Origin of the sequence: Paenibacillus sp. NPDC057967 (assembly GCF_042887015.1) — a bacterium.
GTDB lineage: Bacteria > Bacillota > Bacilli > Paenibacillales > Paenibacillaceae > Pristimantibacillus.
Window position 1 is genome coordinate 515,182 of record NZ_JBHVQB010000005.1, and the last position, 57,671, is coordinate 572,852.

Genomic DNA, 57,671 nt, shown 5'->3' on the forward strand with positions numbered 1-57,671 from the left:
GAAGGTATTACGATTCCATCATCATTAGCGAGGTAGATCATGAATTTTCTAACAGAAGCATTTATCGATCATCTGGCCCCTAATGCAGGGGCGATGAAGAATGGCCGGGATCTGGTCAAGAAGAACAGTTTCCAAGTGTTGCGTATAACGGAAGACCGCTCGCTTCTATTCGGCGAGTGCAAGGGCAGCGGCAAACAACCGTACCGCTGTTCGGTCGACTTCATCCAGCAGGAGAGTCCCGTATCCCGCTGCTCCTGTCCAAGCAGACAATTTCCATGCAAGCATGCGCTGGGCTTAATGTACGCCTTTGCCCTCGGGAAGCCTTTCGAGCAAGCCGAAATTCCCGAGGATATCGCGGAGAAGCGGGAGAAGGCGGAGAAACGCGAGGAGAAGAAGAAGGAAGCCGAATCGGCAGAGGCGAGGGGAGATGCTCCCCCAGCCAAACGGAAGGTGAACAAATCCGCGCTGACCAAAAAAATAAATGCTCAAATGGAAGGATTAAGCCTATTGGAGAAGCTGGTGCTGCAGACCGTACAGAACGGGCTGGGCGGCATTGACAAGCAAACGCTGCGTCTGCTTGAAGATCAAGCGAAGCAATTAGGCAATTATTATATCCCAGGCGCGCAAGCGGAACTGAAGGAGCTGGCGCTGCTGCTGACGGAGGAAGATAACCGGGAAGCGGCATATACCCGGGCTATGGAGCAGCTTATCCGTCTCTATGCGCTTGCCCGGAAGGGCAGAAGCTACTTGGAGCAGCGTCTCGCTGATCCCGATTCGCCGCAGGATACGGAGACGGCGCTGGAGGAATTGCTGGGTCATGCCTGGCAGCTGGCCGAACTTAGGGAGCTGGGCCGGGTGAAGCGGGATGCGGAGCTGCTGCAATTGTCCTTCCTGTCTTACACGGATACGGCGCGCGGCGAATATGTAGATGCCGGATGGTGGGTGGATCTGCAAGACGGCAACGTACATATTACCAGGCATCTTCGCCCTTTCCGCGCAGCTAAAGCGATTAAGGAAGAAGACACCTTCCATGCAGTCATACAAACCGAAGAGCTGTTCATCTATCCGGGGGACGGCAATGCCAGAGTGCGCTGGGAGAAAACGAAGCAACGCGATGCCTCGAATGCGGACTATAGCACGGTGAAGTCTCTTGCGGCAGCTTCGTACCCCGATGTGGTGAAGGCCGTCAAGAACGGGATCAAAAATCCGCTGTCGGACCGCAATCCCGTCAAGCTGGTCGCCTTCGAGGCGATCGAGAAGACGGAGGAGGGTTATGTCCTTCGCGATGCGCAGGGCAAGTATCTTCCTGTGGCATCGACCATGATTACCGCTCCCCAGCGCCTGGAAGAGATTCTGCCGCTGCTGCCGGCGGACGATCTGAAGAAACAGGCTGCGCTAGTCATGTTCCGGCATGATGTCGATACCGGACGCCTGGAAGTCCAGCCCATGAGCATCATCACGGAGCGCCGAATCATTCGGCTGCTGTACTAGAGGAGAGAGAAGATATGAGTGTAGATCTGTTGCTTAACTTGCAGCAAGAGGTACGCCGTCTGTTTGTTGCCGGCAGCGCACTGGCGGAAGGCGACTTGCGAATATCCAAATTAGTGCCTTCTTTAAGAAGGATTGGTGAATCCGCACCTGTGTTCAATCGGCTTGCGGATGCGGCGGAAGGTTTGCTGTCCGCGCCTCGCGCTGATAGTCCGGCGAAGCTTCTGGAGCTGTCGACGCTGCTCAGCGCAATTCTTCATACGCAAGGCAAGACGGATGTGCAAGGAACCCCGCAGCCTGTGGAAAGCGAAGGGCTCCTATTACCTACCGACTTGACGTATCGAAGGCTGCATCCTTTGCTTACGGCACTTACCACGAAGGGTCAAGGACGTCTGGAGCAGCTTCGCCAATCCTACGAGGACCGCAGCTTCCTCGATTTGCGCGTAATACCGGCGATCTGCGGTGCGCTTGACGATGTGTATGCCGAGATTCCCGAATTCGTACAAGAGAAGATGATCCCGGAGATCGGCCTGCCAGCCGTTCCCGCTTTGCGCACGGGGCTTAATCTTCAAGGGGGCAAAGGGGATGCAAGAAGGCTGAAACTGCTGTATCGATTGCAAGGCGAGTTGGTGCTTGAGCTTGTGAAGGAAGCGGGGAACTCCGGGGCGTTTGAGCTTAAAGTTGCCGCGATTGAATTGCTCGGCGGCTATCCTGATCAGGAGGAGTTTCTGCTGGAGCAGAGCGCCGAGAAGCGCAAAGAAGTCCGCCAGGCGGCTTTCTTCGCCCTTGCCCGCTTGGGCTCCCCAAGGGCAATCGATCGCTTGCTCGAAGCGGCCAAGTCGAAGGGCGGAGAGCTTGTCATCGATCCAATCAAGGCATGTGACGAGCTCTTGCTTCATAAGCGTATCCTCATAGAGGCAGATGAGGAACTAAGCCGTTGCCTGGAGCTGGAGGGGAAAGAGCGCGTCACGGCAATCGGGCAGCTGTATACCTATATCCGATGTCTGGAAGGGCACGGAGAGCAGCTTGCGGCAGAAGCTCTACCGCTAGTGAAGCGACTGCTTCATACGGAAGCATTCATCCAGGCCGATACCGAAGCTGTTCAAGAAACGGCCGCGGATTTGCTGCTTGAGCTGAACAGCGAAGAGGCCGATGCATTCGGCATCGAGCTGCATACCCGATACAAGCGCAAATTTATCGCTTACAGCTTCCGTGCTGCATACAGACGCTTGTCGCCTTCCGAGCTATATGATCGTTATGCCCCGGATTTGAAGGGGCGCTCTGCTTCGGCCAAGAGTTTGCAGAACGCCCTGCAATCCATCGTTCATGAGCAGTTATACGAGGATGGAGAAAGAATCTATGCGGTATCAAGCAGCGCTTGGGATGCGCGGTGGGTCCATCTCTTTGCCGAGCAGGATATGACGGAGCTGGTTTGCTACTTCGCCCAGGGTGAGGATCGCGCCATTACCTCGTATTTGACCTCCAAGCTGGAGGAACGCGCCAGAATTAACGATTATCAGACGCTTAACGTGTTGACGACCTTGTTCCGCGTCGGCTATAAGAAAGCGCCTGAGCTGCTGATGGAGCTGCTTCGCAGCCAGGGTCAGCGTATGTTCTATTATATGGACATCCGGTTGCAGCGAATGATTGCGTCATTGCCGAAGTCTTATGCGCCAGAGCTGCGCATCATTGCCGAGGGCTTGGCCTATGATTCCGTAAAACAATTAATGATAGAGCTCATCGAGGCGCTGGAAGCTGCGCCCGATGATGCGACAAGCGAGAGAGGGAGCGGAGTATGGGAATGGATCAAAAACAAAATGTCTTAAGATTGCCGGCGGAGAAGCTGTATGCACATGAGCTGGAAGCGCTTCGGGAAGCGGACGAAGCGGCAGAGAAGCCGGCGGGCTGGCAGCTGTCTCCCCGCGCTGTGCTGACCTTTATTACAGGCGGCCAGGCGGGAGACACCGTCATTACACCGAAGTATATCGGCAACAAGCGATTGGTCGAGATGGCGATCGCCACCTTGCTGACGGACAGAGCGCTGCTCTTGATCGGGGAGCCGGGCACGGCGAAGTCTTGGCTGTCGGAGAACCTGACTGCTGCCATCCATGGCGATTCATCCAAGGTCGTGCAGGGGACGGCGGGAACAAGCGAGGAGCATGTCCGCTATTCATGGAACTATGCGTTGCTGCTGGCGCAAGGACCTTCCGATCAGGCAATCATTCGCAGTCCTATTCTTCGCGCTATGGAAGGGGGAGGCATCGCCCGCTTTGAGGAGATTTCCCGCTGCGCATCCGAGGTGCAGGACGCGCTTATCTCGATCCTATCGGAGAAGACTATCTCGATTCCGGAGTTGGGGCGCGAGGTTTCTGCGGAGCGAGGCTTCTCCATCATTGCGACGGCGAATACCCGTGACCGTGGCGTCAACGAAATGTCGGCGGCTTTGAAGCGTCGCTTCAATATTATCGTACTGCCGGCTCCGTCCAGCATTGAGACGGAAATCGATATTGTGCGCAGACGTGTGAGCGAGATATCCGCAAGCTATGAGCTGCGCGCTTCGCAGCCGGACGAGGATGCGATCCGCAAAGTGGTGACCATCTTCCGCGAGCTTCGCAGCGGCGTGACGCTGGACGGCAAGGAGAAGCTGAAGTCGCCAAGCGGCGTCATCTCGACAGCTGAGGCCATCTCTCTCTTGACCGGAAGCATGGCGCTTGCCGGCAGCTTCGGCAATGGCCAGTTGACCGACGAAGATGTAGCAGCAGGCTTGCAGGGAGCGATCGTGAAGGTTGATGCGAAGGATCAGCAGGTGTGGAAGGAATATCTCGACAATATTATGAAAAAACGGGGGTCCTCATGGCGAAGCCTGTACAGCGCTTGTACGGAGATGAACGGGTGAGTGAAGCTTCGGGGCCTCATTACTTCGGCATCCGGCATCTCTCGCCGGCAGGGTCGTATCATCTGCTCGCCTTGCTGCAGACCGTGAAGCCGACTGCGATCTTGATCGAAGGGCCAAGCGACGCGGGGGAACTGGCTGCTCAACTGACGTCTCGGGGCGTTGTGCCTCCGGTGGCTTTGCTTGCCTATACGGATCAGCTTCCTGTCCGTACGCTGCTCTATCCCTTTGCCGACTATTCGCCGGAATATCAGGCGCTCAAGTGGGCCAGGAGGAATAACTGCCATGCGGAATTCATCGATCTGCCTACGGAGGTCTCGCTGGCGCTCGCCGATCGGAGACGCGCTCCGCAGGCGGAAGCCTCTGGAAGTGATGAGCCGCAATTATCAACTGGTAGCTTATACAGCCGGATAGCGGAGCTCTCGGGAGAGCCGGATTATGAATCGTATTGGGAGAGGCACTTCGAGCATAATCTGCAGCCGGATGCTTACCGGCGCGCCATCTTGCATTACTCGACCGAGATGAGAGTCCTTACGGAGGGCGAAGAGCTTAGGCTGGCACCGCAGGAATCAGCTTACAATGAGATACGCGAATCGTATATGAGGCGCAAAATTCATGAAGCGGTTGCGAGCGGACATCTGCCTGAGAAGATTGTAGTGCTGAGCGGAGCGCATCACACACCGGCGCTTGCGCTGTCGCTGCCGGCAATGACCGACGAGGAGCTAGCCAAGCTTCCGCGTGTGCCAGCGAAGATGACGCTGATGCCTTATTCCTATTACAAATTGTCCTCACATTCCGGCTATGGCGCCGGCAATCAGGCGCCAGCCTATTTCGAATTGCTTTGGCGCTGCATACAACAAGGCGAGCTTGCCGCGCTGCCTGCGCTGTATCTGTCCTCCGTCGCTTCCAGGATGCGCGAGGAGGGAACCTGGCGATCCACGGCTTCCGTCATTGAAGCTGTGCGACTAGCAGATGCTTTGGCAGCGATGCATGACGGCATTCGTCCCACCTGGCGGGACCTGCGGGATGCGGCAACGGTGCTGTTCGGCTACGGCGAATATTCGGTCGTGGCAGAAGCGCTGGCGCGGACGGATATCGGAACCGCGATCGGCAGCTTGCCGGAAGGCGTCAGCCAAACCCCGGTGCAGGATGACCTGAACCGCGAGCTGAAGCGGCTGAAGCTGGAAAAGTACAAATCGCTGGTGGCAGCCGACTTGGAGCTGGACCTGCGCGAGAATCGAAGAGTGAAGTCGGAGGAGTCTGCTTATCTCGACTTGAATCGATCCGTCTTCCTGCACAGACTGGCTGCGCTTGGCATTCGCTTCGCCCGCAAGCAAAACGTGAGGCAAAGCGACGCGACTTGGGCGGAGCACTGGGTGCTGCAATGGTCGCCGGAAGCCGAGATTGAGACGGTGGAGTCGACGCTTAAGGGCGAGACGATCGAGCTGGCTACCGCATACGTCATTCACGAGGAGCTGCTGGCATGCGCGGATATTGCGGCAGCCGCGAAGCTGATTCGCCGCTCATGCGAATGCGGGCTGCCGCAGGTGATGGGACAGGCGACAAGCGCGCTGCAGCGGCTTGCGGTGGATGCAGGCAGCTTCGAGCAGATTGCTCAGACGGTTCACGAACTGTCTGTCATGCTTCAATACGGTTCCATCCGCAGAGTCGATACGGCTGCGCTGATTCCGATCATGCAGCAGCTCTTCTTGCGCGGAGCGCTGATGCTTCAAGAAGCGGCAGGCTGCAATGATGACGCGGCGGCTGGCATAATCGAAGCCATTCATCTGCTGAATACAGCTGCGCTGGAGCATTATGAAGATTTGGATGATCAGCTGTGGATAGAACAGCTGCGCAGGCTCGCAGAGCGTGACGACCGCAATGCGAAGCTGTCCGGCTATGCATTCTCGATCCTGCTGGAACGCAATGCGGCCGGCGAGGAGGAATGCGCGAAGGAAGTTTCCAGAAGGCTGTCTCCCGGCATCCCTGCCGATCTGGGGGCGGGTTGGTTCGAGGGGATATCCATGCGCAATCGCTATGCGCTGCTGTCAAGAACTTACTTGTGGCGTCAGCTGGATGCCTATGTCGGGTCGCTGGAGGCGGAGCCGTTCAAGCGGTCGCTCGTATTCCTGCGCAGAGCGTTCGGTTCGTTCGAGCCGAGAGAGAAGGCTGCAATTGCCGAGATGATGGGTGATTTGTGGGGAGTCAGCACAGAATCGGCCGGAGTCGCGCTGCAGCAGCCGCTTAATGAACAAGAGAAGGAGAGTCTCGATGAACTTAACGACTTTGACTTTGGAGACTTGTAGACGATGACACAGCCTGATCCGGAACAAGTCAAACGATGGCGCTTGATCTTGGGGGCGGCGGCTGAAGAGAAGCTGCAGGCGTCACGGGGTGCCGGAGCGGACACGCCTTGGCTGAGCAGCGAGGATCTGCTCATGGATGAAGCGCTGGCGGCGATCTATGACGGCACATCAGGCGCAACGGATGCAAGCGGCGCCGGTCAATCGGGAAGCAGCGCCTCCCGCGCGAGATCGGCGGGTCTGGGTTCTTCTTCTCCGAAGCTGGCCAAGTGGCTGGGCGATGTGCGCACCTTCTTCCCGCCCGACATCGTATCGGTGATCCAGTCGGATGCGGTGCATCGCAAAGGGCTGACGCAGCTTTTGTTCGAGCCGGAGCTGCTGTCTCAGGTGAAGCCGGACATCGGCATGGTCGCCACCTTGATGTCGCTGCGGGGACAAATTCCCGAGCGTACCAAAGAGACGGCGAGAACGCTCGTACGCGAGGTCGTGGATGAGATTGTGAAGCGGCTTGCCCAAGACTTGACGAGAGCGGTGACCGGCGCGCTCAACCGCCGGGCGCATTCGCCGCTTCCTTCCATGACGGGACTCGACTGGGCGACTACCATCCGTAAAAACTTGAAGCACTATGATACAGAGCGCAAGCTGCTTATTCCCGAGAAGGTCTACTTCTTCGATCGTGCGCGCAAGAGCAAGGAATGGACCGTCATTCTGGACATCGACCAGAGCGGTTCCATGGCCAATTCGGTCATCTACGCATCGATTATCGGCTCCATCTTTGCGAGCATGCCTTTATTGGATACGCGGGTGGTTGCCTTCGATACGGAGGTCGTCGACCTGAGCGAGCAATGCGCGAATGATCCCGTGGAGATGCTCTTCGGCATTCAGCTTGGCGGGGGTACGGATATTAACAAATCGATTACCTACTGCGAGCCTTTCATCACGGAGCCCAAAAAAACGATGTTCATTCTCGTCTCGGACTTGTATGAGGGCGGCAATCGGACGGAGATGCTTCGCAGGCTGAGAGAGATGCATGAATCCGGCGTCAAAACGATCTGCCTGCTCGCACTGTCGGATGACGGAGTACCGTCGTATGACGAGGACGTGGCGAAAAGACTGGCTCAATACGGCATCCCTTGCTTCGGCTGCTCGCCGGATAAGCTGCCGGAGCTGATTGAGGGCGCGTTGAAAGGCATGGATCTTCAACAGCTTGCCGAACGGGTAGGACAAGGAAAACAGGGGAAGGTTTAAGATAAGCTGCACACGGCGAAACCGTGGGCAGCTTTTTTGGTGCGTTTAGCAAGCGTTCTTCGGGTGTCATGCGTTAAGCTCCATTAGAATAAGCCGATCCAGCCCGATACCGCTAATCAAGCAGCGTTCCTTTTGGTTGCCGAGCATGATTTGAGTCCAGTCGACAAATCCGCCATCGCCAATTTCAGTTCTCCCGTGCTGATTCGTCATAAACAACTTGAAGTTGATTCCCTTGTAATAGCTGTTCGTCTCATTCGGTTCTTGTACCGTTATTGAGGCTTCCGGCAATTGTTCTTGGATGATAGCGGCCATTCTCGTTAGAAATCCGGCACCGTCCGCATAGCCGCTGCGCTGCTCCAGGACGACCGACAGCTCGGCGTGAAAGCGGGAGCGGAACAGCGCTTGATAATAGCCCAGCTGCTTGCCAAGCAGGTTCGCTTCACATTGATAGGAGCCTCTCGCTTTGCCAACCGACACCATGCCATATATGCCGAAATGGGCGAAGGAGCCCGGTCCATTGAATTGCTGAGCGCGCACGACGCGATGCGTGGAACAGAGGTGGGCGCCCTCGTCATGGCTTCCGATTCCTTGCTTGATTCGGTCAGCCGCAATCGTTGCCATCATATTCGTTGAATCGGCAAGCACCTCCGTGCCTCTGGAGGCGGACACGATCTTATTCTGGTCGACCGTGCCATAGCTGGAGCAGTTCCCGAGGGGAGCTACCGGAGACAATAGAACAGGCTGAATGTCATGCTGCCTGGCGAGGCCAAGCAGCTCTGCTTCTAGCTGATGATAAGCGACCGGATCAAGCTCGCTTGGCTTCGAGAAGCGGCTGCCGGCATAGCTGCGAAGTATATCGGAGGGACGCAGCGAATCGGTCCTCATCCGATAGACTTCAAGCATAATGGAATTAAAGTCGGATGGAGAGAGCCTCTTCAGCTTCTGTAGAAGATCATCTCCAAGCTCGTGTTTAATGCGGTTAATCGGCTCGCTCATGGGTGTACTCCTCCTTCATTAGGTGAGATGGCGAATCGGTGCTGCTGAGCTCTTTGCAGAAGCAATTTCCAGAGATGACTGTTCAACAGTCGCTTTTTTCGTTACAATGATTGATAAAGATTCTCAATTAGGTTATTAAGATCAGATCACTTATACATCAGACGCATAACCAACTGGAGGTGAGCTTATATGGATTCTAGCGTGGTATCCCGCATCTATCAACAATATTTCGATGAGGCGCTGTTCCGGCAGGAGGATGGACGAACCTATCTGTTCCAGAAAAATACGGAGCTTGGCGCGATATACCGGGTCACCACGTATAGCGGCATCGAAATTGTATATTCCGACTTGCATTGCGGCAGACCAGGTCCGATTGCCTTCTCGGCAAGCGGGCAGATGATCGAGCTTCAATTCACGCTGGCCGGGGAGCGTCACGCAGAAGTGTCGGGTACGGAATATTCCCTTCCAGACGGGCAAGGAGCTTTTGTGTTCCTGCAGGACTTTGAGGTTCACTTCCATACGCCTGCCAAAGGGCCGTACGTCACCTTTGCGCTTGGCATTCCGGTATCGCTATTCCACTATGCGGTTCAACAGCTGGCGGCTCATCGCAGCAACAGTCTGGAATTCAGACGAATGGTCGAAGGGCAGACGCTCAAAGCGTATGCATTCCAGATCGACAGTTATATGCTGGCGATGATCCAATCCATGATCGTCAACCTGAAAGGGACGGACACCTCTCCATTGCTGCTGGAGGCATCCGCGCTGGAGATGCTGAACAGGCTGCTGCTTCAAGTATTCGAGCTGTCCCCGCTGCCGGAAGGCCTATCTCGTGAGGATGTTCGGAAATTGCATCATGCGCGGGAGGTGCTGGAGTCCCGTCTGACTGAACCGCCTTCGCTGCTGACGCTCTCCAGAATGATCGGACTGAACGACTTTAAGCTCAAAAAAGGATTCAAGGCGTGCTTCGGCGCCACAGTATTCGATTATTTGCGGGAAGTCCGATTGAATCGCGCCATGGCTATGCTGCGCAATCAAGAGGCCAATGTCACGGAAGCAGCCGCATCTGTCGGGTACAGTAATACCAGCGCTTTCGCAGAGCAGTTCTGCAAGCGATTCGGCATGAAGCCCTCCACTGTCAAAAAAATGCGATAAAATCCGTCCCACCGTTATTTTTTCCGTACAAAGGCGGCAGCGCAAGGCGAGCTTTCCTATAATTCTTCCTGAGAGCAATTATGGCAAAGGAGAATGGGAGCAATGAACAAAATAAAGGGAAGCTTATTTTTCAGTGTATTTGTCGCGATGCTGGGCATGATGCTCATCGCGCCAATTATGCCGCCGCTCATTCGCGAGCTGGGGCTTAGAGAAAGCCATTCCGGTCTGATGATTTCGTTAGGTTCCATAGCAATGGCCGTCATGGCGCCAATATGGGGAAGAATCAGCGATACGAAGGGACGGAAGCCCGTCATTCTGTTGGGATTCGCCGGAATGTCGCTTAGCTGCCTGTTATTCACGGCTGCACTGTTTGGAGGTCTGAACGGCTGGATGAAGGGCGGCGTTCTGCTTACCCTGCTGATCTTGACGCGCAGTCTGATCGGGGCGTTTATTCCCGCTGTCTTATCCGCCTCCCAGGCTTATATGGGCGACATGACCAATGAGAGCGAACGCGGAGGGGCGATGGCGATCTTAAGCGCGGCGAACGGCATGGGACTTGTGTTCGGCCCGGCCATAGCGGGTGCCTTTACACTCATTGGCTTGCTGTGGCCGTTATACTTCGGCATTGTAATCGCCGCCGCAGCGTTCTTCGTTGCGCTGGTGCTGATTCCAGCGGCAAAGCCTGGCATGCGCGTGAAGGCAGCCAAAGTGTCGCCGCTTCAGCCGGGGCCTCGATTCTATCTCTTGTTCGGGTTGATTACGATGATGGCCATTGTGACGATCCAAGTAATTGGCGGCTTCTATTTGCAAGACCAGCTGGCGCTGTCGCCGGAAGGGACGGCGCAGGCCGTGTCATTCGGGCTGATGTGCTCAGGTGTGGCCATGCTCGCCGTGCAGCTCGTCCAAGTGAAATGGCTGAAGTGGCAGCCTCGGAGAATGCTGGCTGCCGGTTCTGTGTTTCTCGTGATCGGCATGGTCGTATTTCTGCTATCGGCACATATGGCGCTGTATATGCTGGCATTCTTCCTCTTTGGGATCGGCGCAGGCTGGATGATGCCGGGATTTATGGCAGGAGCATCTCTTGCCGTAGGCCAGGAGCAACAGGGAGCAGCCGCGGGATTGGTGGGAGCCGTGCAAGGCGTATCTGCGATCATCGCGCCGATTACAACGGCATCGCTTTATCAGGTCGACAAGCATTTGCCTTTCGTTCTTGTAGCTGTATTAGCGCTCGCAGCTGCCGTCAGTCTATTGTGGATGGCGAGAAAACCGCACGCACCGGCGCTTGCTGCAAAGGATGAAGCGGTGGAACAATAGATCCAGACTGACGGTTGTTCGAAAATAAGAGCGCTCTATAATGGAGCGAAACCAACGATGAAGAAGCCTGGACAACAGGCTTCTTTTTTCGTCTTTTTTTGAAGGAATGGATGAAGTTCAGCTAGGCCATAATCGCAGGTTTGATTCCCGGCATCGTTCGAAGATGCCTGATCCCCAGTTCTACGGAGGTCTCCATATAACCCACGATTTGATCCAAAGTGAAGACTTGCAGCTTCTCATCGAGAACCGATGGCTCGTAACCCATATCCTCCATTACGAGAGGGATAAACGCTTCGACCTCCTGTGACGAGACCTCCTGTAAATCCGCAATGGGGGGACGATGGGAGAGGATCTCTCTCAATTCCTCATGGCAACCGTAATAATCTAGCAATTTTCCGTTCAATAGGCGGAAGTCATTATGGTAGAGCTGCAAGACTTCAGGATTATTCTCCATCCGGTTTCTCAGCCATGGCAAATAAAAGCCTTTCAGCCAGATATGATCCGCAATCAGATGGGTGAAGTAGCCCCACAGATAAGGGTCATTCTCCATCGACTGATACTTATACAGGAATCCCTTGTAATCTATGCTCCTGGAATAATCGCGAATATCGCCTGTGAAAAAATGAGAGGCATCCTTGGGCGACACCGCATCCGGTGCCAGGCTCCCGAGTAAAAAGGATGGCTTGTCCTGAATCTGCAAAGCATCTGCCATTCGATTCGCAATAATCGCGTGCATTAATCGTGAACCCATCTCGTTATCCTCCCAATCGTCATTTTACAACAATATATTACCACTATTTCCCTAAAAATACATAGATGGAATCCCCGGAATGATTGGGCCGGCCCGAATGGAAGGCCAGCGATTATGCTACGTTCAGCATCTGATGGAGCGGCATGCGGAAGATTTGATTCGACTATTGGACAGCGGGGCCAGACTGTACATCTGCGGCGACGGCAGCCGAATGGCACCTGAGGTCGAGGCTGCGCTTCGCAAAGCCTACAGCCAGGTATATAAGAAAGACGATCTGGAAGCGGCCGACTGGCTCCACCGCCTGGAGCAAGATGGCCGCTATGCCAAAGATGTATGGGCAGGCGGTCATGTGCCAGCCAGTCTTGAACTCATCACATAATTGTATCCTTTACCTATTATGGAAGGCTGCCCGCGGGCAGCCTTCTTCTTTGGGATAGAGAACAGGCCTCATGAATACGGCGTAAGGGATGTTTTTTGTAAGAATCGGCGAGCATTAAAGGCGTTGGCATAAAAATATGCGTAATTCTCCATTGTTCTCGCCATCTAGCACTCTTATAATGAACTCAAATGAGAAACATTATCAAAAGATGGAGGGTACATTATGCTAGCAAGAAATACACACAAAGTAATGCTTGGATTGATTCTGTCATTCACCCTGGTACTGGGCGCATGCGGCAATGGGGAGAAAAAGGAGCCCGGGGATAAGCCAGAGACTCGCGTTGTCAGCACGGTTAAGGGGGATGTCGAGATACCGGCGGAGCCGAAACGGATCGTCGCCTTGTACTACCATCATATTTTGTTCGCTATGGATGTGAAGCCGGTCGGCGCGAATCTGACCTGGTGGGGCGGAAGCCCGTTCTTGGCGGAGCAAGAGAAGGATCTGGTTGACGTTGGCGGACCTCCTTCGCTGGAAGCGGTGGCTGCGCTGAATCCCGACCTTATCATTATGAATAGCAATAATGAAGAGAACTACGACGAGCTTGCCAAAATCGCGCCGTCCATCCTGATTCCATACGATGGCAGCCGCAACCCTTATGAGGATGCGAAGCTGGTCGCTGAGGTGCTGGGCAAGCCGGATGCAGCCGAGTCGCTGGAGAAGAAATTCAATGAGAAAGCGGAAGCGGCTCGCAAGCGGGTAGAAGGCAAGGTTACGGAAGATACGACGGCAGCCATCATTCGAATCGAAGGCAAAGGAAGCCAGTTCAGCGTCTTCGGCGACAATTACGGCCGCAGCGGCTGGTCGATCTACCATGGTCTGAACCTCAAAATGCCGGACATCATTAAGACGGAGCTTGTGGACAGCAACGCGCAAATCGTCCAGCAGCTGGCGCTGGAGAGACTGCCTGAATACGTAGCAGATGCCGATTACATCTTCGTATCCAATGAAGGTGAAGGCTTGGATCAGCTGCAAAACAGCGAGGTATGGAAGTCGCTTCCGGCTGTAAAAAACAACAAGGTGATTGAGCTGGACAAAACCTATTTCTTTTTCGACCCCATCTCAATCGAAGGCCAACTGGATCTCATTACCGACTTGATTTTCAGAAAATAGGGAGAACTCGTTGCTTCTACCATAAACCGCCGAGATCGGCGGTTTTTTCATTCTTCCGTGTTAATTAGGCATTGAAAGATCCGGCTCCTTTCGATAAAATGAAATTTATCGTTGATAATCATTCTCATATATTGAGAGGAAGTTGAGCTGCAAGCATGAATGCTTTCCCTATCCCGTTTCGTTCCTGTTTGTTTCATTTAATCGATATACAGATGAATCAAATGATGGCTGGTAAGCGTCACGTCAAATCCTATGCCCAGCATTATATCGTTCTAGGCGTCGTCAAAGGCGACGGAATTTGGCGATTAGACGGCAGGCCTGTCCGGCTCATGAAGGGAGGCGGTTATCTGATCGCATCCGGATCGGTGTATGAGCTTGAAGTTAGCGGCGCATCGGCATTAAGCTACTACCAGTTGGAATGCTCGATAGAGGTAGCTGCGGGCCGTTCGGATGAGCAGCCGGATACGCAGGATTCGAGGATTCTGCACGCTCTGTGCGGCCGCCTGCTGGTTCACCCAACTACATGGATTGCCATGCTTGAGCAGCTCTATGTTAATCAGGCATCAGCCAGCAGGGAGGGGGCGGAGCTGCAAGCGTTCCGTCAGCACATTCGGCTGCAGGAGCTGTTCTATTACGTATGCGAGCGGAGCGGCTCTGATTCGGCCAGAGACCCGCGAAGGCTTGTCGATCAGACGATTGCTTTGCTCCATACGGACAATGGCAAGAAGTACAGTATTCAGGAATTGGCGAGACTGGCGAACTCGGGCGTACGCCAATATAACAATTTGTTCAAGAAAATGACAGGTCGCAGTCCGTTAGAATATATGACGGAGCTTCACATGAATCAGGCCAAAAAACAAATGCTTATCTCCAGCGAGCCGCTAAGCAGCATCGCGCGCAGCGCCGGCTTTCAGGATGTCTATTATTTCAGCCGTCGCTTCAAGCAGATGGTCGGCTTGTCGCCGAAGCAATATATTCGCCAGCGCCGAAGCGAGCTGCGGGTCGTCGCGTTCTATTATGGCGGGATCTTGCTGTCGATGGGGATGAAGCCTGTTGGCGCCAATTTGACCTGGTGGGGCGGCAGCGCTTTTTTGAAGGAGATGGAATCAGGCATTACAGATGTCGGCGTGACCCCTTCCTTAGACATGATTGCGAGGCTGGAGCCGGATCTGATTCTGATGAATAGCAACAATGTGGCCGATTATGAACCGTTGTCGAAGATTGCTCCATCCGTGCTTATTCCCTATGACGGGAATCGAACCGTCTATGATGATATGCGGATCGTGGGCGAATTGATCGGGAGCACGCCGGATGTGGACCGCTATATTGTCCGTTACGAGAATAAGGCGGCAACTGCACGGGCTTTGCTCCATCGGGCGAAGGTGGCCGATGAGAGGACCGTGGCGACGATTATTCGTTTCGAAGAGAAAGGCGAGCAGTTCGCCGTATTCGGCAGCCACTACGGCAGAAGCGGCTGGTCGATTTATAACGGGCTTCGTCTACTGCCTCCCCAACCTGTCAAGCACATGATGGCGCGCGGTATTCACTTCGAGCAGAACATTCCGATTGATCGACTGTCGGAGTATGCAGGGGAGTCCGATTATATTTTTGCCATAAATGAAACGGAAGGGATCGAGCACGTGGAGGGCCGCCCGATATGGCAAGAGCTGCACGCGGTCCGGAATGGTCGTGCCTTCGAATTGGGCTGCGAGAGTTATTCGTATTTTGATCCAATCTCGATTGAAAGCCAGTTAGACTTGCTTACGGGCCTATTGCTCGCCCAGACAGAATGGGCAGCTACTCGTTAGTGTGGCAGTCCAAGCACAGCAACTAGCGGAGCGGCTCTGAATGCGACTCTTCATTGACTAAGAGGCTTGTTGTAACTATAATGTATACAACGGGGTGATCCAATTGAAGCAAATTAGCACACGGTTCTCCATTGCGGTTCATACCCTGTCGCTGATTGCCTATACACCGAATGAGTGTACAGGGGATTATATTGCAGCCAGCGTCAATACGAATCCTGTCGTCATCCGCAGAATTATGGGGATGCTGAAGAAAGCGGGGCTCGTAGAGGTGCGTCCGGGTGTTGGGGGAGCTTCGCTGCTGAAGAAGCCGGAAGAGGTCACATTATTGGATATCTACAGGGCAGTCAATGTAATTGAGGAGAATCAAATGTTCCGGTTCCATGAAGATCCGAACAAGCAATGTCCGGTCGGCCGCAATATCGAGTCGGTTCTGCAAGTGGAAATGAGCGATGCTCAGTCTGCGATGGAAGAGCGGCTCTCGAAGACGACGCTAGGCCAGCTTACGGACAAATTCGAATAAATGAAAGCTCCCGCAAGAGGGCTTTTATTTTTCATATAGTTGTAACTAATATAGTTATAACGATCATGATTACAACAAAAACGATTAATGGAGGAATGAGCAATGAAAATGTTAGTGACTGGTGCAACGGGTAAGTTGGGATCTAAAATTGTGGAGACGTTATTGAAGAAAGTATCGGCAGCCGATCTGGCTGTAAGCGTCAGAAATCCGGAGAAGGCGGAGCATCTGCGGAAGCGGGGCGTGGATGTGCGTCATGGCGACTTTGACCAGCCTGATACCTTGGATGCCGCTTTTGCAGGCATTGACCGATTGCTGATCATCTCAGCTGACGGAGACAATGATGCGAGAATTCGTCAGCATACGAATGCCGTCGCTGCTGCTGAGTGCGCAGGCGTAGCTTTTATTGCGTACACCAGCTTGGCGAATGCAGCCGAAAGCCCGATCTTCCTCGCCCCTGTGCATCGTGTGACGGAAGAAGTCATTGTGAAGACGGGCATTCCGTATTCGTTCCTGCGCAACAATTGGTATCTGGAGAATGAAGCCGGCAGTATTCAAGCCGTTCTAGCCGGGGCGCCATGGGTGACTTCCGCTGACGGGGGCAAAGTAGGCTGGGCCTTGCAGCAGGATTATGCGGAGGCAGCAGCAGCCGTATTGACCGGCGAAGGACATGATCATACCATCTATGAGCTGTCCGGGCCGCTGCTGAGCCAAGAACAATTCACTTCTGCGCTCGGCGATGTACTGAACCGGGAGGTTTCGATTCAGCAGGTGGATGATGCGACTTATGCCGACATGATGAAAGAGGCGGGTATTCCAGACTTTGTGCTGCCGATTCTGACCGGCATTCAGGAAGGCATTCGCATAGGGGCGCTTGAGGTGGAAAGCAGTGATTTCGCGAAGCTGCTGGGCCGTCCCGTGACGCCAATCCGCGAGGCTTTGACTCAACTGATTGATGGATGATTGGAAGCCCAACTAATTGAGGGTATCCAGTTGAATTCCGTCCGCGACTCTACTAAACTGAACATAACTCCCTGTTTCCACTATGTGGACATGTTTGGGGTGTCAGAAGAGGAGTGTGCACAATTGTTTTTGCATTTTATCGTGGAACGCGAGCATAAGGAAGCCTTTCTTGATCTAGCGCATCGAATTGCTTCATCAGACGGATTTATTAATCGAAATGAACGAAATTATATTCAAGGCTGGCTCGTTGAGCTTGGACTTGAAGACTGGACGCCAGAGGCAAGAGCGCATTTGTCGACGGCTGAGTTGATTGGCAACCTGCAGGACGATCGAATCAAGCATATCTTCCTGGCTGAGCTGCTGCTGCTGATCTTTGCAGACGGCAACTTCAATGACGAGGAGAAGCGGATTGCGGATGAGATCCAGCGTCTGTTCGGTTGCGATGACGAGACGTTCGACAAGTTCAGAATCTGGGTGGAGCAAATGAACGCGCTCAAGGTCGAAGGAATGAAGCTGGTGCTTCATACGACGAGCTAACCCCATTTCCAGGAAGCTTCGGCGCAAGTGATGCAGTTATTTTTGAGCAATAAATAGGCGGTACAAGATGAAGTGCAGCGGACGGATAGGACAAGACATTGTCCCTTCTGTCCGCTGTTTTGATTTCGGTAAGCAACAAGCACTTGACCGATACATCCAGCTACATTGTTCACGAATTTGTCACTTATGAAGAGGGTGTCATACCTTCTATAATGACAAAGGTGAACAGAAAGGATGAGGGTCAGTGCCAAGGACGAAGAAAGAAGAATTTTATTTTGGGTTAATGATGGTGACCGGTATGGTCGTCTTTATGACGTCGTACAATTTGATTCGCAGCGATGCGATAGGTGCGCTGACATGGCAAGCGGCAGCGATTCAATTGCTGGCTGGTTTTGCAGTCGCCTTTGTCGTGGAGATGTTTGTGGTGGGACCAATTGCGAAAAAGCTGGCTTTTGCGCTGCCTTATGACAAGTCAAAGAAGCTCTATGTTATATTGTCTCTGGCGTTTTTTATGGTGATGGGCATGGTGCTCAGTATGTCGCTCTTCGGGCTCGGCATGTCTTATTATTTCGGTCATTTGGAAGGCGGATCACTGATTGCCAGCTACTTCTCGCTCTGCTTCCGCAATTTCATATTTGCTTTCCCGCTGCAGCTGATCGTCATGGGGCCGTTTGTACGCTTTTTGTTCAGCAAATTTGTACAGCATCGAGTAAGCAAACCGGTTTTGCAATAGCCGAGCTGCTGACGGAATTGGGCAGAGGATGGACCGTTACACGGCGATTCCCGCTCTTCCATACGTTCCAATGCGCAAGAACGAGGCTGCCCCCAGCAGGGCAGCCTCTTCATCATTTATAGTAAGCTTAACTATACCACGTAATGACCCATATACACGTAGGATGCTCCGTTAGGATGAGTCGGCGCAGTCAACGTAACTTTTAAGTAGTAGGTTTGGTTGGCTTGAACGCTGATCCCGTTATTATGACTAGGAATGACATTATAGTTGGCATCCAGCAATTGAACTTGCAGTGGCCCGCCGTAATTCGTATTTACCACAGTAATGAGCGCCGTGCCGCTTCTGTGAGTCGTAAATCTATGAAGCTTCGTGCCTGGGCCAAAAGGTGTGATTAGACCCGTATGGAATACAGCTCCACCGACTAGCACGTCACTCATCGTATGAGAAGTATCATAAGCAGAAACCTTACTTGTTGGCGTTAAAAGGCTTAAAGATAATAGTGCGATAGCAAGTATGAATGTATACGTTTTCCTCATAAAACATACCCCTTTTCATAAATAGATTAGAAATCTATCTTTACTTTATACTTTATGAAAAGTTATGTAAATATTTACAGAAAAATAGCCATAAAGTTACATGAATATGCATTTTTCAATCTTTTATTCATAACGAAGACCGTTGGATAGCTGATTAAGCTGATCCCAATCCTGTACGACCATTCTTTTTTTCTCTTTTCTAATGGCGCCTGTCCCAATGAGCTTGGTTACTACGCGATTGAGGTGGCGGGGCGTTGTTCCAATTAGAGATGCGATTTCGGCAATGTGCGGAGTTTCCATTTCTTTGCCGAACTCATGCTGGAGCTTGGTTGCGATCAGATAGCTTGCGAATCGCTCCTCGACAGAAGCCAGCAGATTAATTCTTGAAGCCGTCGTACATGTGAGCAGCTTATAGGATAGATGCTTAAGCAGTTCCTGCATTAACAGGTTATTATGCAGCATCTCTGCTTCAACCGTTTGTTTGTTGATGAAAATAAAGGCTGATCGCTCATTCGCCTCGACCTGGGATTGTACCGCTACTTTCTGGATTAATTCAATATCTCCGAAAACGGACAAGGGGCTGCAGAATCTCAAAAGCAGTGCCTTTCCGGTTGTGATGCTGGAGGAGACCTTCGTTCGTCCAGTCACTTGAAAATAAAGACCATCAATTTCATCGCCTTCATGCAAGACGACTTCGCCCCGGTCGTAATCGCGCAGTTGAATCGGGAGTTTAGTGGTCAGCGGGAGAAGACGGACAAGCCGGTGTTCCTCCAAATAGGGTTGAATACGCATCGGATCAATGCTCGTTTTCATCATATTCCTCCGTTTTGGACATTTGTCCTTTTTATTATACTCGGAATTGCTAAGATGAGAGAAAAAATGAAGGAGCAAGACATGGATGAAGAAGATTGTATTTGATTTGGATGGAACCATTTGTTTTTCCGGGAAACCTTTAAGTCCCGCTATGGTTCAAGCATTAGCTTCCCTTGAAGGCCAAGGGTTTGAGCTTATTTTTGCCTCTGCTAGGCCGATTCGCGACCTGCTGCCCATTCTGCCCGTACATATGCATCACTATCCCATGATAGGGGGCAACGGGGCTTTCGTAGCGTCAGAGGGGAGAATATTGGCAACCTCTCCTTTCGATCAAGTAACATTAGGACGTCTTATCCGGTTGATTGTGAAATATGAAGCCGAATATTTGATGGACGGTGAATGGGATTACGCATATACAGGTGATGACACTCATCCGATACGCCGTAATCTGGACCCGGATCGCAAAGCCCGCAATTTGCCGTATGAACAGTTGAATGCAATTGTGAAAATGGTCGTGCTGCGCAGTCTTGATTCACGCCAGCTGCTCGGTGAACTGCATAAGCTCCCTGTAGTCACTTATATGCATGGTTCGGAAGACATCATTGATATTAGTCCAAGAGGTACGAGCAAGTGGAAGGGACTTCAAGCATTGGGTGTGCGTCCGCAGGAATTTATCGCCTTCGGTAATGATGCCAATGATATACCGATGTTCCAGCAGGCAGACCATTCCATATGCGTCGGCGACCACCCTGAATTAAAGCGGATCGCAACCGAACAAGTTGTCAGCCTGGAAGAGAAAGTGATTGAGAAAATAGGGGGTTTGGTGTCTTCCTTCAATAGATGAATTCTATGGAATGATAGAAAGCGCAACATTGATTTCGCGGTGTACAATCGCAATACTTAAGTTCAGACAAGCTATACCATAATCGGGAGGCAATGGGATGGAGAAGTGGATTGATTTGAGCCATGTGATCGAAGACGGATTAGTGACGTACAAAGGACTTCCAGCCCCGGTGATTTGCGATTATTTAAGCCGGGAAGCTTCAAAGGTCATGTATGAAGAGGGGACCGAATTCCAGATCGGGAAGATCGAGATGGTATCAAACACCGGGACGTACATCGATACGCCATTCCACCGTTTTGCAGACGGAAAGGACTTGTCGGAGATGGAGCTGGAGCGATTTGCCGGATTGGATGCGATTGTTGTTCGAGCGTCGGTGGATGCGCCTGCTATTGGAGAACAGGCATTCTATGGGCATGATGTCCGGGGGCGGGCTGTATTAATCCATACAGGATGGGATCGCCACTGGAATACGGAGTTGTACTTTGAGAACGCTCCCCATTTGACGGAAGGCGCGGCACAATATTTACTGGACCAGGGAGCGGTATTGGTCGGAATTGATTCCTTCAACATCGACGATACTTCGGGTAAAGCGCGTCCCGTCCATTCCATCTTGCTGAAAGCTGGCATCCCGATCGTCGAGCATCTATGCAATTTGCAGCTGCTGCCAGACGCTGGCTTTATCTTTCATGCTGTTCCGCCCAAAATAAAAGGAATGGGGACATTCCCGGTTCGGGCTTGTGCAGAGCTCCGGCTGTAATCGGCAATCATGTGTTATGCGCGAGCAGATCATGTGTCCTATCTATGATAGTCATAGAAACGATAATATTGATCTATCATTCCGACCTTTATACAATCAAGATGCAACTGATTGAAAACGCTAAGGAGGCTGGAAAAAGATGAGTCAACTTGTCGCTGATATTCGTATTCCGGACAGTAAGCTTGCGTCTGGCGCGGCGGAGCTGCTTCGTGAGCACGGCAATGATCTATTGTGGAACCATTCGCATCGCGTGTTTCTGTTCGGGGCGCTTCAGGGGAGGAATGCAGGTGTAGCCTTTGATCCAGAGCTACTGTACATTAGCGCTTTGTTCCATGATTTGGGGCTGACCAAAACCTACAGCAGCCCGGACAAACGCTTCGAGGTTGACGGCGCCAACGCGGCCCGCGGCTATCTTCAGTCGCATGGCGTTCCGGAGCAATCGATCCGCCTTGTATGGGACGCCGTTGCGCTGCATACGACGATCGGCATTGCGCAGGATAAGGAGCCGGAGGTGGCGCTTATCTATTCCGGCGTCGGTTATGATGTCATGGGAGAGAACTTCGACAGTTTGACGGAAGAGATTCGGGCGCAGGTGGTGGCGGCTTACCCGCGTAACAACTTCAAGAACAAGATTCTGCCTGCGTTCCTCGAAGGGTTCAATCATAAGCCGGAGACAACCTTCGGGAATATTAAAGCCGATGTATGCGCGATGCTGCTGCCGGGCTTTGAGCGGACGAATTTTTGTGAGTGCGTGTTGCATTCGCCTTGGAAGGAATAATGATAAGACCAGAAATAACATCCACCTTACTGGGTGTTATTTCTGGTTTCGTCATGTGACAGGAGGAGCAGAGGGATGGAGATCAGACAACTGGAATATTTTATGGCGGTAGCGAAGGAGCTTCACTTTACGCGTGCGTCTGAGCAGCTTGGCGTAACCCAGCCAACATTAAGCCATCAGATCAAGGCGCTGGAGGGCGAGATTGGGATGCCGCTCTTCGACCGAATTGGGAGGCGCACTTCTCTGACGGAGGTGGGCCATATTTTGTTCAAGCATGGCAATCAAATCTTTCAAAGTCTCCAAAGCGCCAAAGAAGAGCTGCAGGAGCTGCAGACGCTCAGGTCTGGGAAGCTGTCGATCGGGGTATTGCCGGGCGAGCTGAATCGTCTGGTCTCTACGCTGCTGTTCGCCTTTCATCAGAAGTACCCGGACATTGAAGTGCGGATGATCGGCCGCGATGATGTCGTAAGCGGAATTGTACAAAATGAAATGGATATGGCGATAACGATTGTGCCGGTGCAGGACGAACGGCTGGAGATCGTTCCACTCTATGAAGAGGAGCTGTTTCTGGCGGTATCCGATCAGCATCCGCTGGCAGGGAAGGTATCCGTTCCGCTGGATTGCGTAAAAGACGAATCCTTTATTGTATTTCCGAAGCATTATCAGTGCCGTATGCAGATTGACGCCGCATTCAAGCTGATTGATGCGCCGCTGCGGCCGATAATCGAGACGGATGTGACGGAATCGATTCTAAGTTTGGTGCAGGCGAACGCGGGAGTGTCGATCCTGTCCAAAACGCTGCTGCATATGTGGAAGAACGACCGCATCGCTATGGTCAAGATCGAGAATCCGCCTGTCCGCAGGTCGATCGGACTGATCTACCATAAGGAGAAGTACATCGGCTTTGCAGCGCAGCAATTTATTAATTTGCTGCGGCAGACGATCGTCGATCATGACCTGATTGCGAAATAATAGAATTAATGAGAGAATTTTTTATAAATGTTAACTTCGGCATATACGAAGGTGTTACTTCATGTGCTGCAAGCCGAGTTTCTCGGCTTAGAGCGTGCGGCGCAGCTCATTTCCGCTGTGCAAGCCGAGTTTCTCGGGTTAGAGCGAGCGACGTAGCTCATTTTCGTCGTGCAAGCCGAGTTTCTCGGCTTAGAGCAATCTTTATACTAGTTATTATGTATCCATTGCCGGGGTTATTGGCAAGATCTGTTGCGCGAGATGGCAAAAAGGCAAGAGCTTCTTCAGCAGGGATATGGGCACTAAGCGGTCCTGTTTTTCTGATTGTCATGACAGCTATTTTCTTTTTCTTATTGTGCATCGTTATACGGAGCCCCATTAAGCAGTCGGACCTAGAAATGGATGGAGCAGGAGCTCAAACGTATCAAGCTTGATCTTCATCAGATTACCGAGCTATAGGTTAAGAAAGAATAGAATAGCGACGCTTAGGTTGAAATCATTCAAGATAGAGGCTGGTTCAGGGGAGTTGTCCTGATCCAGCTTCTTTTTTTGTGCTCGTGAAAACGATAAAATCCCTTATTGACAAGTGGCGGAAGTTGCTCTTATTATTTAATTAGTCCAGTGGACAAAATAATTAATTGGCCGTACATATCGTACATAAGGAGGGTAGCTGCTTCCAGTCGTTCCACGCTTGTTGATCGTACGAAGAAGATACAAGAGGAGAGGTCGCTATGAAAAAAACGAAGCTTGTAGCAACGCTTGTCGCATGTTTTCTACTGCTAGCCGTGATGGGCTGCGGCGCAAAGTCTGGCAATGAAGGAGGCGGCAACGCCACGAATGCCCCGACAGCAACGCCTGCTCAATCCGAGGAGCCGGCCCAAGAAGGGTTGACGGGAGATTTCGAGATTCAATACTTTGTAGGCGGTTACGGAGACGCTTGGTGGCTGGAGACGATCGAGCAATTCCAGAAGGCTAATCCGAAGCTGAACATTAAGCAATCAGCCGGAGCGGTCATCAACGAGCAGATGAAGCCTCGCTGGATTCAAGGCGATCCGCCGGATGTGGTCTACATCGATGGAGCAGGCTCCAATCCAAGACAAATGATCGAAGACGATCAGCTTCTGGATATTACGGAATGGATTCAGTCGGCTGTCAATGTAGACGGCGAGCCGATTCTGGATGTGCTGATCTCGCAGCCTGAGGTGTACGGCGGCAACGTCTACAATATCCCGCTTGTATTCGGCGCTTACGGCAACTTCTACGATCAAGCGCTGCTTGAGAAGAACGGCTGGCAGGTACCGACCGACTACGACAGCTTCCTTAAGCTAAGCGAAGAGATTAAGACAACCGGCATTAGCCCTTATATCCATACAGGTGTCTACCCGGAATACATTCATGGCGGGTTCCTGTTCCCGGCAATCATCTCCGCCAATGGCGACAACGCTACTATTTTGGTTGAAATGGGTGAGATGAAGGAAGGCGTCTACCAAAGTGAGCCGGTTCTGAAGGCACTGGAGAAGCTCAGCGAGATCAGCAGCCTTGGATATATTGACAAAGCTTCGTCGGCGCTGAATCATACAGACTCTCAAATGCTGTTCCTGCAGCATAAGTCGGCTTTCATTCCGAATGGATTGTGGCTGGAGGGCGAGATGAAAAACGATACGCCGGAGGACTTCAAGTTCGCGTACGTTCCATCCGTGACACAATCGAATGGCGGGAAATATGTGGCCATTCCATATACAGCTACCATGGCCATTGCGAAAAAGGCGAAAAACGTAGAGGCGGCCAAAGCCTTTATCGAATTCGTATTCACCAAGCAGCATTCGCTGAACTTCGCAGAGAAGACAGGAGCGCTTATGAACGTGAAAGCCGATCTGGAATCCTCAACAGCGAGTGATGTGGTGAAGGGGGCTATGAGCTTCTATAGCGACGGCAGTACGCTGGTAGCTCCGGTTGTCGAGTTTAATCCGGATGTGAAGACGGAGATGAACAATGCGACGGTGGCCTTGACCTTAGGCAATATTACACCGCAGCAATGGGGCGAGCGGGTGGAAGCTGCAGCGGCCAAAGCGCGCAAATAGATTGCATCTTCTGACGAACTGATTGTTGCCGGATTGCCTGTGCTACAAGCAATAGCTGACGTGCGCTGGCCCTCCGGCTCAGGTCGTCACACGAATCTGAAACAAGGAAGGGTCAGAATGATCAATACGAACAAGAGAAAATGGTTTATCCTGTCGTTCCTTATCCCTACTTTTTTGTTTTTCGCCATGTTCACCATCTATCCCATTGCGCGCGGCATGTACATCTCATTGTTCGACTGGTCAGGAAGCTCGGAGTTTATGACGTATATCGGTCTTCAAAATTTCGTGGAGCTTTTCAAGGATCCAATCTTGTGGAAATCGATTACAAACGACTATTTCCTTGTCGCGGGCAAAGTAATCGGCATTGTGGTGCTGGCAACTTTTTTTGCAGTAGCGGTCACGCGCTTCAAGCTTCGCGGAGCAAAGATTTATCGAATCGTCTTTTTTATGCCCAATATTATCTCGGTCGTGGTCATTGGGGTGCTGTGGAGATTTATCTATAATCCGAACATCGGCATTTTGAATTCGCTGCTCTCGGTCTTTACCGACGAGCCTGTAAGGACGCCTTGGCTCGGTCAAGCCGATACGGCGCTCTGGTCTATCCTATGGCCTTCGATCTGGGCGGGGATCGGCTTTTATTTTCTGCTATTGGTAGCAGCTATATTGACCATTCCGACTTCGTTGTATGAGGCTGCGGAGATCGATGGTGCATCGGAAGGCAGGCAGTTCTGGTCCATCACGGTACCGCTGATATGGGAGCAAATCAAGGTGAGTATTCTTCATATTGCCATCACGACATTAAACGGTTCGTTCGTCATGGTATGGATTATGACGGAGGGCGGACCTGATAATGCTACGCAGGTGATGGGCTCCTATCTGTATCAGATGGGCTTCAAGCAATTCCATATGGGTTATGCCTCAGCTATCGGCGTGTTTATTCTTGCGATATCACTGATTACTACGTTGGTTCTTCAACGGTTGCTGCGCCGTGACGAGACACAACTGTCATAGGAGGAAGCGGCCATGAATCCGATCACAACCAAGCGAAGCCATCGAGCTTTAACGATATTGTCCCAAATGATTCTGCTGCTGTGGACAGCAGCGGTATTGTACCCGCTCATATGGACGGGACTCGGCGCATTGAAGGACAATAAGCAATTTATGCTGGAGAAACCTTGGGCGCTGCCCAAGCTGCCACTACTGTGGAGCAACTTTACGGATGTATGGAACCGGTATCATTTCAATGACTTCTTTATGAATTCGGTCGTCGTTACGGCAGCCAGCACATTCCTGGCTATCGTGCTTTCGGCGACAACGGCATATATACTGGCCCGGTTCGCATTCAAGGGCAGCCAGGTCATGTACTATGTCTACTTATCGGCGATGATGATCCCTATGATACTCGGGCTTGTACCGTTATTTTTCCTGCTGAATGATCTGGGGTTAATTAATAATCTTGTCGGACTCATTATTGTGTATACGGCGTGGGCGCTACCTTTCAGCGTATTCGTCATGGTCAGCTTCTTCAAGTCTTTGCCGAGGGAGCTGGAGGAGGCCGCTTATATTGATGGGGCCGGCTATTACCGGACGTTTTTTCAAGTGATGTTCCCCCTCGCGCGTTCCGGCGTCATTACGATTGGCATTATGAACGCGCTGAATACGTGGAATGAATATTTGATGGGCACGGTGTTCGTGAATGATCCTGCGAAGTACACGGTTCCGGTCGGTATAGCCGTAATGCAGGCGGAAATGCAATTCCGTACAGAGTGGGGACCCCTGTTCGCAGGTTTGTTATTATCCATGATTCCGGTCGTTGTCATGTATATCATGTTCCAGCGGCATATCGTGGCGGGTGTAACGTCAGGCGCTGTGAAGTAAAGGGAATCTTAGAGCAACACAGATAGAGAAAGGATGGAGTGTATGGAAACAGCCGCTAGCTGTCCGCAATCGGAGAGCAATACCAGACTAAGCCTGGAAGAGAAGATTGCGAGGATGTGCGTAATCGGAGTACCCGGCCCTTATATAGACGAAGAGACATCGCACAGATTCGGCGCTTATCCGTTTGGCGGGCTGGGGATCTTTCCTCATAACATCGAATCCGAAGCACAGTTGAAGGAATGGATTGCGTCTGCAATCCAATTGTCAGCATCGACGCCTAATCCGAAGCCCCTCTATCTGTCCATCGACGAGGAAGGCGGAAGCCTCTCCAATCTGAAAGACTTCTATCCCTATATGCCGAGCAATCGGGCTGTCGGGCTGGCAGACAACGAACGGATCGCCCATGAGCAAGGAAAGCTGATCGGCAGCCAATTGCATGCGGTCGGCATTCCGATGAACTGGGCACCGGTGCTCGATGTGAATACGAACATTGATAATCCGGTCGTTGGCATCCGGTCGTTCGGCGAGGATCCGAGCACGGTTGCAAGGTTGGGCGCTGCCTATATCGCAGGCATGCATGAAGCGGGAGTGGCGTGCACAGCCAAGCACTTCCCGGGTCACGGCCAAGTTAGCGGAGACTCCCATATCGACCTGCAAACCTGCGAGCTTGATCTGGATCAACTGCTGGCGGGACCGCTCCTTCCGTTCCAGAAGGCGATTGAAGCTGGAGTAGATTCCGTGATGCTTGCTCATATCGTGTTCCCAGCTATTCCGGAATCGCAAGGACTGCCGGCTTCGCTTAGCTATTATTTCGCTACAGAGCTGTTGCGGAATAAGCTGGGCTTTCAAGGTGTCATCTGTACCGATGATATCGAGATGGGCGCGATCAAGAACAACTATGAGCCTGCCAAGATCGGGGTTATGGCTGTCTTGGCCGGCAATGACAGGATTCTGATGTGCCATACGCCGCAATTCCAGGATGAGGTCATGGCGGGTATTGTGAAGGCAGTCAGGGAAGGGGTTATCCCGGAGGAGCGGATCGACGAATCCATGGCCAGAATCGATGAGCTGCATGCCAAAATGGCCTCTTACCGCGCATCGGCTTCACCGGTGCCGCGTGAACAGTGGAAGGAACGCATCCTTGTTCTCGCCAGGGAGACCGTGAAGCTGACGGATGATCTGCAGCAGATGGTTCCTTTGCAGACGGACAAGCGTTACTTGCTCGTCGTTCCGAAGCTGGAGAGACAAAGCAAAGCAGACAATTCCGATGATGAGCAGCTGCCGCTTGCCGGGCTGTTGGCCAGTCGAGGCATTCAGTTGACGGCGATCTCTCTGTCGCAAAATCCGGATGCGGGCGAACAGAAGCGGGTCGCCGATCAAGCAGAAGACTTTGACGCCGTCATACAGGGAACGATTAATGGGCATCTATTCGAAGGGCAAGCGGATTTGGCTCGCGCGCTGGCGAAGCGTAAGCCGCTGCTTGCGGTCATACTGCGCAATCCCTATGACGCGGAGGCTCTGCCGGAGCAGGCAAGCAAGGCGCTGCTATGCTCCACTTCAGATTATTCGTTAACGGCACTGGCCGAGCTGCTTGTTCCGAGAGGGGGGATTGCATGAGATAGAGGTAAGAGGGGCTAAGGAGCACGGCATCACGAATCGCAGATGCAAGTGGATTCAACTGTTGTATTACCTACACTTTTGAGAGGCGGTTGTGCAATGTTAAGTTGGAGCACTCGATCAAGCGTAAGGAAATGGAGTCTGATGGTGCTGGTGATGAGCTTGCTGCTGCTTGGGACACCGATCTACAAAGAGGTATCCTATGCGGCGCCGAGCAATCTGGCAGCAGGCAAATCCGTAACGGCAAGCCAGCCGATCACGGGAAGTCCTTCTCTCGTGACGGACGGCAACAAAAGCAGCGACAATCATGTAGGCGTGACCGAGAATCTGCAATGGATACAGATCGACCTGGGACAAAGCTATTCGCTTACCCAGGTGAAGGTATGGCATTACTTCGCGGACGGCAGAACATACCGGGATGTCATTGTTCGCTTGTCCAATGACGCCAGCTTCAGCAGTGGAGTCACGACAGTATTCAACAACGATACCAACAATAGCGCTGGACTCGGCTTCGGCAGCCATGCGGAATACAGCGAGAGCAGCACTGGGAAGACCATTGACTTCTCTGCTGTCAATGCCAGATATGTCCGGCTATATACCAACGGCAGCAGCGCCAACATCTACAATCATTACGTAGAGGTAGAAGTGTGGGGCGAAGGTTCGGGCGGCGTTACGCCTCCGGTTGTCACGCATGCGCTGTTCAATGACTTCAATTATTCGGGCCCTTACGACTCTAATATCGGATTGCATAACTGGGTTATCCGTACAGGGGTCGGAGCTCCTGGTCCGGCTGGCGCTTCCTGGTCTGCCAGCAACATCTCTTTCCATGACGACGCCTCGCTCGCAAGCAACAAGATTATGCGCCTTAAGGCCAGCACGAATGGAACAGGAGCGGGCACAAGCCAGTCGGAGATTTATACCTCCTCCATGAAATTTAGAGAAGGAACCTATGCGGCAAGAGTACGATTCACTGATGCTCCGATCTCGGGGCCGGATGGCGACGGCATAGTGGAGACGTTCTTTACAATCTCCCCGCTGCGCTACGACAACGATCCGCTGTACAGCGAGCTTGACTTCGAGTTGCTGGCCAACGGCGGATGGGGCGTCCCGCAGCCGGCGATGTGGAATACATCCTGGTATACGTACAGCAATAATCCATGGAGCAAAGACAATTTGTATACCGCGCATGTAGGCAATTATACGGGCTGGCATACGCTGGTGATGGTCGTCTCTGGCGGTGAAGTGAAATATTATTTAGACGGCAGCCTGCTATCTACACATGGCGGCAAGTATTATCCGAGAGCAAATATGTCGATTAACTTCAATCTCTGGTTCATGGCGGAGCAGCTGATGGGCACATCGACACCTAGAACGTATGAGATGGATGTGGATTGGGTTTATCATGCGAAAAACACAGTTCTGACACCGGCACAAGTCCAGGATGTAGTGCAAAACTACCGAAATCTGTCCATCCGGCAAGCGGATAATATTTAGTTCGATGCAAGAAAGGGGAGTCGAATCCGGCTCTCCTTTCCTGAGGATATGCTATGTCTGGCCCCTCTATTATGCTAAAATATAGGAAACATGCAGTCGGTGAAAGGATAGGTTTGGGTGCAGGTGAAAGGCAATCTTCAGCTCATGAAAGAAATAAATATGGCGACTATATTGAATCTGCTCCATCGCGAAGGCATGCGAACGCGGGCGGAATTAACGACGATGACAAAACTGAGCGCTACGACGGTATCCGCATTAATCGAAGAGCTGATTCAGTTGAAGCTGGTGGAAGAGCTGGGCGAGAAACAGACGACCGGTGTAGGCAGAAGGGCGATCTCGCTTCAGATCAACAAGGACGGCGGTTATGTCATTGGCTTGTCCTTTGGCAATCAGTATTTGCGATGCGCAATCATGAATTTGCATGGAGATTGCATTGCGGAGTACAGGACGGAGATCGGGAAGGGCAATGAGCGGATCGCCGGTCAAATCGACGAAGCGCTTAGCTCCTGCATGCAACAAGCAGCTGGCGTCGATTCGTCGCTAATTAAAGGAATTGGCGTTTCGACTCCGGGCATCATTGATTCAAGCGGCGAGACTGTGCTGGTGTCCCGTTACTTGCAATTGAAGCAGTTCAACGTCAAAGCGCATATTGCGGCTTCCTATCCGAATATCCCTGTGAAGCTGGTGAACGACTCCAACGCGGCTGCCTTTGCGGAGTTTTATTCCGGTGCGGCGAAGGGGATCAGCAACATTGTTTATTTGACTATTAATGAAGGTATCGGCTCAGGCATCATTATCGATTCTACTATCTATGCGGGATATCAAGGCACTGCCGGCGAGATTGGACATATTCCGGTCGATCCCGGCGGCGAGCAGTGCACCTGCGGAGCGGTAGGCTGTATCGAGACTGTGCTGACAAGCCCTTATATATTGAAGAAAAGCCAAGCACTGGCCTTGAAGCGGGAGGTCCCAATCCCGGCTACATTCGATGAAGTGCTGGAGCGCTACAATTCAGGCGAAGAATGGCTGAAGCCGATCTTCGACAAGGTGCAATTTGTGACGACCTTTATGCTGGCGAGCGCAGGCAACTTTGTCAGCCCTGAGGTGATGATCATTGAAGGATGGATGAACGGATCGCCACGTTTCATGAGCCAGGTGAAGGAGGCGATCGAAGCCTTTCCGTTCCCGCTTCCGTTCCGGCAGGAGCGCATCATCCCAGCATCCTTCGGAGACAAGGGCTCGCTCTATGGCGCAGCAACGCTGATGCTGCAGCAAATATTCAGCGCATCGGTATTGAAATAATGGAAGACAATTCCCTGCTCAGTTACCCTTAATATCCCATTTCCAATCTGTTATACTGTACATAACATGCAGGAAGTGGAAGGGGTGGTCCTATCGCAAACCAAAAAACAATCGGGCTTGGTACAGTAGCGTTGTTCATTATGGCGCTTGGTTTCTTGTTCAATTACAAGTTTGCCGATGGCTTTATCATCAGCCATTACCTGTTTCAGCTATTGAATCTAAACGTTTATTCTAACGGAGAAAGCGGATTTCATTATCCTTTTTTCGCTGCGATTCTATTTTGGCTGCCGGCTGTTCTCCTGTCTCGAAAGCATCGACGGAATTATGGAGCAACGATAAGTTATAAATTGGGCGGGGTCCTGCTGATTGTAACCAGTGCCATCTCGGTTATGTTTCTAGTGGATTATTTTATTATATAAGAGCACTAACCGTAATAGCCGCGTGAATCGCGGCTTTTTTCGTTTCACAGGATAGTATGGCGGTATTCAAATGGCCGTTGACTTTGCCCTTAGGGGAAGGTGCATAGTAAGAGCTGAGCAAGGCAGTGGCTCGACGGGAACATGATCTTAAAATCAGTGAAAAGTGGGGGGTGACATATGCTCACAATTGGTGAGTTCTCGAAAATATGCGGCGTATCCACAAAGACGCTTCGCTATTATGCGGAGGTGGGGTTGATTCATCCCGAGGTCATCAATCCGGAAAGCGGCTACCGGTATTACTCTATTCGGCAGCTGAAAACGATGCTGTTCATCAACCGCTTGAAATCGTATCACTTCTCGCTCGACGAGATTAAAACGATGCTGGAATGGGAAGCGGACCAGTCTGACGAGAAGCTGGCCTCCGCTCTCCAGCGCAAAGCCTGCGATCTGCAGCAACAGATTGAGGCCTACACCTACACCTTGAATCAGTTGAGGAAGGATACCGACCGGCTGCATAGCGGAATTCCGATTATGGCTTATTTGGAAGGCATTGAAGTTCAACTGGTGGAGACGGGGCCGATGAATCTGCTTTGTACTCGCCAATGGATGAAAGGAGAAGACTATGCGGCTGGTTACGGGCTGTTCTTCAGCAAGCTCTATGAGAAAATTGCGAAGGACAAGCTGACGCTGTTAGGTACGCCAATGACGATTTATCACAGCCCGGAGTTTAACCCATCTGGCAACGATACCGAATTTGCAGTACCGGTGAAGGAGATCGTGACCGGAACGAGAGACTTTCCAGGCGGTTTATGCGCGAGGTCCGTACTGAAGGGCTCCTATGCCGGGATGCCATCCGTGCTTGCCAGGTTAAGGGAATGGGTCGAACACGAAGGGTTCGAGGTCATCAGGTCGCCTTATGACATCTATGTGACAGATCCCATGCAGACAGCCGACCCGGAGGATAATGTGACGGAGGTTTACTTTCCCGTCAGGAAGAAGTAACGGAGCAGCACTTGGCGTTCCAACGTAAATGTACGCAGCATAGGGGGAGTAACATGCCTGACAATGAGTGGACAGATTATAAGGATACATCCCTCCAAAAGGCGGGAGACTCGGCTAGTTTATCGCAATTGGATGGATTAATAGCAGCTGAATATAGCAATATTACCGGCATTGTGGCCGTGAAAGACGGTTCTATTGTGTACGAAAACTATTATAACGGCTTTGGCGTCGGCGATAAGCATCATGTTGCCTCGGTTACAAAGAGCGTGCTGTCTGCATTAATCGGCATTGCGATCGATAAAGGTTACATTGCGAATGAACATGCCGGAGTTCTGGATTTCTTCCCCGAGTATACGCCTTCCGGATCGGAAGCCGACGGACAACGGGAGAACATTACGCTCCGCCATCTGCTTACGATGACGGCACCGTATCCTTTTGCAGATTGGCAGGAGCCGCTGGACCAAATGTGCATGCAGCCCGACTGGATTGGATACACACTGGATATGCTTGGCAAGGGTGGAGAGATAGGAGCTTTCAAATATAGTACCGCTGGCGCTCATCTGCTATCGGCCATTCTTACCCGGACAACGGGTCAAAGCGCGCGTGAATTTGCCAACATGCATTTGTTTGGACTTGCCGGCATGCAGTCGATTCCGAATTACCCGATGAAGGCGTACGGCTTTGACGAGCTGTTCGGCCAAGAGGTAAGAGGCTGGGTTCATGATCCCGGTCATTATTCAACGGGCGGATGGGGGCTAACCCTTACGACACGCGATATGGCGAGGTTCGGCCTATTGTATCTCAATCACGGCAAGCGGGATCAACGGCAGATCATTCCAGAGAGCTGGGTAGCGAAATCCATAGCGATGAATCCCAATCAGTACGGTTATTTGTGGTGGCTGCGCAATGAAGACGGCCTTCGATCCTTCTCGGCCATGGGCGATGGGGGCAATGTGATCTGCTGCTTGCCTGAGCGACATACGGTTATTGCGATATCATCCTCCTTTATGGTGAATCCGCGCGACCGCTGGTCGTTGATTAAGGAACAGCTGCTCCCGGTGATAAAGTAAAATCAGAAAGCCCTTCGACAAGCTGTCGAAGGGCCCTTCAAGCTTAACAATACAAGTTATGAGTAGGAAGTAGGCATCAGATGGACATTATCCAGCGTGCAATTGTAGCTGCTGTACGTGAAGTCGGTAATATAGTTGCCTGACAAATAGCCGACCGGAATTCTCAGCTCCGTGTATGAACCGGATACCGTCCTGGTTGTTTGATAGACTAACGTGCCAGGCTGACCGTATGGATCGGCGTAGTGCAGCTTGATCGTCACATCGCATGGCGTGCTGGAGAAACATAGTATACCGGCTCTCAGGTCATAGTTACCGGCTGGGTTCACGACATGATAACCGCCATCGGCTGAAGCTGTCGCGGCAAAAGCAAAAAATACAGTCAACAATACAACTATCATTTTCTTCATCTTATAACCTCCTTCGAATTTGAACTGCGGGTTAAGCTTAACTGTACCTGCAATTAACCTTCATCCCTCCCCATACCCCGAATTGCCCACCGGATTCCACAAAAAAACCGCTTTCCAGATCCAGAACGAGAGTCAACTTCGTCTCATAACAAGGGAGGATCTGCTTGCGGTTAATTTCTATTATATACCAATTTTGAGGGATAGACATGGGAATATTGGATGTCTCCGCTTGATAGGCCGAACGACTCAAATCGGCGCCCCCTTACGAATGTTTATCTATAAAGATAAGAAATGCGGGGGGACTGCAGTAATGAGTAAGGCATCAAAAGATAAACAAAAGAAAAAACGAATCGGGTTATGGAAAAAAGGGCTAATGCTGCTTGGAGTGGTCCTGCTTCTGCTGGGCGCCTCCAGTTGGGTCGGCCTTCGGATGTTAGTATCGGCCCAGGATGTGACGCGGCTGGATGAGCCGCTGCCTGCGCCTACTGTTATATACGATGATAAAGGACAAGAAGCGATCATCATCTCGTTGAATGAAATTGAGCCAGTCGCCTTCGAGGAGATTCCGAAGCATATGATTAATGCAATAGTGGCTGTGGAGGACAGGCGCTTCTACGAGCATGAAGGCATGGATATATGGGGCATCGGCCGGGCGCTCATGCAGAACGTGACGGCAGGGCAGACCGTTCAGGGCGGCAGTACGATTACGCAGCAGCTGGCGAAAAATGTATTCCTCTCCCATGAGAGAACGCTTAAGCGCAAGTGGAATGAGGTGCTGCTTGCTCAAAAAATTGAGGAGCAATACAACAAGGACCAGATCATAACGATGTATCTGAATCAAATCTACTTTGGCGAAGGGGCGTGGGGCGTTAAACGTGCCGCGGAAGTGTACTTCGGGAAGTCCGTCGGAAGTCTGACAGAGGCGGAAGCGGCATTGCTTGCGGGGTTGGTGAAGGCCCCTTCCGTGCTATCGCCGTACAAGCGGCCGGAGAAAGCGATCGAACGCCGTAACGTTGTGCTTTCGTTGCTCAAGAATCAAGGCTACCTCAATGAGCAAGCCTATGACCAAGCCATCAAAGAGGCGCTCACGCTTCGCGAATCCAGACCGAACCGGGCGGACTCCATTCAATATCCGTATTATACGGATCAAGTCATTCGCGAGGCGATTAGCCAGTACGGCCTGACCGAAAATGATGTTCTGCACGGGGGGCTGCGCATTTACACGACGCTTGATCCTGGCATGCAGCAGGCTGCCGAGAATATATTCAAGAATGACAGCCTGTTCCCGGCAAGCATGACCGATCAGCTTATTCAAGCGGGCGCGATTCTGATCGATCCGAAGACTGGCGGGATCAAGGCAGCGGTGGGCGGCAGAGGCGATCAGCCGTTCCGCGGCTTCAATCGCGCCGTCCAATTGCGCAGGCAGCCGGGTTCTACGATTAAGCCGCTTGCATCCTACACACTAGCGCTGGAGAACGGCTTCCGGCCAGATAGCCGTATTGTAGATGAGCCGGTACGCTTCGGGAGCTATGAGCCAAGGAACGTAGACAACCGGTTTCACGGCAAGGTCACGTTGTATGAAGCGCTGATTCAGTCGTACAATATTCCGGCTGTGAAACTGCTCAATGAGCTGGGCATCGATCAGGGCATCGATGCCTTGACCCGATTTGGCATTCCACTTGAAGCGGAGGACCGGACGCTTGGTCTCGCACTTGGCGGCATGAGGCACGGCGTGTCTCCGCAGCATATGGCGGAAGCGTATGGTGCATTCGCCAATGACGGGAACCGCATAAGCAGCCATGCTATCTCGCGAATCGAGTCAGCTGACGGAACGGTCATTGCGGAACGCAAGGAGGACGAGGGAACGAGAGTCGTAGCACCCGAAGTCGCCCAGACGATGACTGCTATGCTGCAAGGCGTGGTGGAGAACGGCAGCGGCAAGACAGCGGCGATCGCAGGACGAGAGGTCGCGGGCAAGACCGGTACGACCGAAATGCCAGGCGTTGCAGGCGGTGCAAGAGACAATTGGTTCGTCGGCTATACGCCACAGTTGGTCGGGGCTGTCTGGCTCGGCTATGATCAGCCGGACAGCCAGCATTATTTGACGACCTCATCCAAGGCCGCCGCTCTTGTGTTCAAGGAACTGATGAGCCAAGCGCTGCAAGATCAGCCGTCCATTCCGTTCCCTGTCGTGAAAGGGTTGATCCCTGTCAAGCAGGATTCTGCCGCAACAGATGACGGGAACAAAGGCCATAAGGATAAAAAGAAGGAAGAAAAGAAGAAAAGGAAAGAGCGGGAGAAGGAAGAGAAGAAACGTAAGAAAGACCAGGAGAAGAAAAAACGGGAGCATAAGAAAAGAGACAGGAATGACAATGATTGAAGCCAGCGCCTCCGAAGATATCGCTTCTATTCCATTTCTAACCGTTGCGGATTTGAACCTATGGAAACGATTGGGTAGAATAAGAGAATAATAGTTTTCGAAGGGGGCTGCTTTGTACGTATGTATGAGCAATTGGCAGAGAAGCTGGGACGCACGAAATGGATCAAATGGCATCATGGACACGGCGTTGAAGAGAGCTGGATCACCGAAGCGGAAGCGGAGCTGGGATTTGCCCTGCCGCCTTCTTATTGCTGGTGGCTGCGGAATTACGGCAACGGGCGGCTGGACGGCGGAGAGATCCTTTCACTTGGGCCTCCCGAGCATCGAGATATTAATGATAGCGACTTGCTCTATATCCATCGGCTGAATATAGAGGACGAGGACTGGGTCAAGGCGTTTCCGGGCAGGCTGGACTTATATGTGCCGGATTCGGATGAACTGTACTTTTTCGATACTTCATCCGTCAATGATCATAATGAGTTCAACGTTATGCAATATGATTTGATGAACGGAATAATAGATGTGTATGCTCCGACATTCGCGGATTTCCTGGAGCAATTAATCGATCAGTGGGAGTGAGATGAGCGAGATGACCGGATTAAAACCTCTAAAGAATGAGCTGCGCTATCCGGACGGCCGCACAATTATTTGCAAGGCATTGGGGAAGGATCAAGAGGGCGAGTATTTGATGGTGGAGCATCGCATGACCCAGAAGGGGGCCATTAACGGACCTCATTGGCATCCGGTTTTGTCGGAGCGATTCATGATTGAGAAAGGGACGATTCACTTTAAGGTAGACGGAGAAGTGATGGCTGCGGGTCCCGGTTCTATCGTATCCATATGGCCCCGCCAGGTTCATCAATTCTGGAAGGAAGATAACCAATTGCTCGTGATGCGTCATGAAATACGTCCGCCCGGCAATCACTGGCATATGTTCGAGCTGATTCATAAGCTGGAGACGGAGGGACTGATGAATCGGAAGGGCATCCCGCGCAATCCGCTTTGGCTTGGCGCTGCATGGGCGTCTATGGACGGCTATATTGCTGGTCCGCCAAGATTTGTGCAAAAAGTGCTATTGGGTGGCTTAGGCCGATTAGCCAAAGCATTCGGTTACAAAGTGTAAGCAAAATGAATGAATATGCCAACAATCCAAACCGCGCCTCGCGCGGTTTTTTGCTGTTCCCTTAACAGGAGCTTAACGCAAGGCCTCGATCCGTTGAAGAAATAAGGTTCATGATGCTGAACAATACAGTTATCAGGTGTGAACGAGGGACCTATGATGCTGTCTTCATTTGAAATCCGCGTTATCGTCAGAAAGCTGCCAAGACGGCACTCTTAATCAAAACTTGACTGTTAGCTGGCTCCATACGTTAAACTATGGATAAAGATGAGCTGAGGGAGTGAGTAATCGCATGGACTATGTGAAGCTTGGGAATACCGGACTGGATGTATCTCGCCTTTGTCTTGGCTGTATGGGGTTTGGCGTAGCAGAACGATGGATTCATCCTTGGGTGCTTGATGAGGATAGAAGCAGGCCTATATTGAAAAAGGCACTGGAGCTGGGCATCAATTTCTTCGATACGGCAAATGTGTATTCAGATGGAACGAGCGAGGAAATCGTTGGCCGGGCATTAAAAGATTACGCCAATCGGGATGAGATTGTCATTGCGACCAAGGTTCACTTTCGCATGCATCCTGGCCCCAATGGCGCAGGCTTGTCCCGCAAAGCGATCATGAGCGAAGTCGATAAAAGTCTCAAACGCCTCGGAACCGATTATATAGACCTCTATCAGATTCACCGTTGGGATTATCTCACTCCGATCGAAGAGACAATGGAAGCTCTTCATGATGTGGTGAAAGCAGGGAAAGCCAGATACATCGGGGCATCGGCGATGTATGCCTGGCAATTCCAGAAGGCGCTGTATGTAGCAGAGCGCAATGGCTGGACCCGATTCGTCTCTATGCAAAATCATCTGAATCTGCTCTATCGCGAAGAGGAAAGAGAGATGCTCCCGCTGTGCAGAGAAGAAAAGATCGGGGTCATTCCCTATAGTCCGCTCGCCTCTGGCAGATTGACACGAGACTGGTCGGAAGCCACGCATCGTTCTGAGACGGATCAGGTACAGCGGTCCAAATATGATGCAACTGCGGACACAGACCGGCTAATTGTGGAGCGGGTCGCTGCAATAGCAGAGCAGCGCGGCGTGCCTCGCGTTCAAGTAGCGCTGGCTTGGCTGCTGCAGAAGGCGCCAGTCACCGCACCGATTATCGGCGCGACCGCAATCTCGCATCTGGAAGATGCAGTAGCAGCGCTTTCCCTTAAGCTGACGGCAGAGGAAGTGGCCTCGCTTGAGGAACCGTATGTTCCTCATCGGATTGTCGGGTTTGAGTAATCGCAGCTTATATAATGAACGAAGCCACCGGTTTGCAAGTTCAAATCAGTGGCTTTTTCGTATTTGCAGGAGCGGGCTTGACTATTGGATTTCGTCACATTATATTTATAATTTCTAATAGTGATGATGAGGTAACCAATCAATCAAGATGAACTGGAGGCATTACCATGAGCCAACGATTTCGCATCACCCGCTCCTTTCAAGAACAGGCAGAGGAACAGGTCATTACGCTGGAGGAATGCAAACAATATTTTGCATCCAAGCCGGACTTTGAATATGCTGCGTCTTTTACAGTAAAGGGACCAGATAGCACGATGACGATTGACGGAGATTTCTTCATGTGGAGCTATGGCGACGCCAAGATTCCGTTCCGCCATTATATGGGCGATCTGTACGTCGCCGTCTCGAACGAAGCGGTAGTACCCAAGATGGTTGAGGTCGCAAGCGATCTCCATGCCGATCTGACCGAGGGATAAGCTTATCCCTCGGGCCTCGGCCTTTATGGAAAGGAAACCTTCGTATGAGTCATAATGACCGCAGCCCTCCTGCTTACACCAGTCACAAATCTACTAGCCTTTCTCCACTTAAAACAAGTTAACACCTGTGTCTCACCACATTCAAATTCCAATGCAAGGAAGGGCTTCTCAAAGAAATTATCCCTTTATCTTCTTGATATAGATTGGGATTTATTCTAGTATTGTGTCCCAGCAGCAGGCATGGCTAATGCAGCTTCTGGGAATCGAAACGGAACGGAAGACAGCTCAGGATGACAAGTCATTGCTTCTGCTCCTATTCGTTAATGACAATAATTATTGTCATTAACTATCGTGAATCGAGGTTGCCTTTCAACGATCTGATGCTGCGGAGAGATCTTCGCAAATAATTAGCAAATGAGAAGAAATATTCGGCTTCATTTCGTGATAAAGTTAACATGTTGGAGTTCAGAGGGGAGGACAACCAAGCAGCTGTCGTATAGGTAAGATACTGTTGGGTATAATCGTGGAATAGGTCTCAATGAACGGAATGAGATAAAACGGAAAGGGTACATATACGATGTCGAAGACGGAAGAGTATAAACAGAACCATTGGAAGAGAAATATTATTTTATTTTTAAGCGGCCAGACGCTCTCGCTATTCGGGTCCGCTTTGGTGCAATATGCGATCATGTGGTACATTACGCTGACAACGCAGTCCGGCATTATGATGACGCTGTACATCATTTGCGGATTTATACCAACCTTTTTACTTTCTCCATTCGCAGGCGTATGGGCGGACCGCTTCAATCGGAAAAATCTCATTATGATTGCAGACGGAATGATAGCAGCTGTTACGCTTATTCTTGCCATTACGTTTATGCTAGGTTATGAAGCAATGTGGTTGTTCTTCGTCATTGCAGCTGTACGGGCACTCGGAGCGGGGATACAGACACCTGCAGTAGGGGCGATCCTTCCGCAAATCGTACCGCAAGATAAGCTGATTAGAGTGAATGGCATAAATGGAAGCATCCAAGCGATCATCATGTTCGTCGCTCCAATCGTTAGTGCGGGCCTTATGTCAGCGGCATCGGTTGAAGCCATCTTATTTATCGATGTGGTGACAGCGGCTATCGCTATCTCTACCTTGTTTTTCTTTCTCAAAATTCCATTGCATAAGAAGGCAGCCGAAGCCCAGCAAACAGGCTATCTGGACGATTTCAAGGAAGGACTTCGTTATATCGGTCAGCATGCCTTTCTGAAAACCTTCTTTATCTTTTTTGCGTTTTTCTTTGTCCTGATGGCGCCTGCCGCATTCCTGACCCCGTTGCAAACAGCCCGCACCTTCGGAGATGAAGTGTGGCGACTGACGGCAATTGAAATTGCGTTTTCAATCGGCATGATGGCAGGCGGAGGAATCATCGCCTCGTGGGGCGGCTTCAAAAATAAGGTGTACACGATGACAATCGCCAGCGTCATTATGGCGGTATGCACCGTAGCGCTCGGCATGGCTCCGTTGTTCTGGATCTACCTGGCGTTTATGGCAGTGTTCGGCGTGGCGATGCCGATCTTCAACACACCGACAACCGTCATGCTGCAAGAGAAGGTCGATCCCAATTATCTTGGCCGTATCTTCGGTGTGTTCGGCATGATCTCGACCTCTATGATGCCACTCGGAATGCTGATCTTCGGTCCGCTAGCCGATGTGATTCAGATCGAATGGCTGCTTATTGGTACGGGGCTGCTCATGCTCGTATTGACGGCGTTCTTCGTCGTCAACAAACGATTGATCGAAGCTGGCAAACCTGTGCCCGTGGAGGCTGTACAGGAGTAGAGGAATAAAAGCTGCCTTTCAGGCGGCTTTTTTTAATTTCATCTACTATAAACCCGAGAAATCATATAAACTGGAAGAACCAAGGGGAATCATGTCGATATTTACATCGGAACAGAGCGATAGAGGGTGAATGCCTATTGATGAGACGGAGGGGAATGGACATGACTGCACGTTTGACTTCCAAGCTTGAGCCTACAGATTGGACTCAACCTGATCAAGTGCATCCATCGAACCTTGCGGGTTATGCCGCAGAGCAAGTCTTAAGGATAGAACGTCTGAACATCTCTGTTCATCAACATAAGCTGATGGTTCCGCTTATTCATGAGGTATCCTTTTCCATTGCCAAGGGTGAGACACTGGCGCTTGTAGGTGAGAGCGGCAGCGGGAAGAGCGTTACCGCAAGCGCAGTTGCAGGACTGCTGCCCCAATCCATGCGAGTAACAAGCGGAAGCATTCAGTTTCAAGGCGAGGATATCCTGTTATGGCCGGAGAAGCAGCGAACGCGATTGAGAGGGACAAGCATTGGTTGGATCTTTCAAAATTACCAAGGCAGTTTTACTCCGTTTTTGACAATCGGCAGCCAATTAACGGAGATGATACGGACTCACCGGAAGCTCTCCAGACGGGCTGCCAAAGAGCTGGTGCTGTCCTGGCTTGATCAAGCAGCTTTACCAGCGGAGCGCGTATACGCCAGCTATCCGTTCCAGATTAGCGGAGGACAGAGGCAGCGGGCGGCAATTGCTGCGGCCCTCATGCTGGAGCCCGCGCTGGTCATTGCCGATGAGCCGACTACGGCGCTTGACGTCATTACGGGCGAGCGTGTGCTGCAGCTTATGACAGACCTTCAGAGGCTGACCGGCTGCGCAATCTTATTTATCTCTCATGATTTGCGTCATGTCATGAAGCGAGCGAGCCGTGTCGCAGTTATGAAGGAGGGGCGGATCGTGGAGCTGGGAGAGCCGATGCAAATTCGGGAGCAGCCCAGGCATCCGTATACGAAGCAGTTGCTGGAAGCTTGTCCGAAGCTCGAAGTCCCTCCTCATTTCTGGTAAGCATCTAGCAAATTCCAATTTGTATGTAATTATGCGAGAGTAGGCAAGGAGGCAGGAAACGAATCATGAATGCCGTACTAACCGTTGATCGGCTGTGCAAGTCCTATCATGCCGGAAGCAAGGGGAAAGTAGAAGCTGTGCAAGACGTTTCCTTTCATATTGATGAGGGAGAGTGCCTGGGGCTAGCAGGGGAAAGCGGCTGCGGCAAAAGCACGGTAGCCAGACTGCTGCTTGCCTTGGAGCAGCCCGATCAAGGTGATGTTCTGCTGCATGGGACAGCCCTTCACAGGCTGAGCGGGAAAGAGCTGCGTGAGCAGAGACGGTGGATTCAGGCTGTCTTCCAGGACCCTACGGCTTCGCTGAATGACCGGTTGCCAGTCTGGCGCTCCGTCATGGAGCCGCTGGACAACTTCCCGGAAGCCATTCCGTCGTTTCTGTCGGATGTGAGAGGTTCGAGGCGGGATACCGCTGCCCGCTTGTTCGAGATGGTCGAGCTGGAACGCAAACATCTGGATTGTTATCCTCATGAACTGAGCGGAGGACAGCGACAGCGGGTCGCGATTGCCAGAGGCATCAGTCTTCGGCCGAAGCTGCTCGTATGCGACGAATCAACGACCAGCCTGGATGTTACGATTCAAGCCCAGATTCTGCAACTGCTGAAGCAATTGCAGAGAGAGCTGGGCATGTCTTATCTCTTTATTTCCCATGATATTGCCGTAATCGAACAAATAAGCGATCGAATTATGGTGATGAAGGACGGTCGCTTGCTGGATATATTCGCCAAGGACGAGATGTGGGACAAGAAGCGCCATCCTTATACCCGGCTGCTCATTTCCGCTGCACATTTTTAAATAGACATCATCATACGTAAAGATGTAGAAGGTCCGTATTTACCTGTAAAAGGTAAATCGGACTTTTTTGCGTGGTATGAAATGACTCTTTCGAGTCATTTCAGCTTCATACAAATGCTGTATAATTTCGAGTGTAATATGGTTTTTTTTACAATTTTGACGAAAATTCATATGAAATGGAGGGAAGTTGTTTGAAGCAGAAATATGCCCTGTTGCTTGCCTTGCAATCCTTCGAATATGAGATTCATCGATTGAAGGCTTATTCGGAAGAATGCTCGGAATGTTATGAGTTGCTGCAATTAAAGCTCGATGCGTTATGCAGCTTTATGACATCAGATGAGAGCGAAGCGCTGTGGGGGGAATGGGGAGACCGTGAAGAGATTCGGCAGCATGGAGAATTGCTTCGTTCTGCATCCAATCAAGCGTTGTGCATACTGGAAAAGTATCAATCCTGTCAAGTGCTTGAACAGAAGAAGAATGTGAGCGAATATTTATCGCTGCTGGCGGTAACGGTCAAGCACGAGTTGAAGCTGTTCGGAATGGAAGCGTCTTCACGGATTCTCTTCATCGGCTCCGGCGCTTTTCCAGTATCCGCATTGACGATGGCAAAGGAAACCGGTGCGGAAGTGTTTTGTCTGGATACGGATGAAGAGGCCGTGGCACTGGGGCGAAGAGTGGCTGAAGCGGCTGGACTGCAGGCAAAGCTTACGTTCTCCGGCAGCTATCAAGACGGTATATTCTTCCTCGAAAAAGCAACTCATGTTGTAATCGCTTCACTTGTGGGCAACAAGCTTGAGCTTCTCAGGGAATTGAAGGAAGCAGCCGGCATGGACACAAAAATCATTTTAAGATATGGGAATGGTGTGAAGTCGATTTTTAATTTCCCATTAGAGCTGGATCCCTCTGATGAATGGGAGATTACTCCCATAATCCAGAGCAAACGAATCTACGACACCGTTATGCTGCAACGAAAAGGAGCTATAGAGATGGAGGCGACACAGCTATGAATCCGTTGTTGACCACCCCCTTCGGCAATACGCTTGTCATCGGCGCAGGTCCTGCCGGTATTCATGCGGCGATAGACTGGAGCCAGCGCTCTGTATGGATAGGTTTGTTAAATCGAGAAGGCTCGCATGCCAATCGGATTGAGCAGGAGTTAAGCGAGCAAGACGATATGATTTCTGTCGATATTCAGGTGCCAAGGGCAAGGCATCTGTCAGGAGAAGTGCAACTGAATCGTTTTTACAACGGTTATGATGGCATCGAGGACCTATGGCATACACTTGTTCTCTGTACGCCAGGGGACAGCTATATGGAAGTCATTCGAAGCTTGAAGCTGGAAGCGCTGCCACGACTAAAGACGATTATTCTTCTCTCTCCCGGAATTGGTTCCAATCTTCTTGTCCAAAGTTCGCTAGGCTCTCTGGCAGCTAAGATTGAAATTATAAGCTGTTCCACTTATTATGCTTCATCTAGGTTTCCCTCCAATCAAGCAACGGTATTGAAGTCAGTAGTGAATGGACTTAAGCGAAAAGTGACCGTATCATCCAACCGCCTAGCCAGCCCATCGCTTCTGCTAGTTAAGGAATTGCTCGAATCCCGTCATGTCCAATGCGAGATCACCTCCAATCCGCTGGAAGCGGAGTGCAGAAGCATTACAACCTACGTTCATCCGCCTCTATTCATGAACGACTTTTCGTTGAATGAAGTTTTTGGCCGCCAACCTTCCCGCAAGTTCTTGTATAAGCTGTTTCCTGAAGGTCCAATTACGCAGCATACGATTCGCAGTATGGTGCTGTTGTGGAAGGAGATATCGAGCTTGCTTCGTGGACTCGGCGTGCAGCCGCTGAACCTGCTGCAATTTCTGAATGACGATAACTATCCTGTTCATGAAACGACGTTATCGCGCTCAGATATAGAGAACTACTCGGATATGGACCCCATCCAGCAACAATATCTGCTATACATCCGCTATTCCGCCATCTTAATCGATCCCTTCTCAGAGCCTGACAGTCAGGGCAAATATGCGGATTTTTCCGCTATTTCCTATCAGCAAGCCGCAATCAAGAACGGATATTGGACGATCCCCCGAATTCCTTATGAAGATTACAAACGATTAAAGATGCTTCACGCGGTGGGACAACGGCTTGGCTTGAATATGCCGCATGCGCATGTACTCATTAATCGGTTTGAAAGCAAGCTGGCTTCCTTCATACAAGAGGCGGGGGCGGATCAGGTACATCCCGATCTGCTGCAGGATCAGTCTGAAGAACAAGCGGAGGCGATTCTGCTGACGCTTAAAGTGTCAAATTGGAGCATTTAGATAGTTAACGACATTAATTAATGGCATTAAATAATCGACGAAGTCGGAGGGCTAGCTATGCACAGACAACCGTTATATCGCGATATGAAGCGGTTATGGATACTCGCAATATGCTTATCAGCGCTGCTTGCCGGATGTGCGAAAGACACAGATCAATCGGCCAAAACGGACACCCATAAAAAAGTGACAATCATCCACAGCTTGCCGAATGAATCAATGGACCCCCATAACGAGTGGATTGCATTAAGAGCTGGCGTGACCGAGACGCTAGTTCGGCTTAACGAGAAAATGGAAGTATCGCCATGGCTTGCATCTGCCTGGGAGGCAAAGGATGAGCGGACATGGAGCTTTACGATTCGCGAGGGTATTACCTTTCAAGATGGAACAAAGCTTGACGCTGCTGCTGTCAAGGCTTCCTTCGAGAGAGGAATGAAGGACAGCGAAGCGCTATCGGCCGGATTGAAGCTTCAATCGATGGAGGCGAACGGACAAGAGCTGACTTTTACGACGAAAGAACCTCATCCCGCCTTTCCGACGGAGCTGGTCCATCCGACAGCAAGCATTATGAGTGTTGCCGCCGAGAATAAGCTAGGGAAGGAAGCATTCAACAAAGCGCCAGTCGGTACGGGGCCGTTCCAAGTCGTTCAATTCATTCCCGGTCAAGAAATAACATTGGACAGGTATGACGGCTATTGGGACGGGATTGCCAAGCTGAGCACGGTGAAATTTCTGTTTAACGGGGATGCCAATGTCAGGACGCTAGCCTTCCAGTCGAAGCAAGCGGATATCGTCTATCATTTGGCGCCAGAAGCTCTGACAACGATTGAATCAGACCAGCAGTTGTCGGTTCAGTCTGTGACGAGCCTTCGCACACATTATTTCACCTATAACCCCAAAAGCGCCAGCGTCTCGGATATAAGGGTCAGGAGAGCAATCGATATGCTGATCGACCGGGACACAATCGTAAAGGACATCATGCTTGGACATGCGCTGCCCGCCAATGGGCCCTTCAACAAAACGCTTCCGTTCGGCAACGATGGGGGCGTACAGCAGCTTGATCAGGCAGAGGCGCAAAAGCTCTTGGAGAGCGCAGGCTATAAGAAGAATGGAGACGGGAAGCTGGAGAAGGATGGCAAGCCGCTTGTACTGAAGCTTATCGCATTCTCGGGAATTAATCCCGAGCTCCCCCTTATTCCATTGCTTGTTCAATCTGAAGCCGCAAAGGCAGGTGTAACAATTGAGATCAGAGCCGTTGAGTATCCGGATGTCTATATTAAGGATCATTCCGATTGGGATCTATCTACGTCAAGCTACTTGACGTCGCCGCGCGGAGACGGCGGTTCGTTTCTGAATTCCGCCTATCTGCCTGGAGGCTCCTACAACGCCGCCAATGTTCAAGTGGACAACCTGGAGCCCATTCTGATGGAGCTGAATTCAACAGGTGATGTTCAGAAGCGCAGCCAATTAACGCAACAGGCGGTTCAAGTGATCAACGAAGCAAGGGTGCACTCCTTTATTATTCATCCGAATATATTGGTCGGCGTTCATAACAGAATTATGAACTGGCGTCCGGGCGCCGAAGAGTTCTACCTTGTAACCAACAAGCTGGACGTACAGTAAAATGCTGACGCATGCTGCGCTCAGGCTGCTCCAGCTCGTGATGATGCTAATCGTCTTAAGTCTGGTTACCTTTATTCTTATGAAGCTCGCACCGGGAGACCCAGTATTAACCATCCTGAAAGCGCATGAAGGTGCCGTAACGGAGGAGGACACTCGACTGGTTCGGGAACAACTGGGTCTTGATATGCCGCTCTATCAGCAGTATGGACAATGGCTGGCTGGCGTTGTAAAGCTGGATTTGGGCCAATCCTACACGTCAAACCGGGATGTGTGGAATCTACTAGTCGAACGGTTGCCCGCAACAGTCATACTAATGGCTGGTTCCATTACAGCTCTGCTGATTCTTGCGCTCCCGCTTGGCATGCTGGCAGCCAAATATCAGGATCGATTCCCCGACTATATGAGCCGCTTGTTGGCTTTGTTAGGCTCATCCATTCCCAGCTTCTGGCTAGGGCTGCTGCTCATTTATCTCTTTTCTTATCAGTTGAACTGGCTGCCGATGATGGGCGGTGGCAGCATCAGCCATATGATTCTTCCTTCGGTCACACTTGGTTTTGTAATGGCGCCAGAATATATCCGCCTGCTTCGAGCAGGCATGCTGGACACCTTGTCGCAGGAATATATACGTGCAGCCAGAGCCAGAGGGATCAGGGAGTGGAGTGTAATGGCTAGACATGCGCTAAGAGCCGCATTATTGCCTGTGGTTTCCCTAATGGGAATGAGCATGGGAGCGCTGATGGCAGGCTCTGTTGTTACGGAATCGCTGTTTGGCTGGCCGGGCCTTGGCAGCATGGCGATGGAAGCGATTACACAGCGCAACTACCCGGTTATACAAGGCTATATTCTGCTTACAGGTGTATGCATTGGACTTGCCAATTGGTTGTCGGATATCGGCCTTGGAATACTCGATCCACGTATACGGCTTGGAGGGAGGAGAGGAGCTTGAAACACGTGGTTCAGCAGGAAGGGCCGCCATTGGTATTGGAACGAAGAGCGCTATGGCGCACGACGCTTCGGAGTCCTATGCTGTGCGCCGGTCTGGTTATCGGAGTTATCGTATTGCTGCTTGCCATGCTCAGTCCGTGGCTAATTCTTAACGATCCGCTCTTAATACAGATGTCAGACAGGCTGCTTCCGCCGAGCTCGACCTATCCGCTCGGGACAGATCATCTAGGCCGCTGTGTATTCTCCAGACTAATGGCGGGGACTTCTACTACGCTCGGATTGTCGCTTGTTGCCAGTGCGACAGTTATTGTCATCGGCGTGCCGGTCGGGCTTGTCGCAGGCTTCGCTAATAGACGCCTTGATTCCTTGCTAATGCGGTTGGCAGATGGGGCTGGAGCATTGCCGGAGTTTTTGCTAGCCATTGCGGTTGCCGGTTTTCTTGGTCCTGGCTTGACGAATGTGATCCTCGCAATTGCGATCGTGAAGTGGATTGGATATGCCCGATTGGTGCGAGGAATTGCGCTTGCAGAACGGGAGAAGGAATATATATTAGCATCTATCGTATCCGGCAGCGGGAAGTGGACCATTGTTAGGAGGCATCTTCTCCGACAGATGTATGCGCCGATTGCGATTATGGCAGCGGCGGATGTAGGCAAGACGATATTGCTGATCTCGGCGCTATCCTATCTGGGGTTAGGCGCACAACCGCCTTCGCCGGAATGGGGAGCGATGCTTAGCGACGGACGACCTTACTTCCAGACCGCGCCTGAGTTGATGATTTTTCCCGGGCTAGCTATTCTGTTGGTTGTACTCGCCTGTAATCTGATTAGCGACGGATTGCGGGATGTTCTGGATATCAAAGCCAGATAAAACAGCAGAAAATAAGCAGATCCTTCTGCAAGGATGAAAGAGGTTCCCATGAAAAATGGTGTTCTGATGGCTTTGCTGTCTGCTTTTGTGTTCAGTGTAATGAATGTGCTCGTCAAGGAGGCTAGCGCAACGATACCCTCCGCCGAAATCGCTTTTTACCGCGGATTAATAGGGACGTTACTGATCGTCGCGATGATGCGTCAGCAACGAATCGCCTTTTCCAGAAAGGGAGTTCCAATGCTGGCTTTCCGCGGAATGATGGGCGGGCTGTATATGCTGGCTTTCTTCTATACGCTCGCCAAATTGCCTTTGACCGATGCAAGTATATTAGCTCAATTGGCGCCAATATTTGTGATCGTGCTTTCAGCTTTATTTCTGAAAGAAAAAATATCCCGCAACTCTATTTGGCTGCTGCTTGTCGTCTTTCTTGGCGCCTTCATCTTGCTGAAGCCGAATGCCTATTCCAGTTATTCCGTTTTCGCTATTGTCGGTCTGCTAAGCGCGTTGTTCTCAGCAGCGGCCAGCATCTCGATCCGGTATTTAAGCAAAAAGCATTCGGCTTATGAGATTGTTTTTTATTTTACAGTTACCTCCATGCTCGTGGCGATTCCATTCATGATGAAACATTATGTATCGCCCAATTGGAGAGAAGTTGCGCTGCTGCTGCTGATCGGCATTGTCTCGTTAATCGGGCAATTGTTCTTAACCAAAGCTTTTACGCATGAAAGTGCCATCGTGGTCCAGGTGGTCAGTTATTTCGGTCTAATGTTGAATGCGATGTTCGGTTATCTGTTGTGGGGCGAAACACCGGATGCCGCGACGATTACAGGAGGATTGTTGATTATTGCCGGTTGTATCGGCTTATCGTTATGGAAGCCAGGGCACAGCGCGGAAGCGGCGGCAAGCAAGCCCTCACTAATAGCCGCTAAGGAGGAGAAAGATGATAAAAGAGGAAACCTATTATGAGCAGTGGTGGCAGGAGGGGGATCAGAGCATGGAGGATTCTCATTTGCCGCATTGGAGACGAGTGCTTCGGTTTATTCCCGAAAAGGATTTGCGAGATTGCAGCGTGCTTGATTTTGGCTGCAACCAAGGCGGATTTCTGCGGCTGCTCTATGAGCTTCGGCCATTCAAGGAGGCGATCGGCACTGATCTGGCAAGCCGCTCTATCGAGCTGGCGAATCGCCGGAGAGGGGAGTTGCCGATTCAATACGTGCTAACGTCAAGCCCGGAGCAATTCGAGCAGCGATTTGATGTTGCATTTAGCTTGGCGGTCATGTATTTGCTTCCGGATCTGCAAGATCATGCGCGCAAGATGAAGCAGGCATTAAAGCCGGGAGGTGTCTATTACGCCACCTATGCGGATTATCCCAATAATCCAAGCTTCCCGTTGATCAAGGAACGAATCAATGCCCATTCCGCAGTTCCCATGCAGGAGCATACGCTTGATGATATTACCGGGGCTTTTTTCCGGGAGGGCTTCAAAGTATCCATCCGTCGCATGATTCCGGAACAATTTGTGGAGCTGTCTCCGGTCCCCGTCTGGTATCGGAACGTGGCCGATCATCTGCAATTTGCTTATGAGCAAGCCTATTTGTTCCAATTCACGGCGATAGAAGATTAGTCATGAATACTGCTTTCAAGCTCTCGTCCAATTAGGGGACGAGAGTTTTTTATATCCGCTGTCATGAAAGGATGCACCCTCGTCAATAACACAGATATAAGAATGAAGCAATGACTCGATCGGACTGTTTGCTTGATTTTCACGAGGATGTCAGAAAAAGTTGAACCTTTATTGAAGTCGTCCGGTCTGGACGATTAATGATGTTGGGTTTGTTTATACTAGTACTTGAAAGCTGAGGATATCCGATCTTTGCCAGCTATGATTCGAGACGAGAGGAGTCGGAATATCGTGGAGATTGATACGGTGTTATGGAGCAGATTGCTAACAGGGCTTACCTTGTCCTTTCACGTCATCTTTGCCACTGTTGGCGTTAGTGTTCCGTTAATGATCGCAATTGCGGAGTTTGTCGGCATACGCAAGAAGGACCCGCATTATATTTTGATGGCAAAAAGGTGGACGCGCGGATTTGTCATCTCCGTAGCGGTAGGCGTCGTTACCGGTACGGCAATAGCGATGCAGCTGGCGCTGGTGTGGCCGAACTTTATGAAGCTTGCGGGCAATGTGGTGGCGCTGCCGCTATTTATGGAGGTTTTTGCATTTTTCTTTGAAGCGATATTTCTAGGCATTTATTTATACACGTGGGACCGATTCCGCAACCCGTATATGCATTGGCTGCTCACCATTCCGATTGTCGCCGGAGCAGGCATGTCCGCGTTCTTTATAACAACGGTCAACGGATTTATGAACCAGCCGGAAGGGTTCATTCTGGAAGCAGGTCACTTCGCCGCTGTTAATCCGATCGAAGCCATGCTGAATACCGCTACGCCGTCGAAAGTATTACATGTACTTACCTCGGCTTATATGACGGGAGCCGCGCTGCTGGCCGGCATTGCCGCATTTACGATGATCCGAAAGGGAGCAACGGCCTATTACAAGAAGTCACTGAACCTCATGATGGGCGTTTTGCTCGTATTTGGCTTGCTAACGACGGTTGCCGGTGATGTATCGGCGAAGTTTCTGGCGGAGCATCAGCCGGAGAAGCTGGCTGCGGCGGAATGGCATTTTGAGACGGAGAGCGGAGCGGATTTGATCTTCCTGGGATGGCTGAATGCCGAGCGGGAAGTCATCGGAGCGCTTCACCTTCCCAAAGCGCTTAGTTTCCTGGCATTTGGAGATTTCAATGCTGAAGTGACAGGGCTAAATGAATTTCCGCCGGATGAGCATCCGCCGCTGCTTGTTCATTACTTGTTTGATTTTATGGTATCGATCGGATTCCTCTTGTTGGCGGTATCGGCGCTTTATTTCCTGTTCGTTCTCTGGAAGAAGCGCAACGAGTATAACAAGCTGCTGCTATGGGTCATTGCCTTATGCGCTCCGCTGGCCTTTCTGGCGGTCGAGATGGGCTGGTTCTACGCAGAGGTAGGGCGCCAGCCATGGATTATCCGCGGCTATATGCGCGTAGAAGAAGCGGCGACATCATCGCCGAATGTCATGCCGCTATTTTTTGTATTCTTGCTGCTCTACATTGTGCTTGGCGTATTGTGCGCGATCGTGCTGCGGCGGCTGTTCCGCAATAACCCTGCTGATGCGGAGTTCGAGCGCTATATGCAGAGTAAGCATAGTCAACAAGCAGGGGAGAGTGAGCGGACATGATCAGTTATGAGTTAATCGGCATTACGGTGCTATGGCTATTTTTATACGGCTATTTGATTGTTGCCTCGATTGATTTCGGCGCCGGATTTTTTGCCTATTATGCCCGTCTGACCAAGCAGGATCATCTCCTTAATCGGCTGATCTCCCGCTACTTGTCGCCGGTATGGGAAATTACGAATGTGTTTTTTGTCTTCTTCCTGGTCGGCATTGTCGGCTTCTTCCCGGATACCGCCTACTATTACGGCTCGTCACTGCTTGTGCCGGGAAGCATCGCGGTCATTCTGCTGGCGATTCGCGGCTCCTTCTATGCTTTCGAGAATTACGGCTCCAAGGAAAGCATCATCTATCTTTTTCTTTATGGAGCGACGGGATTGTTAATTCCGGCTTCGCTGTCGGTCGCGCTGACGCTGTCCGAAGGCGGATTCATTACGGAGCAAGGCGGCATTGTGTCGCTGGAATACTTCAAGCTCTTCACCAGTCCGCTGTCATGGAGCATTGTTGCGCTGGCGATCGTGTCGGTCTTGTTTATCAGCGGGTCTTTTCTGACCTTCTATGCCTCGCGGGCTGCCGACCAATCGGCGCTTAAGCTCATGAGGAATTATGCGCTGTTCTGGAGCACGCCTACCATTATTGCAGCGCTGACAGCCTTTATCTACTTAAGCCAGCATAATGAGCGCCACTTCCAGAACATGATGGATTTGTGGTGGCTGCTGGCGCTGTCCGTTGGATTTTTTATGTCGGCTTTGTGGCTGCTGTATAGCGGCCGCCGCTACGGACTAGCCTTCATATGCGTCATGCTGCAGTTCTTCTGCGCCTTCTTTGCTTACGGGATTGGACAGTATCCGTATATTCTAGATCCGTTCATTACCATTCAGGAGGGGGCGACCCAGGAATCGATGGGGATTGCGCTTGTCGTTGCCTTTATTGGCGGGCTGCTCTTGCTCATCCCGTCTCTGGCGCTTGTGTTCAAGCTGTTCCTGTTCGATGCGGACTATGTGAAAGGCAAAAAGTAAGCCGGGCGATACGACAGCCGCAGTCGCGGCTCCTGACAATCGGCGGGAATAGGAGGGGAATTGGCGTGAGTAGAAAACGCAGCTTGATCGCTGTACAACTGTCGTCACAGCGGAAGAGCTTGATCGTACTTGGATTCACTTCACTCGCCCTGGGTGCAGCCATAATCAGCCAAGCCGCACTGTTGTCCGCAGCGGTGAACCGGATATTTGTCATGAAAGCAACGCTTTCGTCCATTGCAGTTATGTTGGGCGCACTGCTTGCTGTCATGCTGGCACGCACATTATTCGTACATCTGAACGGGCACATCGGCTTGAAGATGGTCGCACACGTGAAGAAGGTGATGCGAAGCGAGCTGCTGCGCAAGCTGGTTAACGATTCCGTACCAACTGCACACGGCGGACAGACGGGAAGCAAAGTGAGCGTTATGCTGGATGCGGTCGATGAGACGGACAGTTATTTCAGCCAATATGTGCCCCGCATGATGGAAGCGGCCATTATTCCGCTCATGCTAATAGTCACCGTCTTTATTCTGCATTATCCGTCCGGGTTGATTATGCTGGTTACGGCTCCGTTTATTCCGATATTTATGGTGCTGGTAGGATTAAAGACGAAAAAAAAGTCGGAGGAGAAATTCGACCAGCTGGCCCAATTTTCCGGTACATTTTTAGATTCGCTTCAGGGGCTGGTCACCTTGAAGCTTTATGGCAGAGTACGCCATCAAGAGGAAGCGATTAAGCAAAGCAGCCTTGCCTTCAGGGATGCCACTATGGCGATTCTGCGGATCGCCTTTACGAATACTTTCATGCTGGAATTGATCGTGATGCTGAGCATTGGGCTGGTGTCACTTGAGCTAGCGCTGCAGCTTCTTGTTTTCAAATCCTCCATGACCTTTGAAACCGCCTTTTTTATTTTGCTGCTTGTTCCTGAATTTTTCAGTCTATTAAAAAATACGGGAACCGCTTTTCATAGCGGACGAACCAGCATGGGCGCGGCTCGAAAAGTGGAAGACTTGCTAGAGGCATCAAAGGGAGAAACACGAGAGCCGAATGCAATGAGCGCGGCGGACAGGCTGGATGTAGAGGCGATGACGACTCTTATGCCGCCAACAATCGAGCTGAAGCATGTCCGATTCCGATACGGTGAGGACTCCTTCGAGCTAGCTGCAGATTCGTTAGCCATATCGCCGGGTCAGAAGATTGCGATTGTGGGCAAGAGCGGCTCTGGCAAAACAACGATGCTGCATCTCATTGCCGGCTTGCTCCGTCCGATATCGGGCGAGGTAGTGGTGAATGGCCGCCCCCTCGCTTCTTATGGGGATGCATCTTGGTTCGAACGAGTCAGCTATATAACCCAGCATCCCTATATATTCGCCGGAACTTTAGCTGACAATATCACCATTGGTACGAAACGAGCCGTGAGCCGCTCCGAGATCGAGCAAGCAGCAGCTTCGGCTGGTCTATCGACTTTGATTAGCGAACTGGAGAAGGGCTGCGATACGCTGGTTGGCGAAGGCGGCAGGGGGCTGTCCGGCGGTGAGAAACAGAGGCTTGCGCTGGCTAGAGCTTTCTTGAACCGGCCCGCTGTTATTTTGTTCGATGAACCAACTGTCGGGCTGGATATGTATACCGAAAGAGTTCTGCAACGGTCGATCGGAGAGCTGGCGAAACAAGCGACGATGATTACCGTCGCGCATCGTCTGTATACGATACGCGATGCTGACCGCATCGTCTTCCTGGAGAATGGCTTGCTTCTGGATAGCGGCCGGCATGATGAGCTCATCACACGCTTGCCGCAGTATGCGGAGATGGTGGATATTCAGCGGAAGGGGAGACTCGGATGAGCGAACTAGCGATCCTGACGAAAGCGATGATACGGGAGCGAAAGGATATTGCCATAGCCATCGTAGGCGGATTCGTGGCTGGGATAGGGGGCGTGAGCCTCTTCTCCGCTAGCGGATATCTCATCTCGAAGACGGTATTCGCCCCGCCGCTCTATACCTTGATTGTCTTAATCTCTATCGTGAAGATACTGGGACTGCTTCGGGCGTTCAGTCGCTATGCGGAACGGCTGTACACCCATAGAGCGACGTTCTCTATTCTAAGCCGCTTGCGTACTGATTTTTTTGCGAGACTGGTTCCATTGGCTCCCGGAATTCAACGGAATAAGCGAAGCGGTGATCTTCTGGCACGCATTGTCGGGGATGTGGAGAGTTTGCAGCATTATTTTTTGCGGGTCGCTTATCCGCCGTTGGTGCTGGTGATGGTATTTTTGGCAACGGTATTATTTACTTCCTTCTATTCGATTTGGATCTCATGTCTGTTCGTGCTGGGCATGATTGTAACGGCGTTTGTTATTCCAGCAATCGTCATGCATGGCCTGCGGAGCATTCGCGGTCGCGTTCGTCTTGGGCGCGCAGCGCTTTCGACTGAATTGACGGAGATGCTGTACGGCTTTCTTGAATTGAAGGTGTATGGACAACTGGAGCAGCGCGAGCAACAGCTGCGACAAACATCGTCAGCTTTGGCCGACGAGCAGCAAGCCTCAGGGTCCCATCTGTTGTACGGGCAATCGATTCATGCATTTATGACCTTTTTTATTACCTGGAGTGTGCTTGTCCTAGGCGGGTATTTGATCATCAATAACTCCTTGGATGGTGTGTTTCTGGCCATGCTTGTTATGGCTGCGCTCACTGTATTCGAGGAAGCTGCGGCAATGGCGACTCTCCCTGCTTATAAGCAAGATAGCGAGCATGCGGCCCAAAGACTCGCGGAGACTGTCCAACCTGACGTAAAGCAGCCGCTAGAGCCGTTGAGGACTTTATCTGATCAAGAGGCACCTTCTATCGCGTTTTTTGAACTACAGTTTCAATACGAGGGGGAATGGCGGGCCGCTCTGCGGGATGTTCAGATACGTATCCCGTCCGGAACAAAGACGGCGATTGTCGGACCTAGCGGAGCAGGCAAGACGACGATTCTCGAATTGCTGCTGAAGCTGTACACGCCAACTCAAGGTCAAATTCGGATTAATGGCATTTCGCTAGAGGAGCTGGATGAAGCCAGCATCTGGCAGAGGTCAGCCGTCGTGCTGCAGCATCATCATTTCTTTCGAGGCACCATTCGGGACAATCTGCTGTTGAGCGGGGACACGCACTCCGATGAAGCATTGACGACTGTGATGACTAACGTACAACTGCCGTACAAATCATTGGACGATGCCGTATATGAAAAAGGCGAAAATTTGTCCGATGGAGAGAAACAGCGTCTTGCCTTGGCAAGAGCCATTCTGAAGGGCGGCCGGTTATGGCTGCTCGATGAGCCGACATCATCACTGGATGCCGTTACCGAGCAATCCATCTTCCAGTATCTGTTCGAGCAGTCGGCTAACGACACGATGCTTCTAATCTGTCATCGGCTGAATGGGTTGGAGAGGATGGATCACATTATAGTGATGGATCAAGGAAGGATTGTCGAAGAAGGCACGTACGCCGAATTAATGGACCGGCAGGGAACCTTTTATGAAATGAAACAAATCGAACGGCAATTGATAGGCGAAGAAGGATAGGAGACGAACGATCTCATCGTTCCTCCATTCAAGGACATGGCTCTAAGGAGCTATGTCCTTATTTGGTTGGTTTGGATAAAATGAAAGAGCATTGACGTACCAATAAAAGGGATATATACTTCTTTTAAAAGTAATCATTACGAACAAGGGGGTGGGTTCCTGCGTCAACGTCTACATGGAAAATTAATTTAACCTTTATTATAGTCATAGGACTGATCATTGTAATTGCCGTGTATCCTGAGATGCTGAGCACGGATGTACTTGCCAATGTGCAAGGGATGAACACGTTCAAGACGATGCTGATCAGCATTGTGCTTGAAGCGATGCCTTTCTTATTGCTTGGAGTTGTGGTGTCGTCGCTCATGCAAGTGTATATTCCTGAACAATGGATTAAGCGGTTCATTCCGAAAAATCCGATCTTGGGCGTGTTGGTCGCGAGCTTCCTCGGCATCTTGTTCCCTGTATGCGAATGCGGGCTCATTCCGGTCGTGAGGAGACTGATCGCAAAGGGAATGCCGCTATATGCGGGTGTTACTTTTTTCCTTGCCGGCCCGATTGTGAATCCCGTGGTCTACTCTGCTACATTCGTAGCGTTCCGGACGAAGCCGGAAATGGTATACGCTCGTATGGGACTTGCTATTGCCGTTGCCGCCTGTATTGGCCTGATTATTTATTTGTTCGTCAAACATAATCCACTTAAGGATACACGGGATGCGGCACATGCTCATCATACGCATGGGAACACACACTCCACGAAGAAGAGGAACAAGCTCCAAGAGGCAATCCAGCATGGAGGCTCCGAGTTTTTTGACATGGGCAAGTATCTGATTCTGGGTTCCTTTATAACAGCTCTCATACA

Annotated in this window: 52 protein-coding genes (1 of these 52 running past the window's edge); 47 read left to right on the top strand and 5 right to left on the bottom strand. The window is 51.3% G+C overall.

Features of this window, described 5'->3' with window-relative positions:
- Positions 1-39 precede the first annotated feature (39 nt).
- From ACFVSO_RS15980 to ACFVSO_RS16000, 5 genes are read left to right on the top strand one after another with little or no spacing between them, the layout of a single operon-like run.
- Positions 40-1,491, top strand: a complete 1,452-nt coding sequence (locus ACFVSO_RS15980; protein WP_387475222.1) for an SWIM zinc finger family protein — start codon at positions 40-42, stop codon at positions 1,489-1,491.
- A gap of 14 nt (positions 1,492-1,505) precedes the next feature.
- Positions 1,506-3,314, top strand: a complete 1,809-nt coding sequence (locus tag ACFVSO_RS15985; protein ID WP_387475224.1) for a HEAT repeat domain-containing protein — start codon at positions 1,506-1,508, stop codon at positions 3,312-3,314.
- The gene (locus ACFVSO_RS15990) at positions 3,290-4,384 is read left to right on the top strand and encodes an AAA family ATPase (protein WP_387475226.1); all 1,095 of its coding nucleotides are present in this window, start codon (positions 3,290-3,292) and stop codon (positions 4,382-4,384) included. Before ACFVSO_RS15985 ends, ACFVSO_RS15990 begins: the two co-directional genes overlap by 25 nt.
- Positions 4,342-6,687, top strand: coding sequence for a DUF5682 family protein (locus ACFVSO_RS15995; RefSeq protein ID WP_387475228.1), 2,346 nt, complete (start codon positions 4,342-4,344; stop codon positions 6,685-6,687). Before ACFVSO_RS15990 ends, ACFVSO_RS15995 begins: the two co-directional genes overlap by 43 nt.
- Positions 6,688-6,690: 3 nt before the next feature.
- Entirely contained in the window at positions 6,691-7,932 is a 1,242-nt protein-coding gene (locus tag ACFVSO_RS16000) for a VWA domain-containing protein (protein ID WP_387475230.1), read from the top strand.
- A 66-nt stretch (positions 7,933-7,998) separates the two neighbouring features.
- Here ACFVSO_RS16000 and ACFVSO_RS16005 read toward each other — a convergent pair whose 3' ends face one another.
- Positions 7,999-8,928 carry a hypothetical protein gene (locus ACFVSO_RS16005; protein ID WP_387475232.1) on the bottom strand — a complete coding sequence of 310 codons (930 nt, stop codon included), beginning with the start codon at positions 8,926-8,928 and terminating at the stop codon, positions 7,999-8,001.
- A gap of 189 nt (positions 8,929-9,117) precedes the next feature.
- Between ACFVSO_RS16005 and ACFVSO_RS16010 the strand changes: the two genes are divergently transcribed.
- Both ACFVSO_RS16010 and ACFVSO_RS16015 read left to right on the top strand, forming a co-directional pair.
- Complete coding sequence (locus ACFVSO_RS16010; RefSeq protein ID WP_387475234.1) at positions 9,118-10,080, top strand: helix-turn-helix domain-containing protein; 963 nt, start codon at positions 9,118-9,120, stop codon at positions 10,078-10,080.
- 102 nt (positions 10,081-10,182) lie between these two features.
- The gene (locus ACFVSO_RS16015; protein WP_387475236.1) at positions 10,183-11,394 is read left to right on the top strand and encodes an MFS transporter; all 1,212 of its coding nucleotides are present in this window, start codon (positions 10,183-10,185) and stop codon (positions 11,392-11,394) included.
- Positions 11,395-11,515: 121 nt separating this feature from the next.
- On the opposite strand, the gene ACFVSO_RS16020 is transcribed toward ACFVSO_RS16015, so the two are convergent.
- Entirely contained in the window at positions 11,516-12,145 is a 630-nt protein-coding gene (locus ACFVSO_RS16020; protein WP_387475238.1) for a zinc dependent phospholipase C family protein, read from the bottom strand.
- Positions 12,146-12,224: 79 nt separating this feature from the next.
- Between ACFVSO_RS16020 and ACFVSO_RS16025 the strand changes: the two genes are divergently transcribed.
- The 7 genes from ACFVSO_RS16025 (at position 12,225) to ACFVSO_RS16055 (ending at position 18,252) form a co-directional block, all read left to right on the top strand.
- Positions 12,225-12,524 carry a hypothetical protein gene (locus tag ACFVSO_RS16025; RefSeq protein ID WP_387475240.1) on the top strand — a complete coding sequence of 100 codons (300 nt, stop codon included), beginning with the start codon at positions 12,225-12,227 and terminating at the stop codon, positions 12,522-12,524.
- Positions 12,525-12,746: 222 nt separating this feature from the next.
- Positions 12,747-13,694, top strand: coding sequence for an ABC transporter substrate-binding protein (locus tag ACFVSO_RS16030; protein WP_387475242.1), 948 nt, complete (start codon positions 12,747-12,749; stop codon positions 13,692-13,694).
- Between the two features lie 221 nt (positions 13,695-13,915).
- Positions 13,916-15,502 (top strand): AraC family transcriptional regulator, encoded by a 1,587-nt coding sequence (locus ACFVSO_RS16035; RefSeq protein WP_387475244.1) that lies wholly within the window; start codon positions 13,916-13,918, stop codon positions 15,500-15,502.
- Positions 15,503-15,605: 103 nt separating this feature from the next.
- Positions 15,606-16,022 (top strand): Rrf2 family transcriptional regulator, encoded by a 417-nt coding sequence (locus tag ACFVSO_RS16040; protein WP_387475246.1) that lies wholly within the window; start codon positions 15,606-15,608, stop codon positions 16,020-16,022.
- A gap of 102 nt (positions 16,023-16,124) precedes the next feature.
- Positions 16,125-16,982 (top strand): SDR family oxidoreductase, encoded by an 858-nt coding sequence (locus ACFVSO_RS16045; protein ID WP_387475248.1) that lies wholly within the window; start codon positions 16,125-16,127, stop codon positions 16,980-16,982.
- 123 nt (positions 16,983-17,105) lie between these two features.
- Positions 17,106-17,519, top strand: a complete 414-nt coding sequence (locus tag ACFVSO_RS16050) for a TerB family tellurite resistance protein (RefSeq protein WP_387475250.1) — start codon at positions 17,106-17,108, stop codon at positions 17,517-17,519.
- Between the two features lie 244 nt (positions 17,520-17,763).
- A complete protein-coding gene (locus tag ACFVSO_RS16055; protein ID WP_387475252.1) occupies positions 17,764-18,252 on the top strand; it encodes a DUF2798 domain-containing protein in 489 nt (162 codons plus the stop codon).
- 131 nt (positions 18,253-18,383) lie between these two features.
- On the opposite strand, the gene ACFVSO_RS16060 is transcribed toward ACFVSO_RS16055, so the two are convergent.
- Together ACFVSO_RS16060 and ACFVSO_RS16065 are read right to left on the bottom strand one after the other, a co-directional pair.
- Entirely contained in the window at positions 18,384-18,689 is a 306-nt protein-coding gene (locus ACFVSO_RS16060) for a hypothetical protein (protein ID WP_387475254.1), read from the bottom strand.
- Between the two features lie 222 nt (positions 18,690-18,911).
- The gene (locus tag ACFVSO_RS16065; protein ID WP_387475256.1) at positions 18,912-19,604 is read right to left on the bottom strand and encodes a Crp/Fnr family transcriptional regulator; all 693 of its coding nucleotides are present in this window, start codon (positions 19,602-19,604) and stop codon (positions 18,912-18,914) included.
- A gap of 82 nt (positions 19,605-19,686) precedes the next feature.
- Between ACFVSO_RS16065 and ACFVSO_RS16070 the strand changes: the two genes are divergently transcribed.
- The 13 genes from ACFVSO_RS16070 (at position 19,687) to ACFVSO_RS16130 (ending at position 33,812) form a co-directional block, all read left to right on the top strand.
- On the top strand, positions 19,687-20,445 hold the full coding sequence (locus ACFVSO_RS16070) for an HAD-IIB family hydrolase (protein ID WP_387475258.1): 759 nt from the start codon (positions 19,687-19,689) through the stop codon (positions 20,443-20,445).
- Between the two features lie 97 nt (positions 20,446-20,542).
- On the top strand, positions 20,543-21,202 hold the full coding sequence (locus tag ACFVSO_RS16075; protein ID WP_387475260.1) for a cyclase family protein: 660 nt from the start codon (positions 20,543-20,545) through the stop codon (positions 21,200-21,202).
- 139 nt (positions 21,203-21,341) lie between these two features.
- Positions 21,342-21,980, top strand: coding sequence for an HD domain-containing protein (locus ACFVSO_RS16080; RefSeq protein WP_387475262.1), 639 nt, complete (start codon positions 21,342-21,344; stop codon positions 21,978-21,980).
- A gap of 75 nt (positions 21,981-22,055) precedes the next feature.
- The gene (locus tag ACFVSO_RS16085) at positions 22,056-22,952 is read left to right on the top strand and encodes a LysR family transcriptional regulator (RefSeq protein ID WP_387475264.1); all 897 of its coding nucleotides are present in this window, start codon (positions 22,056-22,058) and stop codon (positions 22,950-22,952) included.
- 27 nt (positions 22,953-22,979) lie between these two features.
- Positions 22,980-23,108: a hypothetical protein gene (locus ACFVSO_RS16090; protein WP_387475266.1), complete on the top strand. Its 129-nt coding sequence runs from the start codon at positions 22,980-22,982 to the stop codon at positions 23,106-23,108.
- A 572-nt stretch (positions 23,109-23,680) separates the two neighbouring features.
- Positions 23,681-25,030 (top strand): extracellular solute-binding protein, encoded by a 1,350-nt coding sequence (locus tag ACFVSO_RS16095; protein ID WP_387475268.1) that lies wholly within the window; start codon positions 23,681-23,683, stop codon positions 25,028-25,030.
- A gap of 117 nt (positions 25,031-25,147) precedes the next feature.
- Positions 25,148-26,041 carry a carbohydrate ABC transporter permease gene (locus ACFVSO_RS16100; RefSeq protein WP_387475270.1) on the top strand — a complete coding sequence of 298 codons (894 nt, stop codon included), beginning with the start codon at positions 25,148-25,150 and terminating at the stop codon, positions 26,039-26,041.
- 12 nt (positions 26,042-26,053) lie between these two features.
- Positions 26,054-26,908: a carbohydrate ABC transporter permease gene (locus ACFVSO_RS16105; RefSeq protein WP_387475272.1), complete on the top strand. Its 855-nt coding sequence runs from the start codon at positions 26,054-26,056 to the stop codon at positions 26,906-26,908.
- Positions 26,909-26,950: 42 nt separating this feature from the next.
- On the top strand, positions 26,951-28,525 hold the full coding sequence (nagZ, locus tag ACFVSO_RS16110; RefSeq protein WP_387475274.1) for a beta-N-acetylhexosaminidase: 1,575 nt from the start codon (positions 26,951-26,953) through the stop codon (positions 28,523-28,525).
- Between the two features lie 99 nt (positions 28,526-28,624).
- The gene (locus ACFVSO_RS16115) at positions 28,625-30,019 is read left to right on the top strand and encodes a galactose-binding domain-containing protein (protein ID WP_387475276.1); all 1,395 of its coding nucleotides are present in this window, start codon (positions 28,625-28,627) and stop codon (positions 30,017-30,019) included.
- Between the two features lie 117 nt (positions 30,020-30,136).
- Complete coding sequence (locus tag ACFVSO_RS16120) at positions 30,137-31,321, top strand: ROK family transcriptional regulator (protein WP_387475278.1); 1,185 nt, start codon at positions 30,137-30,139, stop codon at positions 31,319-31,321.
- A 596-nt stretch (positions 31,322-31,917) separates the two neighbouring features.
- Positions 31,918-32,742 carry a MerR family transcriptional regulator gene (locus ACFVSO_RS16125; protein ID WP_387475280.1) on the top strand — a complete coding sequence of 275 codons (825 nt, stop codon included), beginning with the start codon at positions 31,918-31,920 and terminating at the stop codon, positions 32,740-32,742.
- A 53-nt stretch (positions 32,743-32,795) separates the two neighbouring features.
- A complete protein-coding gene (locus ACFVSO_RS16130) occupies positions 32,796-33,812 on the top strand; it encodes a serine hydrolase domain-containing protein (protein WP_387475282.1) in 1,017 nt (338 codons plus the stop codon).
- A gap of 56 nt (positions 33,813-33,868) precedes the next feature.
- On the opposite strand, the gene ACFVSO_RS16135 is transcribed toward ACFVSO_RS16130, so the two are convergent.
- Positions 33,869-34,219, bottom strand: a complete 351-nt coding sequence (locus ACFVSO_RS16135) for a hypothetical protein (RefSeq protein ID WP_387475284.1) — start codon at positions 34,217-34,219, stop codon at positions 33,869-33,871.
- A gap of 310 nt (positions 34,220-34,529) precedes the next feature.
- Here ACFVSO_RS16135 and ACFVSO_RS16140 point away from each other — a divergent pair, with 310 nt between their 5' ends.
- From ACFVSO_RS16140 to ACFVSO_RS16235, 20 genes are all read left to right on the top strand, one after another.
- Positions 34,530-36,599: a transglycosylase domain-containing protein gene (locus tag ACFVSO_RS16140; RefSeq protein ID WP_387475286.1), complete on the top strand. Its 2,070-nt coding sequence runs from the start codon at positions 34,530-34,532 to the stop codon at positions 36,597-36,599.
- Positions 36,600-36,719: 120 nt separating this feature from the next.
- Positions 36,720-37,178, top strand: coding sequence for an SMI1/KNR4 family protein (locus ACFVSO_RS16145; protein ID WP_387475288.1), 459 nt, complete (start codon positions 36,720-36,722; stop codon positions 37,176-37,178).
- A gap of 10 nt (positions 37,179-37,188) precedes the next feature.
- Positions 37,189-37,722 carry a cupin domain-containing protein gene (locus ACFVSO_RS16150; protein WP_387475290.1) on the top strand — a complete coding sequence of 178 codons (534 nt, stop codon included), beginning with the start codon at positions 37,189-37,191 and terminating at the stop codon, positions 37,720-37,722.
- Between the two features lie 289 nt (positions 37,723-38,011).
- Positions 38,012-38,992 carry an aldo/keto reductase gene (locus tag ACFVSO_RS16155; RefSeq protein WP_387475360.1) on the top strand — a complete coding sequence of 327 codons (981 nt, stop codon included), beginning with the start codon at positions 38,012-38,014 and terminating at the stop codon, positions 38,990-38,992.
- A 167-nt stretch (positions 38,993-39,159) separates the two neighbouring features.
- A complete protein-coding gene (locus tag ACFVSO_RS16160) occupies positions 39,160-39,468 on the top strand; it encodes a hypothetical protein (RefSeq protein ID WP_387475292.1) in 309 nt (102 codons plus the stop codon).
- Positions 39,469-40,045: 577 nt separating this feature from the next.
- Entirely contained in the window at positions 40,046-41,299 is a 1,254-nt protein-coding gene (locus tag ACFVSO_RS16165; protein ID WP_387475294.1) for an MFS transporter, read from the top strand.
- A gap of 161 nt (positions 41,300-41,460) precedes the next feature.
- Positions 41,461-42,351, top strand: a complete 891-nt coding sequence (locus tag ACFVSO_RS16170) for an ATP-binding cassette domain-containing protein (protein WP_387475296.1) — start codon at positions 41,461-41,463, stop codon at positions 42,349-42,351.
- A 65-nt stretch (positions 42,352-42,416) separates the two neighbouring features.
- Positions 42,417-43,202 (top strand): ABC transporter ATP-binding protein, encoded by a 786-nt coding sequence (locus ACFVSO_RS16175; protein ID WP_387475298.1) that lies wholly within the window; start codon positions 42,417-42,419, stop codon positions 43,200-43,202.
- Between the two features lie 191 nt (positions 43,203-43,393).
- Positions 43,394-44,209: an SAM-dependent methyltransferase gene (locus tag ACFVSO_RS16180; protein WP_387475300.1), complete on the top strand. Its 816-nt coding sequence runs from the start codon at positions 43,394-43,396 to the stop codon at positions 44,207-44,209.
- Positions 44,206-45,525, top strand: coding sequence for an opine metallophore biosynthesis dehydrogenase (locus ACFVSO_RS16185; protein WP_387475302.1), 1,320 nt, complete (start codon positions 44,206-44,208; stop codon positions 45,523-45,525). The genes ACFVSO_RS16180 and ACFVSO_RS16185 overlap by 4 nt, the downstream gene beginning before the upstream one ends.
- A 57-nt stretch (positions 45,526-45,582) precedes the next feature.
- Positions 45,583-47,145, top strand: a complete 1,563-nt coding sequence (nikA, locus tag ACFVSO_RS16190; protein ID WP_387475304.1) for a nickel ABC transporter substrate-binding protein — start codon at positions 45,583-45,585, stop codon at positions 47,143-47,145.
- A 1-nt stretch (position 47,146) separates the two neighbouring features.
- Positions 47,147-48,091: a nickel ABC transporter permease gene (gene nikB / locus ACFVSO_RS16195; RefSeq protein WP_387475306.1), complete on the top strand. Its 945-nt coding sequence runs from the start codon at positions 47,147-47,149 to the stop codon at positions 48,089-48,091.
- A 5-nt stretch (positions 48,092-48,096) separates the two neighbouring features.
- Complete coding sequence (gene nikC, locus ACFVSO_RS16200; protein ID WP_387475362.1) at positions 48,097-48,960, top strand: nickel transporter permease; 864 nt, start codon at positions 48,097-48,099, stop codon at positions 48,958-48,960.
- Positions 48,961-49,008: 48 nt separating this feature from the next.
- Entirely contained in the window at positions 49,009-49,926 is a 918-nt protein-coding gene (locus tag ACFVSO_RS16205) for a DMT family transporter (RefSeq protein ID WP_387475307.1), read from the top strand.
- The gene (locus tag ACFVSO_RS16210) at positions 49,901-50,584 is read left to right on the top strand and encodes a class I SAM-dependent methyltransferase (RefSeq protein ID WP_387475309.1); all 684 of its coding nucleotides are present in this window, start codon (positions 49,901-49,903) and stop codon (positions 50,582-50,584) included. Before ACFVSO_RS16205 ends, ACFVSO_RS16210 begins: the two co-directional genes overlap by 26 nt.
- 288 nt (positions 50,585-50,872) lie before the next feature.
- On the top strand, positions 50,873-52,237 hold the full coding sequence (locus ACFVSO_RS16215) for a cytochrome ubiquinol oxidase subunit I (protein WP_387475311.1): 1,365 nt from the start codon (positions 50,873-50,875) through the stop codon (positions 52,235-52,237).
- Positions 52,234-53,250 (top strand): cytochrome d ubiquinol oxidase subunit II, encoded by a 1,017-nt coding sequence (locus ACFVSO_RS16220; RefSeq protein WP_387475313.1) that lies wholly within the window; start codon positions 52,234-52,236, stop codon positions 53,248-53,250. Before ACFVSO_RS16215 ends, ACFVSO_RS16220 begins: the two co-directional genes overlap by 4 nt.
- Before the next feature lie 65 nt (positions 53,251-53,315).
- The gene (gene cydD / locus ACFVSO_RS16225) at positions 53,316-55,091 is read left to right on the top strand and encodes a thiol reductant ABC exporter subunit CydD (RefSeq protein WP_387475315.1); all 1,776 of its coding nucleotides are present in this window, start codon (positions 53,316-53,318) and stop codon (positions 55,089-55,091) included.
- The gene (gene cydC, locus ACFVSO_RS16230; RefSeq protein WP_387475317.1) at positions 55,088-56,812 is read left to right on the top strand and encodes a thiol reductant ABC exporter subunit CydC; all 1,725 of its coding nucleotides are present in this window, start codon (positions 55,088-55,090) and stop codon (positions 56,810-56,812) included. The genes cydD and cydC overlap by 4 nt, the downstream gene beginning before the upstream one ends.
- Before the next feature lie 242 nt (positions 56,813-57,054).
- On the top strand, positions 57,055-57,671 hold the 5' portion of the coding sequence (locus ACFVSO_RS16235; RefSeq protein ID WP_387475319.1) for a permease. It continues 310 nt past the right edge of the window; the window shows 617 of its 927 coding nt (coding positions 1-617); the start codon lies at positions 57,055-57,057; the stop codon falls past the right edge of the window.

Excerpts from the sequence above, each read along its gene's own strand:
- ACFVSO_RS16090 (WP_387475266.1), top strand. The coding sequence starts at position 22,980 with ATGTTAACTTCGGCATATACGAAGGTGTTACTTCATGTGCTGCAAGCC.
- ACFVSO_RS16125 (WP_387475280.1), top strand. The coding sequence starts at position 31,918 with ATGCTCACAATTGGTGAGTTCTCGAAAATATGCGGCGTATCCACAAAG.
- cydC (WP_387475317.1), top strand. The coding sequence starts at position 55,088 with ATGAGCGAACTAGCGATCCTGACGAAAGCGATGATACGGGAGCGAAAG.
- ACFVSO_RS15985 (WP_387475224.1), top strand. The coding sequence starts at position 1,506 with ATGAGTGTAGATCTGTTGCTTAACTTGCAGCAAGAGGTACGCCGTCTG.
- ACFVSO_RS16015 (WP_387475236.1), top strand. The coding sequence starts at position 10,183 with ATGAACAAAATAAAGGGAAGCTTATTTTTCAGTGTATTTGTCGCGATG.
- ACFVSO_RS16020 (WP_387475238.1), bottom strand. The coding sequence starts at position 12,145 with ATGGGTTCACGATTAATGCACGCGATTATTGCGAATCGAATGGCAGAT.
- ACFVSO_RS16145 (WP_387475288.1), top strand. The coding sequence starts at position 36,720 with ATGTATGAGCAATTGGCAGAGAAGCTGGGACGCACGAAATGGATCAAA.
- ACFVSO_RS16085 (WP_387475264.1), top strand. The coding sequence starts at position 22,056 with ATGGAGATCAGACAACTGGAATATTTTATGGCGGTAGCGAAGGAGCTT.
- ACFVSO_RS16080 (WP_387475262.1), top strand. The coding sequence starts at position 21,342 with ATGAGTCAACTTGTCGCTGATATTCGTATTCCGGACAGTAAGCTTGCG.
- ACFVSO_RS16100 (WP_387475270.1), top strand. The coding sequence starts at position 25,148 with ATGATCAATACGAACAAGAGAAAATGGTTTATCCTGTCGTTCCTTATC.
- ACFVSO_RS15980 (WP_387475222.1), top strand. The coding sequence starts at position 40 with ATGAATTTTCTAACAGAAGCATTTATCGATCATCTGGCCCCTAATGCA.
- ACFVSO_RS16140 (WP_387475286.1), top strand. The coding sequence starts at position 34,530 with ATGAGTAAGGCATCAAAAGATAAACAAAAGAAAAAACGAATCGGGTTA.
- ACFVSO_RS16010 (WP_387475234.1), top strand. The coding sequence starts at position 9,118 with ATGGATTCTAGCGTGGTATCCCGCATCTATCAACAATATTTCGATGAG.
- ACFVSO_RS16175 (WP_387475298.1), top strand. The coding sequence starts at position 42,417 with ATGAATGCCGTACTAACCGTTGATCGGCTGTGCAAGTCCTATCATGCC.
- ACFVSO_RS16210 (WP_387475309.1), top strand. The coding sequence starts at position 49,901 with ATGATAAAAGAGGAAACCTATTATGAGCAGTGGTGGCAGGAGGGGGAT.
- ACFVSO_RS16130 (WP_387475282.1), top strand. The coding sequence starts at position 32,796 with ATGCCTGACAATGAGTGGACAGATTATAAGGATACATCCCTCCAAAAG.
- ACFVSO_RS16150 (WP_387475290.1), top strand. The coding sequence starts at position 37,189 with ATGACCGGATTAAAACCTCTAAAGAATGAGCTGCGCTATCCGGACGGC.
- ACFVSO_RS16115 (WP_387475276.1), top strand. The coding sequence starts at position 28,625 with ATGTTAAGTTGGAGCACTCGATCAAGCGTAAGGAAATGGAGTCTGATG.
- ACFVSO_RS16135 (WP_387475284.1), bottom strand. The coding sequence starts at position 34,219 with ATGAAGAAAATGATAGTTGTATTGTTGACTGTATTTTTTGCTTTTGCC.
- nikA (WP_387475304.1), top strand. The coding sequence starts at position 45,583 with ATGCACAGACAACCGTTATATCGCGATATGAAGCGGTTATGGATACTC.
- ACFVSO_RS16205 (WP_387475307.1), top strand. The coding sequence starts at position 49,009 with ATGAAAAATGGTGTTCTGATGGCTTTGCTGTCTGCTTTTGTGTTCAGT.
- ACFVSO_RS15995 (WP_387475228.1), top strand. The coding sequence starts at position 4,342 with ATGGCGAAGCCTGTACAGCGCTTGTACGGAGATGAACGGGTGAGTGAA.
- ACFVSO_RS16030 (WP_387475242.1), top strand. The coding sequence starts at position 12,747 with ATGCTAGCAAGAAATACACACAAAGTAATGCTTGGATTGATTCTGTCA.
- ACFVSO_RS16160 (WP_387475292.1), top strand. The coding sequence starts at position 39,160 with ATGAGCCAACGATTTCGCATCACCCGCTCCTTTCAAGAACAGGCAGAG.
- ACFVSO_RS16035 (WP_387475244.1), top strand. The coding sequence starts at position 13,916 with ATGATGGCTGGTAAGCGTCACGTCAAATCCTATGCCCAGCATTATATC.
- ACFVSO_RS16170 (WP_387475296.1), top strand. The coding sequence starts at position 41,461 with ATGACTGCACGTTTGACTTCCAAGCTTGAGCCTACAGATTGGACTCAA.
- ACFVSO_RS16105 (WP_387475272.1), top strand. The coding sequence starts at position 26,054 with ATGAATCCGATCACAACCAAGCGAAGCCATCGAGCTTTAACGATATTG.
- ACFVSO_RS16155 (WP_387475360.1), top strand. The coding sequence starts at position 38,012 with ATGGACTATGTGAAGCTTGGGAATACCGGACTGGATGTATCTCGCCTT.
- ACFVSO_RS16000 (WP_387475230.1), top strand. The coding sequence starts at position 6,691 with ATGACACAGCCTGATCCGGAACAAGTCAAACGATGGCGCTTGATCTTG.
- ACFVSO_RS16025 (WP_387475240.1), top strand. The coding sequence starts at position 12,225 with ATGATTGGGCCGGCCCGAATGGAAGGCCAGCGATTATGCTACGTTCAG.
- nikB (WP_387475306.1), top strand. The coding sequence starts at position 47,147 with ATGCTGACGCATGCTGCGCTCAGGCTGCTCCAGCTCGTGATGATGCTA.
- ACFVSO_RS16060 (WP_387475254.1), bottom strand. The coding sequence starts at position 18,689 with ATGAGTGACGTGCTAGTCGGTGGAGCTGTATTCCATACGGGTCTAATC.
- ACFVSO_RS16095 (WP_387475268.1), top strand. The coding sequence starts at position 23,681 with ATGAAAAAAACGAAGCTTGTAGCAACGCTTGTCGCATGTTTTCTACTG.
- nagZ (WP_387475274.1), top strand. The coding sequence starts at position 26,951 with ATGGAAACAGCCGCTAGCTGTCCGCAATCGGAGAGCAATACCAGACTA.
- ACFVSO_RS16065 (WP_387475256.1), bottom strand. The coding sequence starts at position 19,604 with ATGATGAAAACGAGCATTGATCCGATGCGTATTCAACCCTATTTGGAG.
- ACFVSO_RS16045 (WP_387475248.1), top strand. The coding sequence starts at position 16,125 with ATGAAAATGTTAGTGACTGGTGCAACGGGTAAGTTGGGATCTAAAATT.
- ACFVSO_RS16005 (WP_387475232.1), bottom strand. The coding sequence starts at position 8,928 with ATGAGCGAGCCGATTAACCGCATTAAACACGAGCTTGGAGATGATCTT.
- ACFVSO_RS15990 (WP_387475226.1), top strand. The coding sequence starts at position 3,290 with ATGGATCAAAAACAAAATGTCTTAAGATTGCCGGCGGAGAAGCTGTAT.
- ACFVSO_RS16070 (WP_387475258.1), top strand. The coding sequence starts at position 19,687 with ATGAAGAAGATTGTATTTGATTTGGATGGAACCATTTGTTTTTCCGGG.
- ACFVSO_RS16075 (WP_387475260.1), top strand. The coding sequence starts at position 20,543 with ATGGAGAAGTGGATTGATTTGAGCCATGTGATCGAAGACGGATTAGTG.
- ACFVSO_RS16165 (WP_387475294.1), top strand. The coding sequence starts at position 40,046 with ATGTCGAAGACGGAAGAGTATAAACAGAACCATTGGAAGAGAAATATT.
- ACFVSO_RS16220 (WP_387475313.1), top strand. The coding sequence starts at position 52,234 with ATGATCAGTTATGAGTTAATCGGCATTACGGTGCTATGGCTATTTTTA.
- ACFVSO_RS16185 (WP_387475302.1), top strand. The coding sequence starts at position 44,206 with ATGAATCCGTTGTTGACCACCCCCTTCGGCAATACGCTTGTCATCGGC.